This window comes from Duganella sp. Root336D2 (assembly GCF_001425005.1).
GTDB lineage: Bacteria > Pseudomonadota > Gammaproteobacteria > Burkholderiales > Burkholderiaceae_D > Rugamonas.
This window is the reverse complement of the sequence record NZ_LMDB01000010.1, coordinates 1-55,334: the sequence shown is the minus strand read 5'-3', so window position 1 is coordinate 55,334 and position 55,334 is coordinate 1. Positions and strand designations below refer to the sequence as shown.

At 61.0% G+C, this 55,334-nt stretch carries 59 protein-coding genes (1 of these 59 running past the window's edge); 22 read left to right on the top strand and 37 right to left on the bottom strand.

What is annotated here, in order from left to right:
• The 8 genes from ASD07_RS30730 to ASD07_RS09885 form a co-directional block, all read right to left on the bottom strand.
• A protein-coding gene (locus ASD07_RS30730) for a hypothetical protein (protein ID WP_156397950.1) crosses the window boundary here: on the bottom strand, positions 1 to 448 show its 5' portion. Its footprint begins 32 nt before the window's first position; 448 of the gene's 480 nt are visible here — the first part of the coding sequence; the start codon lies at positions 446 to 448; its stop codon lies beyond the left edge, outside the window.
• On the bottom strand, positions 441 to 659 hold the full coding sequence (locus ASD07_RS30725) for a hypothetical protein (protein ID WP_156397949.1): 219 nt from the start codon (positions 657 to 659) through the stop codon (positions 441 to 443). Before ASD07_RS30725 ends, ASD07_RS30730 begins: the two co-directional genes overlap by 8 nt.
• Positions 660 to 981: 322 nt before the next feature.
• On the bottom strand, positions 982 to 1,368 hold the full coding sequence (locus ASD07_RS31385) for a hypothetical protein (protein ID WP_200953784.1): 387 nt from the start codon (positions 1,366 to 1,368) through the stop codon (positions 982 to 984).
• 477 nt (positions 1,369 to 1,845) lie between these two features.
• Positions 1,846 to 2,256, bottom strand: coding sequence for a hypothetical protein (locus ASD07_RS09905; RefSeq protein ID WP_156397948.1), 411 nt, complete (start codon positions 2,254 to 2,256; stop codon positions 1,846 to 1,848).
• The gene (locus ASD07_RS09900) at positions 2,237 to 2,548 is read right to left on the bottom strand and encodes a hypothetical protein (protein WP_055928805.1); all 312 of its coding nucleotides are present in this window, start codon (positions 2,546 to 2,548) and stop codon (positions 2,237 to 2,239) included. Before ASD07_RS09900 ends, ASD07_RS09905 begins: the two co-directional genes overlap by 20 nt.
• A gap of 474 nt (positions 2,549 to 3,022) precedes the next feature.
• Entirely contained in the window at positions 3,023 to 4,558 is a 1,536-nt protein-coding gene (locus ASD07_RS09895) for an IS1182 family transposase (protein ID WP_055928802.1), read from the bottom strand.
• A 134-nt stretch (positions 4,559 to 4,692) separates the two neighbouring features.
• Positions 4,693 to 4,995, bottom strand: coding sequence for a hypothetical protein (locus ASD07_RS09890; protein ID WP_156397947.1), 303 nt, complete (start codon positions 4,993 to 4,995; stop codon positions 4,693 to 4,695).
• A gap of 193 nt (positions 4,996 to 5,188) precedes the next feature.
• Positions 5,189 to 5,479 carry a hypothetical protein gene (locus ASD07_RS09885; RefSeq protein WP_055928796.1) on the bottom strand — a complete coding sequence of 97 codons (291 nt, stop codon included), beginning with the start codon at positions 5,477 to 5,479 and terminating at the stop codon, positions 5,189 to 5,191.
• A 419-nt stretch (positions 5,480 to 5,898) separates the two neighbouring features.
• On the opposite strand from ASD07_RS09885, the gene ASD07_RS09880 reads away from it, so the two are divergent.
• Positions 5,899 to 6,864: an integron integrase gene (locus tag ASD07_RS09880; RefSeq protein ID WP_055928793.1), complete on the top strand. Its 966-nt coding sequence runs from the start codon at positions 5,899 to 5,901 to the stop codon at positions 6,862 to 6,864.
• Here ASD07_RS09880 and ASD07_RS09875 read toward each other — a convergent pair.
• From ASD07_RS09875 to tyrS, 10 genes are all read right to left on the bottom strand, one after another.
• Complete coding sequence (locus tag ASD07_RS09875) at positions 6,861 to 7,373, bottom strand: GNAT family N-acetyltransferase (protein WP_055928790.1); 513 nt, start codon at positions 7,371 to 7,373, stop codon at positions 6,861 to 6,863. The two genes, ASD07_RS09880 and ASD07_RS09875, sit on opposite strands and share 4 nt — an antisense overlap.
• 9 nt (positions 7,374 to 7,382) lie before the next feature.
• On the bottom strand, positions 7,383 to 7,961 hold the full coding sequence (ruvA, locus tag ASD07_RS09870; RefSeq protein WP_055928787.1) for a Holliday junction branch migration protein RuvA: 579 nt from the start codon (positions 7,959 to 7,961) through the stop codon (positions 7,383 to 7,385).
• A 22-nt stretch (positions 7,962 to 7,983) separates the two neighbouring features.
• A complete protein-coding gene (gene ruvC / locus ASD07_RS09865; protein ID WP_055928784.1) occupies positions 7,984 to 8,520 on the bottom strand; it encodes a crossover junction endodeoxyribonuclease RuvC in 537 nt (178 codons plus the stop codon).
• A 145-nt stretch (positions 8,521 to 8,665) separates the two neighbouring features.
• Positions 8,666 to 10,240, bottom strand: coding sequence for a bifunctional phosphoribosylaminoimidazolecarboxamide formyltransferase/IMP cyclohydrolase (gene purH / locus ASD07_RS09860; RefSeq protein WP_055928781.1), 1,575 nt, complete (start codon positions 10,238 to 10,240; stop codon positions 8,666 to 8,668).
• 90 nt (positions 10,241 to 10,330) lie between these two features.
• Complete coding sequence (locus tag ASD07_RS09855) at positions 10,331 to 10,564, bottom strand: helix-turn-helix domain-containing protein (RefSeq protein WP_028102293.1); 234 nt, start codon at positions 10,562 to 10,564, stop codon at positions 10,331 to 10,333.
• Positions 10,565 to 10,607: 43 nt separating this feature from the next.
• Positions 10,608 to 11,624, bottom strand: a complete 1,017-nt coding sequence (gene dusB / locus ASD07_RS09850) for a tRNA dihydrouridine synthase DusB (protein ID WP_082507236.1) — start codon at positions 11,622 to 11,624, stop codon at positions 10,608 to 10,610.
• A 74-nt stretch (positions 11,625 to 11,698) separates the two neighbouring features.
• Complete coding sequence (locus tag ASD07_RS09845) at positions 11,699 to 12,340, bottom strand: histidine phosphatase family protein (RefSeq protein ID WP_055928775.1); 642 nt, start codon at positions 12,338 to 12,340, stop codon at positions 11,699 to 11,701.
• A complete protein-coding gene (locus ASD07_RS09840) occupies positions 12,337 to 12,951 on the bottom strand; it encodes a YbhB/YbcL family Raf kinase inhibitor-like protein (RefSeq protein WP_055928772.1) in 615 nt (204 codons plus the stop codon). The genes ASD07_RS09845 and ASD07_RS09840 overlap by 4 nt, the downstream gene beginning before the upstream one ends.
• A 194-nt stretch (positions 12,952 to 13,145) precedes the next feature.
• A complete protein-coding gene (dtd, locus tag ASD07_RS09835) occupies positions 13,146 to 13,592 on the bottom strand; it encodes a D-aminoacyl-tRNA deacylase (RefSeq protein ID WP_055928769.1) in 447 nt (148 codons plus the stop codon).
• Positions 13,589 to 14,821, bottom strand: coding sequence for a tyrosine--tRNA ligase (gene tyrS / locus ASD07_RS09830; RefSeq protein ID WP_055928767.1), 1,233 nt, complete (start codon positions 14,819 to 14,821; stop codon positions 13,589 to 13,591). The genes dtd and tyrS overlap by 4 nt, the downstream gene beginning before the upstream one ends.
• A gap of 156 nt (positions 14,822 to 14,977) precedes the next feature.
• Between tyrS and ASD07_RS09825 the strand changes: the two genes are divergently transcribed.
• Together ASD07_RS09825 and ASD07_RS09820 are read left to right on the top strand one after the other, a co-directional pair.
• Entirely contained in the window at positions 14,978 to 16,360 is a 1,383-nt protein-coding gene (locus tag ASD07_RS09825) for a M23 family metallopeptidase (protein ID WP_055928764.1), read from the top strand.
• 94 nt (positions 16,361 to 16,454) lie between these two features.
• On the top strand, positions 16,455 to 17,546 hold the full coding sequence (locus ASD07_RS09820) for an anhydro-N-acetylmuramic acid kinase (protein WP_055928760.1): 1,092 nt from the start codon (positions 16,455 to 16,457) through the stop codon (positions 17,544 to 17,546).
• A gap of 133 nt (positions 17,547 to 17,679) precedes the next feature.
• Here the strand turns inward: ASD07_RS09820 and erpA are convergent, their stop codons facing one another.
• From erpA to rplM, 5 genes are all read right to left on the bottom strand, one after another.
• Positions 17,680 to 18,036: an iron-sulfur cluster insertion protein ErpA gene (erpA, locus tag ASD07_RS09815; protein ID WP_028102302.1), complete on the bottom strand. Its 357-nt coding sequence runs from the start codon at positions 18,034 to 18,036 to the stop codon at positions 17,680 to 17,682.
• A gap of 58 nt (positions 18,037 to 18,094) precedes the next feature.
• A complete protein-coding gene (locus ASD07_RS09810; RefSeq protein WP_055928756.1) occupies positions 18,095 to 18,760 on the bottom strand; it encodes a DUF6776 family protein in 666 nt (221 codons plus the stop codon).
• 12 nt (positions 18,761 to 18,772) lie between these two features.
• Entirely contained in the window at positions 18,773 to 19,810 is a 1,038-nt protein-coding gene (gene argC, locus ASD07_RS09805) for an N-acetyl-gamma-glutamyl-phosphate reductase (RefSeq protein ID WP_055928754.1), read from the bottom strand.
• Between the two features lie 102 nt (positions 19,811 to 19,912).
• The gene (rpsI, locus tag ASD07_RS09800; protein WP_028102305.1) at positions 19,913 to 20,305 is read right to left on the bottom strand and encodes a 30S ribosomal protein S9; all 393 of its coding nucleotides are present in this window, start codon (positions 20,303 to 20,305) and stop codon (positions 19,913 to 19,915) included.
• 9 nt (positions 20,306 to 20,314) lie between these two features.
• Positions 20,315 to 20,743, bottom strand: a complete 429-nt coding sequence (gene rplM, locus ASD07_RS09795; protein WP_028102306.1) for a 50S ribosomal protein L13 — start codon at positions 20,741 to 20,743, stop codon at positions 20,315 to 20,317.
• A gap of 223 nt (positions 20,744 to 20,966) precedes the next feature.
• Here rplM and ASD07_RS09790 point away from each other — a divergent pair, with 223 nt between their 5' ends.
• Genes ASD07_RS09790 through ASD07_RS09775 form a run of 4 tightly spaced genes read left to right on the top strand, consistent with a single transcriptional unit; the run spans position 20,967 to position 24,744 of the window.
• Positions 20,967 to 22,379 carry an alpha/beta fold hydrolase gene (locus tag ASD07_RS09790; RefSeq protein WP_055928751.1) on the top strand — a complete coding sequence of 471 codons (1,413 nt, stop codon included), beginning with the start codon at positions 20,967 to 20,969 and terminating at the stop codon, positions 22,377 to 22,379.
• The gene (locus ASD07_RS09785; RefSeq protein ID WP_055928748.1) at positions 22,376 to 23,110 is read left to right on the top strand and encodes an ATP-binding cassette domain-containing protein; all 735 of its coding nucleotides are present in this window, start codon (positions 22,376 to 22,378) and stop codon (positions 23,108 to 23,110) included. The genes ASD07_RS09790 and ASD07_RS09785 overlap by 4 nt, the downstream gene beginning before the upstream one ends.
• Positions 23,107 to 24,291: an ABC transporter permease gene (locus tag ASD07_RS09780; RefSeq protein WP_055928745.1), complete on the top strand. Its 1,185-nt coding sequence runs from the start codon at positions 23,107 to 23,109 to the stop codon at positions 24,289 to 24,291. The genes ASD07_RS09785 and ASD07_RS09780 overlap by 4 nt, the downstream gene beginning before the upstream one ends.
• Before the next feature lie 30 nt (positions 24,292 to 24,321).
• Positions 24,322 to 24,744 (top strand): OsmC family protein, encoded by a 423-nt coding sequence (locus tag ASD07_RS09775; RefSeq protein ID WP_055928742.1) that lies wholly within the window; start codon positions 24,322 to 24,324, stop codon positions 24,742 to 24,744.
• On the opposite strand, the gene ASD07_RS09770 is transcribed toward ASD07_RS09775, so the two are convergent.
• Together ASD07_RS09770 and ASD07_RS09765 are read right to left on the bottom strand one after the other, a co-directional pair.
• Positions 24,731 to 25,291 carry a flavodoxin family protein gene (locus ASD07_RS09770; protein WP_055928739.1) on the bottom strand — a complete coding sequence of 187 codons (561 nt, stop codon included), beginning with the start codon at positions 25,289 to 25,291 and terminating at the stop codon, positions 24,731 to 24,733. The genes ASD07_RS09775 and ASD07_RS09770 overlap by 14 nt on opposite strands.
• Positions 25,288 to 25,761: a DUF2938 domain-containing protein gene (locus ASD07_RS09765; RefSeq protein ID WP_055928736.1), complete on the bottom strand. Its 474-nt coding sequence runs from the start codon at positions 25,759 to 25,761 to the stop codon at positions 25,288 to 25,290. The genes ASD07_RS09770 and ASD07_RS09765 overlap by 4 nt, the downstream gene beginning before the upstream one ends.
• 66 nt (positions 25,762 to 25,827) lie before the next feature.
• Between ASD07_RS09765 and ASD07_RS09760 the strand changes: the two genes are divergently transcribed.
• The 4 genes from ASD07_RS09760 to ASD07_RS09745 all read left to right on the top strand — a co-directional run bounded on the left by ASD07_RS09760 (position 25,828) and on the right by ASD07_RS09745 (position 28,218).
• On the top strand, positions 25,828 to 26,235 hold the full coding sequence (locus tag ASD07_RS09760) for a helix-turn-helix domain-containing protein (RefSeq protein WP_055928734.1): 408 nt from the start codon (positions 25,828 to 25,830) through the stop codon (positions 26,233 to 26,235).
• Between the two features lie 77 nt (positions 26,236 to 26,312).
• On the top strand, positions 26,313 to 27,161 hold the full coding sequence (locus ASD07_RS09755; RefSeq protein WP_055928731.1) for a DUF2167 domain-containing protein: 849 nt from the start codon (positions 26,313 to 26,315) through the stop codon (positions 27,159 to 27,161).
• Positions 27,158 to 27,898 (top strand): hypothetical protein, encoded by a 741-nt coding sequence (locus ASD07_RS09750; protein WP_055928728.1) that lies wholly within the window; start codon positions 27,158 to 27,160, stop codon positions 27,896 to 27,898. Before ASD07_RS09755 ends, ASD07_RS09750 begins: the two co-directional genes overlap by 4 nt.
• Positions 27,899 to 27,990: 92 nt before the next feature.
• Positions 27,991 to 28,218: a hypothetical protein gene (locus tag ASD07_RS09745; protein ID WP_055928725.1), complete on the top strand. Its 228-nt coding sequence runs from the start codon at positions 27,991 to 27,993 to the stop codon at positions 28,216 to 28,218.
• Here the strand turns inward: ASD07_RS09745 and coq7 are convergent.
• The 3 genes from coq7 to ASD07_RS09730 are packed head-to-tail and all read right to left on the bottom strand — an operon-like array spanning position 28,215 to position 29,731.
• A complete protein-coding gene (gene coq7, locus ASD07_RS09740) occupies positions 28,215 to 28,853 on the bottom strand; it encodes a 2-polyprenyl-3-methyl-6-methoxy-1,4-benzoquinone monooxygenase (protein ID WP_055928722.1) in 639 nt (212 codons plus the stop codon). The genes ASD07_RS09745 and coq7 overlap by 4 nt on opposite strands.
• 45 nt (positions 28,854 to 28,898) lie before the next feature.
• Entirely contained in the window at positions 28,899 to 29,264 is a 366-nt protein-coding gene (locus ASD07_RS09735; RefSeq protein ID WP_055928822.1) for an SLOG family protein, read from the bottom strand.
• A gap of 20 nt (positions 29,265 to 29,284) precedes the next feature.
• The gene (locus ASD07_RS09730; protein ID WP_055928719.1) at positions 29,285 to 29,731 is read right to left on the bottom strand and encodes a hypothetical protein; all 447 of its coding nucleotides are present in this window, start codon (positions 29,729 to 29,731) and stop codon (positions 29,285 to 29,287) included.
• 225 nt (positions 29,732 to 29,956) lie between these two features.
• Here ASD07_RS09730 and ASD07_RS09725 point away from each other — a divergent pair, with 225 nt between their 5' ends.
• The 5 genes from ASD07_RS09725 (at position 29,957) to ASD07_RS09705 (ending at position 36,159) form a co-directional block, all read left to right on the top strand.
• A complete protein-coding gene (locus ASD07_RS09725) occupies positions 29,957 to 30,850 on the top strand; it encodes an ABC transporter ATP-binding protein (RefSeq protein ID WP_055928716.1) in 894 nt (297 codons plus the stop codon).
• Positions 30,851 to 30,861: 11 nt separating this feature from the next.
• Entirely contained in the window at positions 30,862 to 34,437 is a 3,576-nt protein-coding gene (locus ASD07_RS09720) for a M1 family aminopeptidase (RefSeq protein ID WP_055928713.1), read from the top strand.
• Positions 34,438 to 34,507: 70 nt separating this feature from the next.
• Complete coding sequence (locus ASD07_RS09715) at positions 34,508 to 34,927, top strand: DUF3597 domain-containing protein (RefSeq protein WP_055928711.1); 420 nt, start codon at positions 34,508 to 34,510, stop codon at positions 34,925 to 34,927.
• A gap of 9 nt (positions 34,928 to 34,936) precedes the next feature.
• Positions 34,937 to 35,629, top strand: coding sequence for a hypothetical protein (locus ASD07_RS09710; protein WP_229207112.1), 693 nt, complete (start codon positions 34,937 to 34,939; stop codon positions 35,627 to 35,629).
• Positions 35,626 to 36,159 carry a hypothetical protein gene (locus ASD07_RS09705; RefSeq protein ID WP_055928708.1) on the top strand — a complete coding sequence of 178 codons (534 nt, stop codon included), beginning with the start codon at positions 35,626 to 35,628 and terminating at the stop codon, positions 36,157 to 36,159. The genes ASD07_RS09710 and ASD07_RS09705 overlap by 4 nt, the downstream gene beginning before the upstream one ends.
• Here ASD07_RS09705 and ASD07_RS09700 read toward each other — a convergent pair.
• From ASD07_RS09700 to ASD07_RS09670, 7 genes are all read right to left on the bottom strand, one after another.
• Positions 36,156 to 37,271 (bottom strand): succinylglutamate desuccinylase/aspartoacylase family protein, encoded by a 1,116-nt coding sequence (locus ASD07_RS09700; protein ID WP_055928818.1) that lies wholly within the window; start codon positions 37,269 to 37,271, stop codon positions 36,156 to 36,158. The genes ASD07_RS09705 and ASD07_RS09700 overlap by 4 nt on opposite strands.
• A gap of 10 nt (positions 37,272 to 37,281) precedes the next feature.
• Positions 37,282 to 38,667 carry a YfcC family protein gene (locus ASD07_RS09695; protein WP_055928707.1) on the bottom strand — a complete coding sequence of 462 codons (1,386 nt, stop codon included), beginning with the start codon at positions 38,665 to 38,667 and terminating at the stop codon, positions 37,282 to 37,284.
• Positions 38,664 to 40,709: an alpha/beta hydrolase domain-containing protein gene (locus ASD07_RS09690; protein ID WP_156397946.1), complete on the bottom strand. Its 2,046-nt coding sequence runs from the start codon at positions 40,707 to 40,709 to the stop codon at positions 38,664 to 38,666. Before ASD07_RS09690 ends, ASD07_RS09695 begins: the two co-directional genes overlap by 4 nt.
• A 43-nt stretch (positions 40,710 to 40,752) precedes the next feature.
• Positions 40,753 to 43,431, bottom strand: a complete 2,679-nt coding sequence (locus tag ASD07_RS09685) for a DNA topoisomerase III (protein WP_055928701.1) — start codon at positions 43,429 to 43,431, stop codon at positions 40,753 to 40,755.
• Between the two features lie 147 nt (positions 43,432 to 43,578).
• Entirely contained in the window at positions 43,579 to 44,043 is a 465-nt protein-coding gene (locus ASD07_RS09680) for a DUF494 family protein (protein WP_055928698.1), read from the bottom strand.
• Between the two features lie 49 nt (positions 44,044 to 44,092).
• Entirely contained in the window at positions 44,093 to 45,328 is a 1,236-nt protein-coding gene (gene dprA / locus ASD07_RS09675) for a DNA-processing protein DprA (RefSeq protein ID WP_055928695.1), read from the bottom strand.
• A gap of 5 nt (positions 45,329 to 45,333) precedes the next feature.
• Entirely contained in the window at positions 45,334 to 46,431 is a 1,098-nt protein-coding gene (locus ASD07_RS09670) for a LysM peptidoglycan-binding domain-containing protein (RefSeq protein ID WP_055928692.1), read from the bottom strand.
• Positions 46,432 to 46,606: 175 nt separating this feature from the next.
• Between ASD07_RS09670 and def the strand changes: the two genes are divergently transcribed.
• The 3 genes from def to ASD07_RS09655 are packed head-to-tail and all read left to right on the top strand — an operon-like array spanning position 46,607 to position 49,016.
• Positions 46,607 to 47,146: a peptide deformylase gene (gene def, locus ASD07_RS09665; protein ID WP_055928689.1), complete on the top strand. Its 540-nt coding sequence runs from the start codon at positions 46,607 to 46,609 to the stop codon at positions 47,144 to 47,146.
• A 16-nt stretch (positions 47,147 to 47,162) separates the two neighbouring features.
• On the top strand, positions 47,163 to 48,119 hold the full coding sequence (fmt, locus tag ASD07_RS09660; RefSeq protein WP_055928815.1) for a methionyl-tRNA formyltransferase: 957 nt from the start codon (positions 47,163 to 47,165) through the stop codon (positions 48,117 to 48,119).
• A complete protein-coding gene (locus ASD07_RS09655; RefSeq protein WP_055928686.1) occupies positions 48,120 to 49,016 on the top strand; it encodes a LysR family transcriptional regulator in 897 nt (298 codons plus the stop codon).
• On the opposite strand, the gene ASD07_RS09650 is transcribed toward ASD07_RS09655, so the two are convergent.
• On the bottom strand, positions 48,998 to 49,399 hold the full coding sequence (locus ASD07_RS09650; RefSeq protein ID WP_055928684.1) for a hypothetical protein: 402 nt from the start codon (positions 49,397 to 49,399) through the stop codon (positions 48,998 to 49,000). The genes ASD07_RS09655 and ASD07_RS09650 overlap by 19 nt on opposite strands.
• Before the next feature lie 168 nt (positions 49,400 to 49,567).
• Here ASD07_RS09650 and ASD07_RS09645 point away from each other — a divergent pair, with 168 nt between their 5' ends.
• The 3 genes from ASD07_RS09645 (at position 49,568) to ASD07_RS09635 (ending at position 54,662) form a co-directional block, all read left to right on the top strand.
• Positions 49,568 to 49,882 carry a hypothetical protein gene (locus ASD07_RS09645; protein ID WP_156397945.1) on the top strand — a complete coding sequence of 105 codons (315 nt, stop codon included), beginning with the start codon at positions 49,568 to 49,570 and terminating at the stop codon, positions 49,880 to 49,882.
• Positions 49,883 to 50,070: 188 nt separating this feature from the next.
• Entirely contained in the window at positions 50,071 to 53,838 is a 3,768-nt protein-coding gene (gene metH, locus ASD07_RS09640; RefSeq protein WP_055928679.1) for a methionine synthase, read from the top strand.
• A gap of 344 nt (positions 53,839 to 54,182) precedes the next feature.
• A complete protein-coding gene (locus ASD07_RS09635) occupies positions 54,183 to 54,662 on the top strand; it encodes a hypothetical protein (protein WP_055928674.1) in 480 nt (159 codons plus the stop codon).
• Positions 54,663 to 54,905: 243 nt separating this feature from the next.
• Here ASD07_RS09635 and ASD07_RS09630 read toward each other — a convergent pair.
• On the bottom strand, positions 54,906 to 55,334 hold a 429-nt coding region (locus ASD07_RS09630; protein ID WP_229207111.1), incomplete at its 5' end, for a DUF3024 domain-containing protein.

The following is a 55,334-nucleotide window of genomic DNA, read 5'->3' as shown; positions in this document are numbered from 1 at the left end:
ATGCATTGTTCGACGTAATGAGCTTCGATATCCAAGGTAAATCTGCAAACCCAAGTTCCAAAACAAGAAGTAATTCGTCAAGGACATTCGGAAGAACAAGATCACGGTCCACTCGCGCAATTGTACCGGCGAGGCGCGGACGTTCTGCGTATTCGATGAGCTCGACAACGACGCCAGACGGTAACTGAATCCCAATAGCTGTCCAAGGCCCAAGTCCAGGTTCAACACCGGCTGTCGCTGTTGCGCCGACCGATGCGGCCACCTCACTTGGTGTTATAAGTAATAGCGCAAGATCCAAGCTGTCCCCACTTGGCCAGGAGCACGCATATGGAGCAAGTAAAACATTAAGCCTTCGAATATCCATTGCTAGGCCGCCGAACCGTTCAAAATAACCGGCGCGCTTTAGCGCGTCCGGGTTGATTGCAAGGTTGGGCCATAGCTTAGCCATGACGCAAACCAAGTAACACAGAAATGCCTAAGGCGGCGACGACTGCGCCTGTGCACCCGAAACCTATTACAAACGACCAAAATAAGATGGGCCGTTCGCTCGCAGAGGTGTGACCGCCGCCTTCCCATTCAATTTTGCGTTTTAGCGCGGAAACAATGCATACCGCGACGATGACACCCCCTGCAATCAATTGTTCCCAAGCTTCGTTCATGTCGATACCCAATCGGGATAGGGAGACACCTCACGATGCCCCTCCTCCCACACCACCGTGCATACGGATCACGTACACGGCGGTTCAATGAAAATAATTCCTACCTGCCCACACGAGACGGTAGCCCTAGATTGCGGAAGTACTGCACCGGCAAAGCCAGTGCCAGCGCCGGGGTATTCGACAGCCTCCATGGGCCATGCGCCGACTTGCGGGTATTCCATGCATCCCGCACGGACACCCCGCGTTTGCGCAATTCCCGATAGCCGCCCCTGTCCCATTGCTTCCAGATATAGCATCGTAACTCCCATTGCGCTTGAACGACTTACGCAATAGCTTGTTGGATGAACCGGTCCAGCGCCGTCGGAATGCCTAGCGCGCGCATTCGTCCGTCTGGCTTGGGTATTTCTACGCGGTGCACTGCGCTCGGGCGGTAAGTCCCGGCTAGCAGTTCGCTGCGTATCCTCGGCCAGTGCTGTTTCAGGTATTGGGGCAGGACATCGACCGTCATGCCGTCGATGCCGGGCGCGCCTTTGTTCTGGCGTACTTGCTTTAATGCGCGTTGCAGGTTGGTGCGTTCGAGTACGCACGCCAGCAACGTTTCGGGTGAAATCGGCTCGGGGGTCGGGCTTGATCCAGCAGCTGGTTCATCCTGCGGTGTTGCTGCAGCCTGCTGTCGCAGGTGGTCAGATGCAGTCCAGTCACTCTTCACGCCAGTCCTTCGCCTTTCATTGTTCCGGCCTTCAGCGCCTGCCTTGCGCCTACTATGCCTTCTGCTGTCTTCTCACGGGCGGTCAATGCTGGTTGCCCGGCACTCAGCGCCTGCCGCTTTGGCGGGCGCACCCGTGAGATCTCCCGAGGTAAGACACGTCACTGTCGCTGCGCGAGCGCCGGATTTACAAAGTGCATCCAGTTTTGCAGATGGAGGGCTTCGCGGTTACGTGCCCGCTCGCCCCGAATGCACCACGCCTACCATCCGGTTCTTGTTCATCGCCCCGCAGCTTTGGGTTCGACTTCCTTCAGACCCTACCTCGCGGTAACGCCCTTGCCGTCTCCCTAGCCTTCGGCTCTGCTTATACCCGGCTGCCGGACTTACACCGACATAGTTACGTGCCATGCTCGGCACACACGTAGAGGTGAGCGGCCGCCGAAGGCGGTCCGCTCGACCGCCATGTTAGGCCTTTTGGTTTTATGCACTAGGTTCATATTCATCCAGGGACAGTCCAGCTTGCCTTTGGAGATAGGCAGCACAATCTCGTGCGTCAGCAACCGAGGAGCACACGATCCCCGACAAGATGACCAAGTGTCTGCCATCCGTTTCAGTCACACTCATGATGTGACTCTGCTCCGGCGTGAAATAGGTGGGCCTTTCGGCCAACCAATCAGCAGGCCAAAGAAAGGCGGCCTGCACCTTAGGAAGATCGGTCACGTCGAATTCACCCGAGACGTTGCCGAAAGCCACGGTCGGTGACGAAAAGATTGAAATGTCTATCCAGATCCGCATCTGCAGGGCTAACGTTTTGAATTCAGCGGCGCCGCAGGCGTCCGCTGGAATGATTGGTTGGGCGCAAAAACGTTCATCATGCGACGTTGAATTCACCGTGAAATGTCTTTGGCCATACCACCGAGTACTCGTCCGAATTCAGCGACCGATATGCAGCAACAACGTGGTGAAGCAGGCCGACATGCGAAAGCAAATCAACACAACGTTCGAAGGCCAAATTCGGATTCGCGGTAATGATGAAGAAATTGATCTCGCCCGAACCGAAGTCATGGCCATCGACGTCACCGGCACCAGCCAGCTCAGAAATTAGTCGGTCCTCGAATTCGAGCAAGGCGTCAAACCCCTCAAGCGAATCCGCTGGAACCTGAAGCACTAGTTGATATTGCATATGGCCCAACGTGTGCGATAACCGGCGGCTGGAGCGCGCAGCGCGTAAGCCGTCCGGTTGATTAATTTGTTAGAGCTTATTCGACAGGATCTTTGAGCCATGCTTCGAATGCTCCGCGAAGAACTTGTTTCTGATCTGGACGATAGCCCGGAACTGATTCGAACACATCGGCGTCAAGAATAGAGGTGATTTCAGAGCGATCAAAACTCACGTCCGACTCTCGAAAGTCATTGTGCCACACCACGAGCCGCGAATCGTTTCGCTCGAAGATGTACCACTCACAGGTTCTTGAGTACCGCAGGTATGCCATAGCTCTAACGAGGCTGTAGGAAAACCCCGATTTGGCGCGCAGCAGCGCCCCAAGTCCCGATTCTTCGTTTCAGCTCAGTTGATTTTTTAAACATTTCAGCAGTTTGCCGCAAACGCTGCCTTTCAGGCAAGAAAAGGCGAGAAATAGCCTTCTAATCGCCCCTCTCAGGCCGCGTAACCGCTTCGCGCCAGCTTCTCTATGTTGTGCACCAAGCAGAAAAGGTGCCATTGCGTGTTAACCTTTGGCTGCCCCCGCAAGGTGAAGCGGTCAAGCCGCTTATTGAATCGCAAGTTGGCAAAGACCGGCTCCACGGTCACCATGCGCTGGCTGTAAAGTGCGCGTCCACGCGGTGTATCGATGGCCTGCCGCATGCGCTGCGTGTAGGTCAATGGCGATGCCTGGCCCTTCCTGAAGAACGCCACCTGCCGAACCTGAGTTCGCTCCGGATGGCGTAAGCATTTCTCTCGCAGTGAGCAAGGCACGCAGCTTTGCTTAGCGCCGGTGAACTTATGGTGCTGCCTGCCGTTGACGGTGCAGTTCGTGCCATTGCTATAAAGGCGTTCCCCGGCTGGGCAGATGCAGGTATTAGTACTCTCATCAAGCTGGAAGTCGTCAGGCCGGAAGTGGCTGGCTTGCTTGGGCAGCTGCGCCGCGCGTTTGTCGTAAAGCGGATCGGGCTTGTTCTTGTACTTCTCCTGTCCTTTGAAGCGTTCATCGCGGCGGCGCATCAGGCCATCGGCAATCATCGCCGGAATTCCGGCGTTGTGCAGCTCGCGCAGGTTGGCTTCGCTGTGATAACCGGCATCGGCCGTTATGACAGTTCGCGCGTCTCGAAGTGAATCGGTGGCGCGCACGGTTGGCATCAGCGCGTTCTGCTCGCTGCCTGTTCCATGTGCTGCGGCCGCGACGATCACTTGGTGCAGGCTGTCGACCGCAGCTACGGCGGTGTAGCCTTGGATAACGCCTTTGGATGTCGCCATTTTGGCGCTCTCGTTGTCCGTGACGTTGCTCTTGCGGATGCTGCCTTTGTCGCTTTTACGCTCTGGCTTTGTAGCGAGGAAGGAGCGGATGCGGTGCGCTTCGTTTTGCAGGCTTTCGATCCGGCGCTGCTGCCTGGTTTGATTGGCACCCTCGTCATCGGCGAAGGGACGATTGTCCTGGCCCTGGTGCGCCTTCAGTATGTCCTTGACGGCACGCTCCATTCGGAGTGCGCTGTGTGCCAATTCGGCGTGGATGCCGCTGCGCTGCTTGGAGGCATTGCTGGGTAGCTTGACGCCGTCGATGGCGAACATTTGGCGGCCTATCAGTCCTTGCGCATCACAGGTAAGCAGGACTTGCGTGAAAAGTTCGGCGATCTGTGAATTCAGTTCGCGGATGAATTTGGCGATGGTTGTGAACTGCAGCGCACTGTCGCCGGAGATCGCCATGAACAGCACATTCTCACGACAGGCCCTTTCAATGGCGCGGCTGGAGACCATGCCACGGCTGTAGGCCAGGAGAATGATCTTGAGCATGACGGCAGGGTCATAGGCTGGGGCGCCGTTGGCGTCATTGCGATAGCGGTCGGCTAGCGCTGACAGGTCAAGCTCGTGGTCAATCAGGTAGTCCAGGGCGAACTCGAAGCTGCCGGGCAGCAGCTGTGCATCAAGGACTACGGGAAGAAATCTCGGACTGCGGTCAACAACCTTGTAGCGCGCCATTGCAAGCTCCATCAATTGCCTGGAGGTTCAACGCGCTAGCTTGGTCTGTCGTTTACTTGAGGACTAAAAATACAGCCTCAACGTCTCAAATCAGCGGCGCCGTTGGCGTCCGCTGGATTGCATGGTTCGGCGAATTACTTTGCATAGTTCTCACCCCAATTAATTTCATCAAGTATAGCGATGAAGCGGTCCCGATCCACAGAATTCACAAAGTACCACTCGTTGAAGCCAAAATCATAATCGGTCTTCTCGAACCAATAAGACGTCCAGTTTCCTGAGTGGTCGTGTGGTCCAGATTCGAGGCAGACCTGATACTCAGATTGAGCCTGAGTACACTCGCCGTCACAAGGACCAAAGTTTTTCCAACACCAGCGATTCGCGAAATCGAGCTCAGGATAAGAAACCTTCAGCATTACAGCGAATGGAAAGCGCTTCATTCGTTCGACACGGGAGGCCTCATCGGATGAAGCGTACTCAGCAGGATTCGAGCACTCAATCAAGTAGGCATCGAAGCTGGATCTTTCGAGGGTTCGTTGGACCGTGGTCATTGTTATCGGATTAGTTAAGAGGCCGAACGTCAGAATTCAGCGGCGCCGCGAGGCGTCCGCTGGAATGGATTGTTAGAGCGCTTCATAGCGAAGCCCCCTTCTTAAGGTTTGTAATAGCAACGCTGACGCTTTTGGATTTGCGATTCACACGGGCAGTGCTAATCACCACGGCATCTGACGGCCGTTCAGCCGCGATATAGAGCTCGAAGATACGGTCATCGCCCTCGAAAGAGGTCCCAAGCGTTAGTTTTTTTTCCCATTCAGCCGGAATACGCTCGTAACTTTCTAGCGCCTCGCGCGTGGCGACGCGCGCAAGTTCCTGTAACTCATCAAGTTCGGTTGGTGCCGTTGATATTCCTTTGACGCGTTCCATGTGGTGCGCTCTAACGTGATGCTAACCGGCGGCTGGAGCGCGCAGCGCGTAAGCCGTCCGGTTGAGCGGGAAGTTGGACACGCGTGTGAACTCGCAGCGAATGACCAACCGATTGCACATCCGCGAATGTGCCCGTAAAAACGCCAGCATACCGCACCGGCTCGCGCTTGCCTAAAGTGGTGGTGCCGCCAACGGCACAATCGCCACCGATAGCCATGGAGGGCGAGTAGCGGGCCTTGGAGCCAAGCGAAGAAGACGAAGCGTGCATCATGTTCACAGCGATGGCCAACGTAAAGTCGACGTCATATTGACGTTTTAATAAATTTCATTATGACGCCTAATGGCCTATTGATCAATGTCCAAACCCGCAGCCTGAAAGTCGATGAACATAATTCGTCCTAATACCGGAGAATTATGTCATGCCACCAAATGAGCCTAAGCTGCTGGACCAGGTGCGAGCATTGATCCGCACCATGCATTACAGCATTCGAACTGAAGAAGCGTACGTGGATTGGATTCGCCGCTTCATCCTTTTTCATAAGAAGCGGCATCCCTCCGAGATGGGGAAAACCGAAATCGAGGAATTTTTAACCCATCTTGCTGTTGACCGGAGGGTTGCGGCCTCGACACAGTCCCAAGCGAAGTCCGCCGTCCTCTTTCTTTATCAAAAGGTCCTGAGACTTGAGGTCGATTGGTTGAAAGACGTCGTCGCAGCCAAGCAGCCCCAGTGCCTGCCAACCGTTTTGACTGTCGATGAAACCAGAACCCTGCTTTCGCACATGAAGAGCGAAACCTGGCTAATCGCCTCGCTGCTTTATGGCAGCGGAATGCGCCTCATGGAAGCATGCCGCCTGCGCGTTCTCGATATTGACTTCGATATGCGGCAGATCACTATCCGCAGTGGTAAAGGTGCCAAGGATCGCGTGACCATGTTGCCCGGCTCTCTCATTGTTCCGCTCAAATCCCATTCGGAGTTGGTCAAGCTTCAGCATCAGCGCGACTGCGATCAGGGAGGCGGCGAGGTGTATCTTCCGTTTGCATTGGATCGAAAATATCCAGCTGCTGCGCGGGAATGGAAATGGCAATACATCTTTCCAGCCGACGGTTTTTCGGAAGATCCGCGCTCGGGAGCCCTCAGGCGGCACCACATCGATGAACAACGCGTGCAGCGCGCTGTGAAGCAAGCGGCGCAAGACGCAAATATCCAGAAGAAGGTCACGCCGCATTCGCTGCGGCATAGTTTTGCAACGCACTTGCTGCAAAGTGGCTACGACATTCGGACCGTCCAGGAACTACTCGGCCACAAAGACGTTCGTACAACCCAGATCTACACACACGTGCCAAACCGTGGCGGCAATGCGGTGCTAAGCCCTTTAGACCGTTAGGTGGCGAACCAGTACAAATAGAGTGCTGTTTCGCCGCTCACCTCCGGCTGGGTGCGATATGTCAGCTTGTCGAAGCCGCCGATTTCGAAGCCGTTTCGGAAGTAGAGTTTGCAGGCCGCGACATTATTGGTCTGCGTTTCAAGACGAAGTCCCTTGAGTTGCTTCTCCAGGGTCCACGCTTTTGCGAAGGTGATCAATTCAGTGGCGATACCGTGTTGGCGAAACTCGCGGGCCACAACGATTTGCTCAATCGAACCGAGGCCGTTCCATGCCGCCGCAAGTTCGATCTTGCCGGCCAGGGTGCCGTCAACGAGTGCGCCGTACGACTCGACACCCTCCGCCGGTGAATCATCAGACTCATAGCTCTTGGTGAATTGCTCGACGCTTCGCGTAGACATGCGAATTTCGCCATCAATGAGGGAGATGTCGAACACTTCGTTGGAGGTGAAACCATTCTCTTCATGGTCCAGCCGGCACGGCCCCTCGTCATTAAGGCGGACGATTTCCATCAACAGCGTTTAGCCTTTGGACAATGCCTTGAGCGCCTGCTTGATGCCGTCGGAGACCGAGGAACCTGCGGGCACGGTCTTCAGCGCAAGCGAGGCTTCCTTGTCGGAATAGCCCAGCGCCAGAAGCGCGTTAAGGATGTCGGACTGCGAATCGTGGACCTGGTGCGCTCCAGCAGCGCCGATATCAGCACCGAGCTTGCCCTTCAATTCCAGCAGCAGGCGTTCCGCAGTCTTCTTGCCGATGCCGGGGATTTTCACCAGGCGGCCGGCTTCCTGCAGCGTCACGGCGTGCGCCAGGTCGGCAATCGATAGGCCTGACAGGATTGACAGCGCGGTGCGCGCGCCGACGCCGCTGATCTTGATCAGTTGGCGGAACACGGCGCGTTCTTCGGCGTTGCCAAAGCCGAACAGCAGGTGAGCGTCTTCGCGGATCGTCAAGTGCGTGAACAGGCTTACCTTCTCGCCTACGCCGGGCAGGTTGTAGAAGGTGGACATCGGCACGTCGACTTCGTAGCCGACGCCTTGCACGTCTACCAGCAGTTGCGGGGGATTCTTTTCGAGCAGGATGCCGGTGAGACGTCCGATCATTGTTCTTCCTTTTGGGGTGCGGTTAGCCCACCAGGCGGCCGCGCTTCATGCGTAGTCCGGACAGGGCGGGATGGGCGTTGGTGACGACGGCCAGTGTGGCCTGGCTGTTGGCATGGCAGATGGCGATACCGAGGGCGTCGGCGGCGTCGGTGCCGGGCAGGCCGGGCAGCGTAAGCAGGCGTGCAACCATGTCCTGCACCTGCGCCTTGGTGGCGCGGCCGGTGCCGACGACAGCTTGCTTCAGCTGCGTCGGGGAGTATTCGGCGACTTTGAGGTCGTGCGTCACCAGTGCGCAAATCGCGGCGCCGCGGGCTTGGCCGAGCAGCAGCGTGGATTGGGGATTGACGTTGACGAAGACTTTTTCGATTGCGGCGCAATCGGGCTTGTAGGTGGCGGCGACTTCGGCCACGCCATCGAGGATGACTTTAAGCCGCTGCGGCAGGTCGCCTTCGCCGCTCTTGATGGTGCCGGAGGCGATGTAGCGCAGCTTGTTGCCCACTTTTTGGATGACGCCAAAGCCAGTGGTGCGCAAGCCGGGGTCGATGCCGAGAATAATCATTCCCGGATTTTACGGCAGAAACCGGTAAGTCTGGGTCTGACCCAAGGGTCAGACCCGCTTTTTCACCGCCCGCGGCCGAAAAAATCACCGTCGGCCTTCGAACAGGCGGGTCTGACCCTTGGGTCAGACCCTGGTTTGCCGGTTTTTAGTGACGGAAATGGCGGGTGCCGGTGTACAGCATCACCACGCCGCGCTCGTCGGCGGCATCGATCACTTCCTGGTCGCGCATGGAGCCGCCCGGGTGGATCACGCAGGTTGCACCTGCATCAACTACCACATCCAGGCCGTCGCGGAATGGGAAGAATGCGTCGGACGCTACAGCGGAACCCTGCAGCGACAGGCCGGCATTCTGCGCCTTGATCGAAGCGATGCGTGCCGAGTCGATACGCGACATCTGGCCCGCGCCAACGCCAAGGGTCATATTACCGCCGCAGAAGACGATAGCATTCGACTTCACGTATTTGGCCACGCGCCATGCAAACATCAGGTCAGCCAGTTGCTGCTGGGTAGGTTGCAGCTTGCTCACTACGCGCACTTCCGATGGCAGCACGTTCTTCGAGTCAGCCGACTGCACCAGCAGGCCGCCGCCCACGCGCTTGAAGTCCATCGCGTTCACGCCCTCGCCCAGTGGAATCTCCAGCAGGCGTACGTTCTGCTTGGCCGACATGATCTGGCGCGCTTCGGCGGTGAACGATGGAGCGATCAGTACTTCCACGAACAGCTTGGCCAGTTCGGCAGCTGCTGCGCCGTCCACTTCCACGTTGAAGGCGATGATGCCGCCGAAAGCGGAGGTCGGGTCGGTCTTCAGTGCGCGCTGGTAGGCTTCCAGTGCGTTCGCGCCCAGGGCTACGCCGCATGGGTTGGCGTGCTTGATGATCACGCAAGCGGTGGAGCCCATGGACTTCACGCATTCCCACGCTGCGTCAGCGTCGGCAATGTTGTTGAAGGACAGTTCCTTGCCCTGCAGCTGGCGGTAGTTGGCCAGTGCGCCGGCTACCGGAGCCAGGTCGCGGTAGAAGGCAGCCGACTGGTGCGGGTTTTCGCCGTAGCGCATGTCCTGCACTTTTTCGAAGGCCACGTTCAGGGTTGCCGGGTAGGCGGAACGGGTTTCGTGCTTGCGGTCCGGGCCCAGGCTGGAGAAGTAGTTGGTAATGGCGCCGTCGTACTGCGCGGTGTGCGCGTAGACCTTCTTCGCCAGGCCAAAGCGGGTTTCGTAGGAAACGTAACCGGGGGCGTTGTCGGTGCCCTTCATCTCCGCCAGCACCACGCCGTAGTCGGTCGGGTCGCAGATCACCACCACGTCCTTGTGGTTCTTGGCTGCGGAGCGCAGCATGGCCGGGCCGCCGATGTCGATGTTCTCAATCGCGTCTTCCAGCGAGCACTCGGCCTTGGCCACGGTCGCCTGGAACGGGTACAGGTTCACCACTACCATGTCGATGGTCGGGATGCTGTGCTCTTCCAGCTTGGCGACGTGCTCAGGGAAGTCGCGGCGGGCCAGGATGCCGCCGTGGACTTTCGGGTGCAGCGTCTTCACGCGGCCATCCAGCATTTCCGGGAAACCGGTGTAGTCAGCCACTTCGGTGACCGGCACGCCGTTATCGGCCAGCAGTTTCGCGGTACCGCCGGTGGACAGGATGTTGACGCCCATGGCCGCCAAGGCCTTGGCGAAATCCAGCACGCCGGTCTTGTCGGATACGGAGATGAGAGCTTGTTTGATCATAGCTGTGGGGGGAAGGTTACGGAAATCTGTACACACCAACCGGCCCCACGGGCCGTCGCGGCCAATAGGGACCGGGACGCGGAATCAGCCTTACAGCAGGCCGTGTTCCTGTAATTTCTTGCGCAAAGTATTGCGATTAATACCCAGCATCTGGGCTGCATGCGACTGGTTGCCGTCGGCGCGGCCCATCACCACTTCGAGGATCGGACGCTCAACGGTCATCACTACCATGTCGTACACGTTCGATGCTTGCTGCTCGCCCAGGTCATTGAAGTAGTCTTCCAGGCTTTTCTGGACTACTTCCTGAATGCTTTCTTTGCTCATTTTCTTATCGATCTTGCTAAATATTTGCCAATGCAGGCGCGGTTCACGCAGCCAGCGGTTCTTCGGCGAGGCGGTATTGTAACCGGTCGCCGTACTTCCATTGGGATTCGAAGAAACTGTCGACTGCGCGCAGTTGTTCTGCGGTCGACTCGAGGCGGTTCATCTCCTGCCGGAATTCCTCCCCGCCCGGGAGGTCGCGCACGTACCAGCCAATATGCTTGCGCGCGGTGCGCACGCCCAGGAATTCGCCGTAGAAGGCGTAGTGGGCCTGCAGGTGTTCGTCCATCAGCTTGCGTACTTCGGCCACCAGCGGCGCCGGCAGGTGTTCGCCGGTACGGAGGAAATGGTCGATCTCGCGGAAGATCCATGGGCGTCCCTGGGCAGCGCGTCCGATCATCACGGCGTCGGCGCCGGTCTTGTCGAGCACATAACGCGCTTTTTCAGGGGTAGTGATGTCGCCGTTGGCGACCACGGGAATGCTCACTGCGGCCTTGACGGCGGCTATGGTGTCGTATTCGGCGTCGCCGGTATAGCCGTCGGCACGGGTACGGCCGTGCAGCGTCAGCATCTGGATGCCGGCTTGCTCGGCGATGCGGGCGATGCGCAGGGCGTTCTTGTTTTCCCGGTTCCAGCCGGTGCGGAATTTCAGGGTGACCGGCACGTTCACGGCCGGCACCACCGCTTCCAGGATGCGCTGGACCAGGTCTTCGTGCTGCAACAGGGCGGAGCCGCACCAGTTGTTGCAGACCTTTTTCACCGGGCAGCCCATGTTGATATCGATGATCTGGGCGCCGCGGTCGACGTTGAACTTGGCGCAATCGGCCAGTTCTTCCGGCACCGCGCCCGCGATCTGCACAGCCTTCGGCTCCATCTCGCCGGTGTGGTCGGTGCGGCGCGACGACTTCTCGCTGGCCCACAGGCGGGGGTTGGATGCAGCCATCTCGGACACGGCATACCCCGCACCCAGCTCCTTGCACAATTGGCGGAACGGGCGGTCCGTCACACCAGCCATAGGCGCGACAAAGACGTTATTGCGGAGCTCGTGAGGTCCGATATTCACTTAACAAATCCGTAAGACAGTGCGGGAAAGGGGGCTATTTTAACCGATGCCCTGCCCAAAAACTAAGCACTTTTTTAAACAATGTCGTCCAGGCTGGTGGACAGGTGCGCAACCTCGCCCCATTGATCAAGCAATAACATCCCTTTATCAAAGGTAAATCGATTGATGCTCGCATTCTTGACCTGGAAATCGCGCGGGCCGTCGATCGACAGGCCCCGGGCGGCGCGGTAGGCGCATTCGAGCACGCCGCCATGGGCGACAATCAGGATCGATTGCTCTGGGTAGCGTTCGGCCCAGCGCGCAATGCCGTCCTGGCAGCGCTGGTAAAACTGGCGGAAGCTCTCCGCCAACCGCTCGCCGGCAGGCATCACGGCATCCACGTCCCTCGCCTGCCATTCCGCGAATTCGACCGGGTGGCGTTCGGCGATCTCTGTATATAGAAGGCCTTCAAAGGCGCCGTAGCCGCGCTCGCGCAGGCCGGGGTCGCTGTGCAGCGGCAGGTGGGGATGGTGCGCGGCTACCGCCTGCGCGGTTTGGCGGGCGCGTCCCAGGTCGCTGGAGATGATGGCGTCCAGCGGCTCGGCCGCCAGCGCGCGCGCCAGGGATTCGGCCTGGCGTTCGCCGATGGGGCTCAGGGGGATATCGGTGTGGCCTTGCAGGCGTCGCACGGCGTTCCAGGCGGTTTCGCCGTGGCGGATCAACAGGATTCTTGTCATTCAAATAGAGAGTAGCTACCGATCACCTGCGCCTCGTCGAGGATATGGCCATGGATGGCTTGCAGCACGTCCTGGCAGGTAAAGCGGCCTTCCAGCTCCAGGCGCGGGATGTCCAGCGCGTACAGGCGGAAAATGTAATGGTGGGGGCGTTCGTCGTTCCATGGCGGGCATGGGCCGTCGTAGCCGTAATAGTCGCCGGCCATATCCTTGTCGCTCGCGAACCAGCCGGTGTAGTCATTGATGCCGTGGCGCAGGGGCGCTGGCAGGGTGGCCGGTTTGCCTTTGGGCGTGACTTCTTTCGAGAATTCGCCGGCGGCGATGCTGTTGCGGCTCGGGGGGATGTCGACCAGGGACCAATGGTAAAAATCGGCGCGCGGCATCGATGCCGGGAGCGTGTGGCCTTCCTGGTTGACGTGGGTGCCGTCGGTCGGGGCGTCGCCGTCGATGCAGAGCAGGACCAGGGATTCGGTGCCTGAAGGGACTTCGGACCAGGCCAGGTGGGGGTTCTTGTTGGCGGACAGGCGCACTTTCGTGGCCTTGTCGCGCACGGCGAAAGCAAAGTCGCCGGGGATGGCGGTGCCATTCTTGAAGGAATCGCTCCAGATTTTCATCTTTGTCTCCCAGCTTGCTTTTTTAAACCGGTAAACCTGGGTCTGACCCGCAGGGTCAGACCCTGTCTGCTCACCTGCCTGGGGGCGGGTTCGAGGCTTTTGACTTTCGGCGAAGATCAAAGGCCTCGAACCAGCACTGCGGCAGTGGCACAGACGGGGTCTGACCCTGCGGGTCAGACCCCGGTTTACCGGTTTTATTTAGGATTCACCTGCAACCAAAACGTCACCGGCCCGTCATTGGTCAGCGACACCTTCATATCCGCCCCAAACACGCCCGTGCCTACAACCGCGTGCCTGGCACGGGCCTGCGCAACAAAATACTCAAACAAGCGCTTGCCATCCGCCGGCGCAGCCGCCGGGCTGAACGAAGGCCGCGTGCCCGAATTGGTATCCGCCGCCAACGTAAACTGCGGAACCAGCAGCAATCCACCCGCGACATCCGTCACCGACTTATTCATTTTGCCCGCATCGTCAGAGAACACGCGATACGACAAAAGCTTGGCCAGCAACTGGTCCGCCTCCTTCTCCGTATCGCCCTTCTCAGCGCACACCAGCACCATCAAGCCGCCGTCGATGGCGCCGGTCGTCTCGCCATCAACAACAACTTTGGCAGACGAAACCCGCTGCAGCAGCCCGATCATGCCGACAGGATCACTTTAGCAAACTTGCGCTTGCCAACCTGCAGCACGAAGGTGCCTGCCTCAATTTTCAGCGCTTTATCGCTGATCACAGTGCCGTCGATACGCACGCCACCCTGGTCGATCATGCGCAGCGCCTCAGAGGTCGAAGCGCACAGGTTCGCCTGCTTCAACAGCTGGCCGATACCGACCGGCGCGCCGGCCAGGGCCACTTCCGGCACATCGTCCGGAATCCCGCCCTTCGAGCGATTTACGAAGTCGGCCAGCGCATCTTCTGCCGCCTGGCGCGAGTGGAAGCGTTCCACGATTTCCTGCGCCAGCGCCACCTTGGCATCGCGCGGATTCGCGCCGCCCTCGATCGCTTTCTTCAGGCCTGCGACGTGCTCGATCGACTGCCACGACAGCAGGTCGTAGTAACGCCACATCATCACGTCCGAAATCGACATCACCTTGGCGAACATGGTGTTGGCCGCCTCGGTGATACCAATATAGTTGTTCTTGGACTTGGACATCTTCTCGACGCCGTCCAGGCCTTCCAGCAGCGGCATGGTCAGGATGCACTGCTGCTCCTGGCCGTAATCCTTTTGCAACTCCCGGCCAACCAGCAGGTTGAACTTCTGGTCGGTACCACCCAGCTCCAGGTCAGCCTTCAGCGCCACCGAGTCGTAACCCTGCATCAACGGGTACAGGAACTCGTGTACGGAAATCGGGGTGCCGCTCTTGAAACGCTTGGAAAAGTCGTCGCGCTCCATCATGCGCGCCACGGTGTAGCGCGAGGACAACTGAATCATGCCGCGCGCACCCAGCGGATCGCACCACTCCGAGTTGTAGCGGATTTCGGTCTTGGCCGCGTCCAGCACCAGCGATGCCTGCTTGAAATAAGTCTGGGCGTTCAGCTCGATCTGCTCGCGGGTCAGCGGCGGACGGGTCACATTGCGGCCCGACGGGTCGCCGATCATCGAGGTGAAGTCGCCGATCAGGAAGATCACCTGGTGGCCCAGGTTCTGCAACTGGCGCATCTTGTTCAGCACCACGGTGTGTCCCAGGTGCAAGTCCGGAGCGGTCGGGTCCAGGCCAAGCTTGATGCGCAGCGGCACGCCAGTCTTTTCCGAGCGCGCCAGTTTTTGAGCGAATTCGCTTTCGATGATGAGCTCGTCCACACCACGCTTGGTGATGGCGAGGGCTTCCTGCACGCTGTCGCTCAAAGGCAGGATTTTGTTGTCTGTATCCATTTTTCCCGAAAATCTCTCAAATTGTTGGCACGGCTCAGGACTTTGTTATAATGCCCGATCCCATCAATCTTGCCCGATGAAAACGAATTAAATCAACAACTTAGAACAAAATACCAAGAGTCCTAAAAGTTCAAGCGGCAAATTTTAACTGATTGCATGAACCCTATAAACAAGTTCACAAGCTCACGCTTGCACAATCTGCTCGGTTCGACGCGTAAGTCGCGAATCATTAGCGCATCGGCGATCTTCCTCGCCGTCTGCGCTTTTGGCGCGGCCGGCGTGGCCCCGCTCGCCCCTGACGCGAGCGACCTGCCCGTGAAGACCATTGCCCAGGATATCCAGTTACCTGACTTGTCCTCGCAGATCACCGCCCTGCAGCAGCAAGAAGCTTCCCAGAAATACGTCCACGAAGAAAAGGTCCGCGCCGGCGACACGCTCGCGACCCTGCTCAATCGCCTGGGCGTGGAAGACGACGCTGCAGAAAACTTCATCAAGAAAGACAAGACCGCGCGCGCCATTATGCAGCTGCGCAGCGGCAAACGCGTGCAGGCGCAGACCGACGATAACGGCAACCTGCTGTGGCTGAAGGCCACCGTTGTGGACGGCAAAGATAACCCCGTCAAGAATATTATGGTCTCCCGTTCGGGGGACGCAGAGTTCACGGCCGAAGAGACCGCCGCGAAACTGGAACGCCGCGTTGAGATGCGCGCGCGCGAAATCACCTCTTCGCTGTATGCCGCGACCGACTCCAGCTCCGACGGCAGCAGCCTGCCTGACACCGTTGTCGCGCAGATCATTGAAATGTTCTCCACCAACATCGACTTCCGTTCCGACCTGAAGCGCGGTGACCGTTTCAACGTGGTGTACGAAACCTTCTGGCAAGACGGCGAGTTCGTGCGTGCCGGCCGCATCCTGGCTGGTGAATTCACCAACAAGGGCACCACCTACCAGAGCGTATGGTTTGAAGACCCGCTGACCAAATCGGGCGGTGGCTACTTCAGCTTCGACGGCAAATCGCTGAAGAAAGCCTTCCTGAAATCGCCGCTGGAGTTCTCGCGTATTTCGTCCGGCTTCGGCATGCGTTCGCACCCGATCTCCGGCAACTGGAAGCAGCACAAAGGCACCGACTTCGCGGCCGCGACCGGTACCCCGATCCGCGCAGCCGGTGATGGCGTGATCGAATTCTCCGGCGTGCAAGGCGGCTACGGCAACGTGATCGTGATCAAGCACTGGGCCAACTACTCCACCGCCTACGCGCACATGAGCCGATTTGGCGCCGGCATGAAAAAGGGTGCCAAGGTCAGCCAGGGCGACATCATTGGCTACGTCGGCACCACCGGCTGGTCGACCGGCGCCCACCTGCACTACGAATTCCGCGTAGCAGGTGAAGCCAAGGACCCGAACAAGCTGAACATCACCGCCCAAGCGCCGCTGACCACGGGCGAACTGGCCCGCTTCAAGTCGGTAGCCGGCGACATGATCCACCGCTTCGCCCTGCTGCGCCCGAACGCCAACACCAGCAACCTCGCTGCCAAATAAAAAGTCGGGGTCAGCTCCGGCAATCGGACAAAAAGGCGCACTTTTGTGCGCCTTTTGTCCGATTGCCGGAGCTGACCCCGACTTACAATAAGGTATGAGCCTATATATCGGATTAATGTCGGGTACCAGCCTGGACGGCGTGGATGGCGTCCTCGTGGATTTCTGGGCAGGTGCCGCTCGCACCATGTCGGCGGCGTACGTGGAGTTCCCGCAATCGCTGCGCGACGAACTGATGGCGCTGCAGGCCCCCTCGCCGAACGAAATCGAGCGCGAGGCACTGGCTGCCAACAAGCTGGCTGAACTCTATGCGGATTGCGTGGCCGAACTGCTGGCCAAGGCTGAAATGAAATCGGCCGACGTGCGCGCCGTGGGTGCGCATGGGCAGACCATCCGCCACCGCCCAGAGCTGGGCTTCACGCGCCAGATCATTAACGCCTCGCTCCTGGCTGAGCTGAGCGGCATCGACGTCATTGCCGACTTCCGCTCGCGTGATGTGGCCGCAGGCGGCCAAGGCGCGCCACTGGTGCCAGCCGGCCACAAAGCCCTGTTCGGTAAGGAAGGCAAGATGCGCGCGCTGGCCAACATCGGCGGCATCGCCAACATCTCCCTGCTGCACAATGATGGCGCGGTAGGCGGCTACGACACCGGCCCCGGCAACGTGCTGATGAATGCCTGGATCTCGCGCCACAAAGGCGTGGAATTCGACGACAACGGCGCCTGGGCCGCCACTGGCAAGGAAGTGCCGGGCCTGCTGGCCGCGCTGCTGTCCGAGCCCTATTTCGCGCTGTCGGCGCCGAAAAGCACGGGCCGCGACCTGTTCCATGCCGACTGGCTGGACGCCCGGCTGGCACCCTTCGCCGGCGCCAAGCCGGAGGACGTGATGTTCACCCTGCTTCGCCTGACAGCGCTCAGCCTGGCGCGCGAGATCGGCCCGCATGGCGCAGACGCACTTTATGTTTGCGGAGGAGGTGCCTACAACGCCACGCTGATGCGCGAGCTGCAAGCAGAGTTGGGGGAGTCGACCGAAGTTCAGTCCACCGATGCGCTGGGTGTACCGCCCAACCGGGTAGAAGCGATGGTATTCGCCTGGCTTGCCCACCGTTTCGACGAACGCCAACCCGGTAACCTGCCATCCGTCACCGGCGCCCGCGGCGAGCGCATCCTCGGCGCCCTATACCCCCGTTAACGCACGAGCCCGTGTCACACCTTGGGGTCACACCCTAAGAGTGACACGGGCTCGGCCGCGTCATAGCAGAGGCCGTGTCACACTTGGGGTGTGACCCCACGGTGTGACACGGACTGAGCCGTGAATTGAATACTTAGACGGAGAAGGAGGAACCGCAGCCGCAGGTCGAAGTCGCGGATGGGTTCTTGATCACGAATTGCGCGCCTTCCAGGTCGTCCTTGTAGTCGATCTCGGCGCCTACCAGGTATTGGTAGCTCATCGAGTCGATCAACAGCTGGACGCCGTTTTTCACCATGGTGGTGTCGTCTTCGTTGACGATTTCGTCAAAGGTGAAACCGTATTGGAAGCCGGAGCAACCGCCACCCTGCACGAATACGCGCAGCTTCAGGTCTGGATTGCCTTCTTCTTCGATCAGTTGCGCTACTTTCTCGGCCGCGGCGTCGGTGAAAACGATCGGTGCCGGAATCACGTCTTCGGCTACTGCAGTCATGTGTTACTCCTACTTAAAATCAGTTGTCCCATTATAGTCCATGCCGGACCTGGCCGCTTTAGAGGCTGCGCACTGTCGTTGTCTCATCAGCAATAACTTTGCCCTTTTCCGACAGGCTGACCTTGACCGCAACAACTTTGATGCCTTCCGGCAGATCCAGCGTGCCGTCGATGCGCTGGTAACGATCCACTTTCAGGTCATAACGCTCGGCGCCCTCCTTCGGGTATTCGAGCACCGCTTTCTTGCCATCCTGGATTACTGCAACCGCCAGTTTGAGCCGGCCGGCGAAGGCGGATGGGCCCTTTTTCTTTGCACCATATTGGAGCAGAACCGTGTAATGCAAGAGCTTTGGCGCAGCCATGCGGGCTTGCATGCCGCGGATGACCAGGCCGGAGCCGGCCTTGGCTGGCGGCAGCGCCTCTTCCAGCAGGGCCAGGTCGGCATTCAACTTTGCCAATTCGGCATTGGGAGCGGCGGGCGCCGGAACCGAAGCTGCAGTAGCCTTCAGCTTCTCGGCCAGCGCATCGCGCTCAGCCGATACGCGCGCCAGTTCCAGCTCAGCCGCTGCGAGTTGCCTGGCAACCGTCGGCCCGGCTTCGCCTTTCGATACGCCAACCACGCGCTTGCCCAGGTCGACGCCCCACACCGCCAGCGCACCGCCGGCGACCAGGACCGCAGCCAGGCCCAGCACGCGCGCCAGCATTGGCACGCGAGCCTGCTCCATCCCGGCTTCCACTTATGGCATCAGGGCGATAGTTTGCAGGCCCAGGCCTTCATCCAGGCCGAACATCAGGTTCATGCACTGCACGGCCTGGCCGGATGCGCCTTTGACCAGGTTGTCCTGCACCACCAGCACGATCAGGGTGTCGCCATCGTTGGGGCGATGCAGCGCCAGACGCAGCATATTGGCGCCGCGCGTGCTGCGGGTCTCCGGGTGCGAGCCCCATGGCATCACGTCGACGAACGGCTGCCCGGCGTAGGCGTCTTCGAACAGCTTTTGCAGTTCTTCGTTCGACACTTCCCTGGTCAGGCGCGCGTACAGGGTCGAGTGCATGCCGCGGATCATCGGCACCAGGTGCGGGGTGAAGATCAGGTTGACCTTGTCGCTGGTGTAGCGCTGCAGCTGGGCTGCGGTTTCCGGGGTGTGGCGGTGGCCGCTCACGCCGTAGGCCTTGAAGTTGTCCGACGATTCGGAGAACAGGGTGCCGATCTCGGCCTTGCGGCCGGCGCCGGATACGCCGGATTTGCAGTCGGCGACCAGGTGGCCGGCGTCGATCAGGCCTGCCTTCAGCAGCGGCACGAAGCCCAGCTGCATGGTGGTCGGGTAGCAGCCCGGGTTGGCGATCAGCCTGGCTTTCTTGATGTCTTCGCGGTTCAGCTCCGGCAGGCCGTACACCGCTTGCTCCAGCAGCTCGGGCGCGGTGTGGTCGATCTTGTAGGTCTTTTCAAACACGGCGCGGTCCTTGATGCGGAAGTCCGCCGCCAGGTCGATCACTTTCACGCCTTTGGCCAGCAGCTCTGGCGCCTGCGCCATGGCGACGCCGTGCGGGGTGGCGAAGAACACCACGTCGCACTGGGTCAGGTCGACCTTGTCCGGCGAGGAGAAAGCGATGTTCACGCGGCCGCGCAGGGAGGGATACATCTCAGCCACCGGCAAGCCGTCCTCTTTGCGCGAAGTGATCGCGCTCAGTTCGACTTCAGGGTGTGCGGCTAACAGTCGCAGCAGTTCCACACCCGTGTAACCAGTGCCGCCGACGATGCCTACTTTGATCATGATCTCTTCCTTGCGAGGTAAAAATTAAACGAGGAGCCATTTTAAGGCAAAAATAAAAAAAGCCGCTGGAGACCAGCGGCTTTTTGTACGAGAGCGTAAAGATTAACGCTTCGAGAATTGCTTTGCGCGACGTGCTTTGCGCAGACCAACTTTTTTACGTTCAACTTCACGAGCATCGCGAGTGACGAAGCCGGCACGTGCCAGGTCGCCCTTCAGGCCTGCATCGTAGTCGATCAGTGCACGGGTAATGCCGTGACGCACTGCACCTGCCTGGCCGGACTCGCCGCCGCCGTGCACGTTGACTTTGATGTCGAAACGTTCAACGTTGCCGGTCAGTTCCAGCGGCTGACGGATCACCATCAGGCCGGTTTCACGGGAGAAGTACTCAGCTGCTGGCTTGCCGTTCACGATGATCTGGCCGGTGCCAGCTTTGATGAACACGCGAGCAACTGCACTCTTGCGACGGCCGGTGCCGTAGTTGTAGTTACCGATCATGTCAGTTCCTTAGAATTCGAGTGCTTTAGGTTGCTGGGCAGCGTGCGGGTGGGAACCCTCAGCGTACACTTTCAGCTTCTTGATCATGGCGTAGCCCAGAGGACCCTTAGGCAGCATGCCTTTAACTGCCTTTTCCAGGGCGCGGCCTGGGAAGCGCTGTTGCATCTTCAGGAAGTTGGTCTCGTAGATGCCGCCTGGGTAACCGGAGTGACGGTAGTAGGTCTTCTCGGTTGCTTTGGTACCGGTCACGCGCAGTTTGCCTGCGTTCACGACAACGATGAAGTCGCCGGTGTCAACGTGAGGGGTGAATTCTGGCTTATGCTTGCCGCGCAGTCGGCGTGCCACTTCGCTGGCAACACGGCCGAGGACTTTGTCCGTCGCGTCAATCACGAACCAATCGCGCTGGACTTCATGGCCCTTAGCGGAAAAAGTTTTCATGTTTGAACTTTCTGTGAAAGATAAAAAACGCTCTATCGGTGGTTCCGCCCCTGTGCTTCAGCGGACGCATCCTTCTTGTTTAATTTTCCCGAGCGAAAAGGAAAGCTGGCGATTATAGCCCGCCCCGCCCCGCTGGGTCAACCCCGCACTGTTCCTGCTTGCCGTTGCTAAGCAGATATTGCCGAGCTACTATGGAACCCCAGAATCACAAGAGGAGACAGTCATGCGATCGCTCATGCTGGCCTCGCTGTTGGCACTGGCGCCCGCCCTTGCCATGGCCCAGCCCGGCAAGGATTGCCATCTGCCCGGCACCGAAGAATCCCTGCGCTGCCTGCGGCTGGCGGTCCCGCTCGACCACCACGCCCCCGGCGCCACCCTCAGCCTGCACATCACCCTCGCCCCCGCCCTGCGCGAGTCGGCCCGGCGCGATCCGCTGTTCCTGCTGGCCGGCGGCCCGGGCGAGGCGGGTTCCGACCTGGTGCCGCTGCTGAATACCACTTTTCGCAAGGTGCGCGCCACGCGCGACATTGTGCTGATCGACCAGCGCGGCACCGGATTATCCGGCAAGCTCGATTGCAAACCAGGCAAAAATGCCGAAACAGCCACGGAAGACGAGCTGCTGGCTGAAACCCGCGCCTGCATCAAAGGCCTGAATAAGCGCTTCAACCTGTACACAACGGAGCAGGCGGCGCGCGATATAGAAGTCGTACGCGGCGCACTCGGTTATGGCCGCATCAACCTCTGGGGCGGTTCCTACGGCAGCCGCCTGGCCCAGGCCTACGCCCGCCTGTACCCCGGCAGCGTGCGCGCCCTGGTGCTGGATGGCGTGGCGGCGCCCGACCAGGTTGTGCCGGCCGGCGCGCACGATGCGCAGGCCGCGCTCGATGCCTTATTCAAACAATGTTCCGAGGATACCGTCTGCGCGGCTGCTTTCCCCAGCCTGCGCTCGGAGTTCGAAACGCTGGCGGCGCGGCTGGCCAGGTCGCCGCAATCCTTGACCCTGCCCGACCCGCGCACGGCGGAAACCACCAAGGTCGAAATGACCAGCATGCGCTTCATCGGTACCGTGCACAACATCCTGTATTCGCAGGCTGACAGCCGGCGCCTGCCCTTCCTGATCCACAGCGCCTACCGCGACCGCTGGCAGCCCTTCATCGCGCGCAGCAATGTATCGCGCGACTTTTCCTCCGAGGGCGGTCCGGCAATGCCGTTGCACCTGGCCGTGGTCTGCGCCGAAGACTTCCCGCGCCTGACGCCGCAATTGCTGGAAGAAGACACCAGGGGTTCCTTCCTCGGCGCGCCGCAGATCATGCGCATCGGGAAGATGTGCGAAACCATATCGGTACCTGCCGTGCCTTACCAGGATCCGGCCATGATCGAGGCGCCGGTGCTGCTGATGTCCGGCGCCCTCGACCCGGTCACACCGCCGCGGCGCGCCGAAGCGGCGCGCAAATACATGAAGAATGCCCAGCACCTGATCGTGAAGAACGGCGGCCATATCGTGTCGCCGCTTGGATGCATGCCGCGCCTGCTGCGCGGCTTCCTCGACCAGCCGGCCGCCCCGTTGAAGGCGGAATGCCTCAACGAGATCCCGGCTCCGACGTTCCAGCTCAATAGCGCAGGGCCACAGCCATGATCGAAGTCAATAATCTCTGCAAGCGTTTCGGCAAGGTGCAGGCCCTGGCCGGTGCCAGTTTCACCGCGCGCGACGGCATCATCACCGCCCTGCTCGGCCCGAACGGCGCAGGTAAGACGACCTTGCTGCGCACCCTGGTCGGGCTGCTGCAGCGAGACCACGGCACCATTTCCATCGACGGTGTCGATCCCGCCATCGACCCAATGGCGGTGCGCCGCAACGTCGGCGTGCTGACCGACCAGTTCGGCCTGTACGAGCGCCTGACGACGCGCGAGTACCTGCACTACTTCGGCGAGTTGAACGACATGGAAGACGCGGCAATCGATCAGCGCACCAGGGAAGTCACCGAGCTGCTGTCGCTGGAAGACATCATCGACCGCCGCGCCAAAGGCTTCTCGCAAGGCCAGCGCATCAAGGTCGCACTGGCGCGCACCCTGCTGCATCGGCCGCGCCACCTGCTGCTCGACGAACCGAGCCGCGGCCTCGACGTGATGAGTACGCGCGCCCTGCGCCGCGCCCTGGCTGCATTGAAGGAAGACGGCTGCTGCGTCATCATGGCAACCCACGTGATGCAGGAGGTGATCCATTCCTGCGACGACGTGATCGTGATCGCCAACGGCACCACGGTCACGCAAGGCACACCGCAGCAGCTTTGCGAGCAGGCTGGGCTGCCAAGCCTGGAAGACGCTTTCGTGCGCCTGGTGGGCACTGAGGAAGGGATCGAACTGTGAAACTCAAATTTCCCATCGTGCTGCGCAAGGAACTGGTGGAAACCTTGCGCGACCGCCGCGCCCTCAGCCTGCTGCTGCTGTTCGTGCTGATGTACCCGATCCTGGTCGGCTTCATGCTGCAGCGGCAGATTGACCGCGCCACCAAGCCGGAACGCGAAGGCGTGGAGATCGCGGTGATCGGCAGCGAGCAGGCGCCGACGCTGATGAACCAGCTGCGCCAGCGCAATGTGAACATCACCGAACTGGAGCCGATGGACGAGGAGGCAATCAATGCCCTGCTGCGGAAACAGACTGTGACGGCCGTGCTGCGCCTGGCGCCGGAGTTCGCGGAGGATTATCACGCCATGCGTCCGGCACGTGTCGAGCTGTGGTTCGACTCCGCCTCCGACAGCTCGCGCAAGATAGACGAAGTGGAATACGTGCTGCGCGACTACAGCCGCAATATCGCCAGTGCGCGCCTGCTGGCGCATGGCGTGTCGCCGGTCAACCTGAATCCGGTGCTGATGCAGCGCTACGATGCCGGCACCAGCGCCTCCCGTTCGGCCAACACCATCAGCACCATGCTGGGCATCTTCTTCATCCCGGCCTTCATGTTCTGCATGAGTACCGCGGTCGACAGCACCGCCGGTGAGCGCGAACGGCGCTCGCTGGAAGTGCTGATGGCGCAGCCGGTGCGCCCGTCCGACCTGATCATCGGCAAATGGCTGGCGGCTTCGCTGCTGTCGATTGTCGGCATCACGCTGGAACTGGCGATTGCGCACGGCATCCTGAAATGGCTGCCGCTGGAGGAGATCGGCCTGTCCTGGCGCCTGGGCTGGCGCGACCTGGCCATGGTGTGCCTGGCCTCCGCCACCTTGTCGCTATTCGCGGCGGCGCTTGAAATTGCACTGGCCATCAACGCCCGCTCCTTCAAGGAAGCGCAGACCCTGGTCAGCTTCACCATGATCGTGCCGCTGGTGCCGGTGATCCTGGTGCCGATGATGAACCTGACCAATAGCTGGTGGATGTATATGGTGCCAGTCCTGTCCAACCAGACCTTGCTGCGCGAACTGGCCAAGGGCGGCAGCATCGGCATGCTGCCCTTCCTGCAAACCTTCTTCAGCAGCCTGCTGCTGGCCATGCTGTGCGTCTGGTATACCGAGCGGCGCATGAAGAGCGAAAAATACATGATGACCGTATAATGCCCCGGACGCATTTAACGGAGAGTTCAGATGGAAGTTAAAGTTAGCTGGAACGGCCCGTCGGGTATGAGTTTCCGCGCCCAGACCGGTTCTGGCCACATGGTTGCCATGGACGGCGCGCCGGAAGGCGGCGGCCATAACCTGGCACCGCGCCCGATGGAGATGGTCTTGCTGGGTACCGGCGGCTGCACCGCTTATGACGTGGTGCTGATCCTGAAAAAAGGCCGCGCCGACGTGCGCGCTTGCGAAGTGGTGCTGCAGGCCGAGCGCGCGGAGACCGAGCCGAAGGTCTTCACCAAAATTAACTTCCACTTCGTCGTCACCGGCAAGGACCTGAAACCGGAAGTGGTTGACCGCGCCATCACCCTGTCGCACGACAAGTACTGCTCCGCCAGCATCATGCTGGCCAAGACGGCGCAGATCACCCACACCTTCGAGATTATCGAAGCCTGATCAAGGTTTCGGCAAAGCCCTGCCCGAACATGCGGGCGGTCTTGATGTCGCCGGCGGCGAATTCGTGCGCCGCCGTTCCATGCCCGGCCTGCGCCATCATGCCGGACCAGGAGCCGAGGCGATTGGCCGCTTCATCGTAAGGCACGCCTGCGTGCTGTTCCGGCAGGATCGGATTGCCGGACCAGATCATCCCATGCTGCATGCAGAAGGTGAACATCGACACCAGCGTCGATTGCTTGTCGCCGGCCGGCAGCGACGACACCGTGAAACCTCCCGCCAGCTTGCCCTTCAGCTGCTGCGTGCGCCACAGCTTGCCGGTAGCGTCCATGAAGGTCTTGAACACGCCCGACACGCCACCCAGGTAGGTGGGTGAGCCCAGCAGCATGCCTTCGTACTGCAGGAGCGCATCCGGCGCCCCTGCCAGCTCCGAAGCTTTCAGCACATGCACTTCCACTCCCGCCACACTGGCCGCGCCTTGTGCGACCTGCGAGGCGATGTGTTCCGTGTGGCCGCTGGCGCTGTGGTAAATGACTGCGAGTTTCTTCATTGCGGAATTCCTTTAATGAGTAGGGCGGAAAGGTAAAGGCCAAGGCCGAATACCGTGTGGTTGGCCAGGCTGCGCAGGCAGTTCTTCATCGGCGCCGGCGTTTTGCTGGAGGCCACGCCAAGGCCCATTGACGGCTGCATCACGAACAACGGTGCGCCGACGGTTGCGATGCCGACCGCCAGCGCCGGCCCGATGCTCGGCGCATGCAGCCAGTCCTGGCCGGCCACCGCCACCAGCGCCCCGGCAAACGCCACGCCAGTTGCGTAGTGCACCAGCCAGCCCAGGGCCTGCTCGCCGCTGACTGCCGGCGAGGCTGCAATCGCGTCATGCGCAAAACGGCCTTGTGCCAGGTGCCCGGCCCAGCGGCCGATAAAGGCCATATTCATGGTCTTGACGCCCATGCGCTTGAGCAGCAGCAGCCATAAGTCGAACACGATGGTGGCGCCAACGCCGATGATGATGATTTCCATTGCAATCTCCCTGGTTGATGTGCACACTGTAGAAGTTGAAGTCGACTTCAAGTCAAGGGATTTTTGATGGATATTGCCGAAGTCGCGCAGCGCTCGGGCATGGCCGCCTCCACGCTGCGCTATTACGAGAAAAAGGGCCTGATCAAGCCCTCCGGCCGCAATGGCCTGCGGCGCGCCTATGCACCCGGCGTGCTCGATACGCTGGCCATCATTTCGCTCGGCCAGTCCGCCGGGCTGTCGCTGGACGAAATCGGTTCCATGTTCACGCCCGACGGCGGCACCTCCATCGACCGCGCCTTCCTGCTGGCCAAGGCGGAACAAATCGAGGCGCTGGCCAAGCGCCTCAAGGCCATGAGCGAAGGCCTGCGCCACGCAGCCGCCTGCCCTGCGCCCAGCCACGCCGAATGCCCGAAATTCCAGCGACTGTTGAAGGCCGCCGCTTCCGGCGCCATTGAACGCAGCTTGCGGGTGTGAGAAAGTGCGCATTTTGAAAGGGGCCCGCCCTGCTATCCTCTTGGGTTTATCCAAAAAAACTCAACGGGGAAATAACAATGAAGATTCGTAACTGGGTGATTGCGCTTGCACTGGTGCCGGTATTTGCCATGGCCGACATGACTGCCGAACAGCGCAAGGCAGAATTCGACAAGCTGGATTGGCATACCGGCCCGCGCGCCGAGTCCATCGCCGCCAAGGCCACGCTGAAGACGCCGAGCGACAAGGTCCAGTTCCTGGACGACAAGAATTCGCGTCGCTTCCTGGAATTGACCGGCAACCTGCCGGAAGACGGCAACTACACCATCCTCGACACCGAAGGCGGCTGGTGGGCCACTTTCACCTTCGACCAAAGCGGCTACGTGAAGGAAGGCGACAAGATCGATGCCGACGCGCTGCTGAAAACCCTGAAGGAAAGCGACGAACCGGCCAACGAAGAGCGCAAGCGCCTCGGCCTGGGTGCCCTGCACACCGAAGGCTGGTACGTTGCGCCGCACTACGACGAAAAGACCAAGCAGCTGGAATGGGGCCTGAAGCTGCGCTCCGATAACGGCATCTCGCTGAACTACACCATTCGCCTGCTGGGTCGCAGCGGCGTGATGAGCGCGACCCTGGTGTCGTCGCCGGAAACGCTGGACGCCGACGTGGCAAACTTCCGCAAAGTGCTGACCGGCTTCAATTACAACGACGGCGAGAAGTACTCTGAATTCAAGCCGGGCGACCACGTAGCCGAATTCGGCCTGGCCGCCCTGGTGACCGGCGGTGCCGCTGTCATCGCGACCAAGAAAGGCTTCTGGGCTGCCGCAGCCCTCTTCCTGGCCAAGATGTGGAAGCTGGTTGCAGTCGGCGGCGTTGCAGCCATCGCCGGCCTGAAGTCGATGTTCAAGAAGAAAGAAAGCAGCAATTGATCTCCTTCCACGCCGAAATCCTGCTGGTAGCGGCCATGGTTGGCCTCTACCTGTACGACTCGGCGCGGCTGCTGCATTCGAATGAAGGCGTGCTGGCGGCTACCCTGGGTGGCCGCTGGTCGCTGCATTTCGGCGCCGAGCATTACACCTTGCGCGGCAAGGAACCGTTCGTGCCCAATCCCCTGCTGCCGCACCGCCCTGTGTTTCCCTTGCGCTGGAAGCAGCAGGTGCTTGCCGCCGCTGCGGCCACGCAGCGCTGGACGCCGCCGCCGTTTTGCCCCTACAAGGTACTGGCACCGTTTATCTGGCTGATGGCGCTGGCCCTGTTCGGCCTGATTCCTGCCGGCCTGTTTTCGCGTTACGGCAATCTCGCTGTTGCCGCCGGCATCCTGCTGTTCTACGCGGCCGCGCTGTTCGCGCTGGCCTACATATGGTTCAAACGCGCCGCGCTGAAGCTGACCGGCCGCCAGGTCGGCGCGCTCGCGTTCGAATCCCTGACCTGCCCACCGTTCGCCCTCAACCTGGTGCGCCACATCAGCTGGCGCGCCGCCCCATCGGAAGAACTGATCACCGCCAGCCGCCGCCTGCTGCGCAAGGACGACTGGGCCGCCACCCTGCCCACGGTAATCAAGCGCGTCGACAACGCCATCGCATGGGAAAACGAAGGCACGCCGCGCGCGCTGGCATTGGCCGACTACCAGGCCTCACTCAACAGCGAATTGGCATCCAATACCTGAGGCGGAACTTTCCGCACTGCGTCCTGTCCAAGCTCAAGGCCTCCCGCCGCAAACTGCGGCAGAGTCTAATCACTGTCGAGCGGGAGGGAGTGATGAACTACGAACCGAGGGTCGTCAAGCTAGAGGTGACTGTGGATACTTTAAAGGAAGAGCTCACTCTTCTGCGAGGCAAAGTCGACGAGCGATTCAATGAAATGCACGCAGAACAACTACAGCTACGTAGAGACTTCGAAAAACTGATCTATTGGGTTGCGGGCCTGACGCTCACGAACCTGGCGGCAATCATCGGGTGGATTCTGAAGGCTGCCGGGGTCTTTTAGACGTAGTAGGTGGTCGAAGTCATGACCTTCGACATGGCCTTCATCGCCAGCCGAATCGGCAGCGGAGTCTTTTCCGCACCCATGTCTTCAGCGGCCTTGCCGTGTGCGATTTCATCGACGCGCATTTGCTCGACAATGGCGCGGGACTTGGCGTCCTGCGGCGGCAAGCGGTCCAGGTGGCTCGCCAGGTGCGCTTCAACCTGGCGTTCGGTCTCCACCACGAAACCCAGGCTTTGCTTGTCGCCCGCCAGCGCGGCGGCCGTGCCCAGCGCGTAAGCACCGGCATAGAACAAAGGATTCAGGAAGCTCGGTTGCGAGCCCAGTTCCGACAAGCGCTGCGCACACCACGCCAGGTGGTCTTCTTCCTCGCGGCTGGCCTTGTCGAACGCCGCACGCGCCTCGTCGCTCCTGGCGAAACGCGACTGAGAGTTGTACAGCGCCTGCGCCATCACCTCGCCCACATGATTCACCCGCATCAGGCCCGCGCTGTGGCGGTGCTCCTGCTCCGTCATCTCCGCATCTGCCGCATGCACTGCCGGATTCGGGCGCGACGCCGAGTGCACGCCAGCCAGCACCCGCAAAGCCTTGTCGGCGCCAGTGATAAAACGGTCGAGTGGGTTATGGTAGCGGTTCATGGCGATCTATCCAGCTTATTCGGAAAGCCACATTATAGGACGTCCTCAACTGCGGCACACGCGCACTTCGATTCCGGCGCTCTGCGCCAGCTCGACCGCGTGGCGGGTGCCGCGCGCGCAGCCTGGCGTATCGAAGTCCGCGTGAAAAGCCAGGACAAGGTCGACTCCCGTCTCCAGCATCCGGACATTCAGGCCTTTCCAGCCCTCGCCTGGAAAGGCCCTGTAATCGGCCCTGTTCTTTTTCATCGGAACGACCTCAAAGCCCAACTCGCGGGCTACCGAAATGGCCAGTGCGTCGATACCTGGCGTATCGCCGGTGACCACCGTGCCGGCCCGGCCCAGCTTACTCAGTTCGCGCCTGATCGCTTCGTCGTCATGCCACGTCGTCGCCCCCGTGATCAAAATGCGCATGGGGTTTACCGGCCCGCCCATTACGAGCCCTCGCGAAGAATACGTTGTTTTTCCAGCCAGTCTGCCACCGGGCCGCGTGCGTCGATCTTCGAGATGTCTTTTGCCACGCCCAGGTTCAGGCCAAGCAGGAACGGGATCGAATCGACCGGCACCTCCGGCAGGTAATCGGCCATTGCGCGCATGAAGCGCGGCGACTCCAGCACTTCCACCACCTTCGCGCCGCTCATGAACTGCAGGATGCTGGTCATGCTATGCCCTCCGCCAAGCGAGCGGTAGACGAAGCGGTTGAAGGCCTTGTCCAGCGCCTTGAAATCCAGCTGCTCCTTGGTCATCAGGCTGGCCAGGTAATACAAGCCGATCGCGGTGCGGAAAAATCCCGTGGACTCGCTGGCCGTCAGCCCGCAACGGGTCACGGCCAGGATCTTTTCCTGTATGGCTGCGTCAAGTTTTGAATGGTGTACTTGCATGTCAAGGAACTATATAGCACTTTTGTCCAGATTTGTTCCTTGCGCGGGGGTATCAACCTTGTTACCCTTGAAACTTTAGTGCTAAACCAACGCCGGAAGCGCACTTTCCGTTCCCCGGAAAGTGCATCCTGGGGCGCTGAATGTGCGGGCTATCGCATACGGGCAACCGATATGTCGCGCATTCAATACAATGCCATCATGTGAAAAGGGGTTAGCGGAGCCACCATGCAATTGCGCATCAAGAATTTATCAAAGACCTATGCCAATGGGGTCGTCGCGCTCGACAATGTGACGCTGACCATCCCCTCCGGCATGTTCGGCTTGCTGGGCCCGAACGGCGCCGGCAAATCGACCCTGATGCGTACCCTGGCCACCCTGCAGGAATGCGATTCCGGCTCGGTGTTTTTTGGCGACCTCGATGTGCTGGATGAAAAGGACGAAATCCGCCGCCTGCTCGGCTACCTGCCGCAGGACTTTGGCGTCTACCCCAAGGTCACCGCCTATGAAATGCTGGATCACTTCGCGATCCTGAAAGGCCTGTCGAACCGTACCCGCCGCCGCGAAGTGGTCGATGGCCTGCTGCAGCAAACCAACCTGTTCGAAGTGCGCAACCAGCGCCTGGGCGGCTTCTCGGGCGGCATGCGCCAGCGCTTCGGCATCGCGCAAGCCCTGTTGGGCGACCCGAAACTGATCATCGTCGACGAGCCGACCGCCGGCCTGGACCCGCAGGAACGCGTGCGCTTCCACAACCTGCTGTCCGATATCGGCGAAGAGCGCACCGTGATCCTGTCGACCCACATCGTGTCCGACGTGGCCGACCTGTGCGCAAACATGGCAATTATCAACAAGGGCAAGCTGATGGTGGCCGGCGCCACCCAGCAGCTGATCGATGATGTCAGCTGCAAGATCTGGGCGCGCTTTATCGACAAGAAGGAGCTGGCCTATTTCCAGCAGCGCCATTCCGTGATCTCAACCCGCCTGATGTCCGGCCGCACCCTGATCCACGTCTACAACGACGACGATCCGGGCGACGGCTTCGAGGAAGCTCTGGGCGACCTGGAAGACCTGTACTTCGCGACCATCCTCGGCCGCCACGACGTCAGCAAAGCCTGCGACTGACCGGGGCCGCCATGTTCGCCATCGCCCTCTTTGAAGCGAAGCAGCGCCTGAAGCTGTTCTCGACCTGGGTCTACTTCGGCATGTTCCTGCTGCTGGCCGTCCTGTGGATGGCCGCTGCCGGCGGCGTGTTCAAGGAAGCCATCGTCAGCTTTGGCGGCCGCGTGTTCATCAACGCGCCGCGCTCGATCATGCTGACCTCCTCCTTCCTGGGCTGCATGGGCGTGATCATCGTCGCCGCCATGATGGGGCGCTCGGTGCAGCAGGACTTCGAGTACGAGACGCACCACTTCTTCTTCTCCGCCCCGATCCGCAAATTCCAGTACATGCTGGGCCGCTTCCTTGGTGCCTGGTTGGTGCTGTGCGTGGTGTTTGCCTCGATTCCGCTGGGCGTCTGGCTCGGTACGCAGGTGCCGGGCATCGATCCCGAGCGCCTCGGCCCGTTCAACCTGCTGCATTACCTGCTGCCCTACGCGCTGTCGCTGCTGCCCAACCTGTTCATCTTCGGCGCCATCTTCTTCGTGCTGGCGGCACTGACACGCCGCATGCTGCCGGTCTACGTGTCCAGCGTGGTCATGCTGGTCGGCTACATCGTGGCGCCGGGCCTGGCGCGCGACCTGGACTACAAGACGCTGGCCGCGCTGATCGACCCGTTCGGCACCACCGCCGTGATCCGCCTTACCGAGTACTGGCCGATCGCCGAACGCAATGTGCGCCTGGTCCTGCCGGAAGGCGTGTTCCTGCTGAACCGCGCAATCTGGTCTTCATTCGCCCTGGTGGCACTGCTGCTTGGCTACTGGCGCTTCCACTTCGTCAGCACCGTGGACAGCGGCGCCGCAGCGCGAACCGACAGCGACCTGCCGGCCAACCTGACCCAGGCCGCCGCCTCGACCAGCGAGAAGCCGGATTTCAAGGCGCGCAGCCTTGGCTTGCTGCTGCTGCGCTTCAGCTACCTGAACCTGCGCGAAACAACCAAGAACATTTACTTCTTCGTCATCGTGCTGGCCGGCGTGCTGACCATGTACGCCGGTTCGCTGGACATGGGTTCGATGTACGGCACCGGCACCTACCCGGTCACCTACCTGGTGCTGGAGATGGTGACCAACACCTTCTCGCTGTTCATGCTGGTGGTGACCACCTTCTACGCCGGCGAGATGGTGTGGCGCGAACGCGAACACCGCATGTCGCAGATGCTTGACGCGATGCCGGTGCCAAGCTGGCTGCCTATCCTGTCCAAGCTGTTTGGCCTGATCGGTGTGCAGGCGCTGCTGCTGTTCATCGTCATGCTGGTCGGCATGTCGATCCAGCTGTTCCGGGGCTATTTCAACCTGCAGCCCGGCCTGTACTTCGAATGGCTGTTCACCGTGCAGCTCCCTGCCTGCGCCCTGATCGCCGTGCTGGCGATTACCACCCAGGTACTGGTGAACCACAAATACGTGGCTTACTTCGTCATGATCGTCTACTACGTGGCGACCATTGCCTTCGCCACCCTGGGCCTGGACCATCCACTGCTGATGTACGGCGTAACCCCGGCCCTGCCCTACTCCGACATGAACGGCTTCGGCCACTTCATGGCACGCGAACGCTGGTTCGAGCTGTACTGGGCCGGCGCCGCCGTCATGCTGATGGTGCTGACCGTGGTGTTCTGGCCGCGCGGTACCAACGAAGAATGGCGCCAGCGCGCCAGCCTGGCGCGCCACGGCTTGACGCTGCCGGTGCTGGGTGCCTTCGGCTTTGGTCTGGCGCTGTTCCTTGGTGCTGGCGGTGTGCTGACCTACAACCTGTGCGTCAGCAACTTCAAGACCCAGTTTGGGCGCGACTCGCTGCGCGCCGACTATGAACGCAAATACAAGCAGGTGCTGGAAGCGGCGCAGCCGCGCATTACCGACGTGCGCCTCGGCCTGGACATGTATCCCGAACAGCGCACGCTGAAAGTCAAAGGCTGGTACCAGCTCGAGAACAAGACCCAGCTGCCTATCAACACTATCTACGTGCAGCAGGACACCGACGCCGACCTGCAACCCTTGCAGTTCGGCCGCAAGGCTTTCCGCGTGCTGAACGACACGGAGCTGGGCTTCTACAGCTATCGCCTGGAAAAGCCGCTGCAGCCAGGCGAGAAGATCACGCTGGATTTCGACTTGAGCTACGAACCGAAGGGCATCTTCAACCTCGGCAAGACCACGCCGGTGATGAACAACGGCACCTTCTTCAACAACACGGTGCTGCCGCATATCGGCTACCAGCGCCATGCCGAACTGACCGACCCGCGCGATCGCAAGAAGCACGGCTTGCCGGCGCAGGAACGCAAGCTGCCGCGCGACGACCCGAAAGGCCTGGCCACCAATTACATCGGCGCGGACGCCGATTGGGTCGGCTTCGAGGCGACACTGGGTACTTCCGGCGACCAGACCGCCGTGGCGCCGGGCTCCCTGGTGAAGGAATGGCGCAAGAACGGCCGCCGCTACTTCCACTACAAGATGGAGCAGCCGATCCTGAACTTCTATGCCTTCCAGTCGGCGCGTTACGCGGTCAAGCACGACTGGTGGCAGGACGTTGGCATCGAGATCTACTACCAGCCGGGCCACGAATACAACCTGGACCGGATGGTCAAAGGCGTCAAGGATTCGCTCGACTACTACACGCGCAATTTCAGCCCTTACCAGCACAAGATCGTGCGCATCGTGGAATTCCCGCGCTACGAGCGCTACGCGCAATCGTTCCCCAACACTATCCCGTATTCGGAGGCGGTCGGCTTTATCGCCCGGGTGGACGACAAGAACCCCAAAGACATCGACTACCCGACCTACGTCACAGCACACGAAGTAGCGCACCAGTGGTGGGCGCACCAGCTCATAGGCGGCAACACGCGCGGCGCCACGGTGTTGAGCGAAACCCTGGCCGAATACTCCGCACTGATGGTGATGAAGAAGAGCTTCGGTCCGCAGCGCATGCGCCGCTTCCTGCGCTATGACCTGAACAAATACCTGTTCGGCCGCGCCACGGAAAACAAGAAGGAGCTGCCGCTGGCTGATAACGAAGACCAGGACTACATCCATTACCACAAGGGCAGCCTGGCGATGTACCTGCTGGCCGACATCGTGGGCGAGGCCAAGGTCAACGAATTGCTGGCGGAACTGCTGCGCAAATACTCCTACCATGGCGATCCGTATCCGAGCGTGTCGGTGCTGGTGGACGGTTTGCGCCGCATCGTTCCGCCGGAGCAGGCCTACCTGGTGGATGACCTGTTCAATTCCATCGTGCTGTTCGATAACCGCCTGGTTGCCGCCACCGCCGAGAAACGCGCCGACGGCAAGTACGACGTGACGCTGACCGTGCACGCCGCCAAGCTACGCTCCGATGAACTGGGTTCGGAAAAGGAAATCCCGCTGCATGACCTGATCGAGATCGGCATCGACGACAAGGATGGCAATGCCCTGCTGCGTGAACGCAAGCTGGTCGACCGCAATGAGTCGAGCTTCAAAGTGATCGTCAACGGCCGCCCGGCCAAGGCAGGCATAGATCCGGACAATAAATTGATCGACCGCAAGCCGGACGACAACCTGGGGAATGTCGAGATCACCTCGCGCTAAAGGTTAGGCAACGCACTTTGTATCCCGCCCATGCTTGTTAAGCTTTCACCCAACCGAAAGCGAGGCGAACATGGGCATCCTAAGCAAGATTTTCCACAAGATTTTCCCGTCGTCGCATCAAGAGGCCGCCCCAACATCGGCCTCTGGTGCGCCCTCTACCGCGCCAAGCGGACCTGCCGCAACGCCGGCTCCCATCCCGACCCAGCCTGCTCCAGCGCCAGCCGCTGCGGAACCGGTCGACGTCGAAGCAATCCTCAATGCGAAAGCCGCCCAGGCAGGCCAGCCGCTGAACTGGCGCACCTCGATCGTCGACCTGCTTAAGCTGCTGGACATCGACTCCAGCCTGCAGGCGCGCAAGGAACTGGCGCAGGAACTGCACTACACCGGCGATACCGGCGATTCGGCGGCCATGAACATCTGGCTGCACAAACAAGTGATGCACAAGCTGGAGGAAAACGGCGGCAAAGTGCCGGCTGAGCTGAAGGGTTAAAATGGCTGGATGAACCCGATCCGACGCGCGCTTGCCGGCGCCATCCTGGCAACTTGCACCCTGCCGCTGCTGCCCTTGCACGCTGCGGACAAGACCTACGGTACCCACGGCATGGCGCTGTTCGGCGGGCGGCAAGGCTTGTACGCCTCCCACCTGCCGATGTTCCACGCGCCGCACGACTACCAGCTTATCCTCCAGGTCCACATCGCCGACCCGGCTACCGATGCCGCCTTGCGCCAGCGCCTCGACGGCAAGGACGCACTGTGGACCATCGATCCGGAAAAATTCGAGCTAAGCACCCTGGCCCCGGACGCCAAAACCCCCCGCAAGGAATTCAAGGCCGACTTGGTGCAGGGCCACTTCGAACGCGGCGGCAGCACCCAGTACAAGGCTGCCAAGGTAGTAATCGACAAGGTGCTGGTGTTCCGCCAGCTGGACGACAAGCCGGGTAACGCCAGCATGTCGCGTTACATGCAAATCGGAAGCGGGGCCCAGCGCTTCCTGGTCAAGGAAATCGACAGCCGCCCGGACTTCGACCACATCGTGTCATACACTGCCGCGCCCGGTGCGCCGACCGCATCGGTCCAGGTGCGCAAATGGGGCATGAAGGCGGCCGGCAATGACGCCCTGGCACAGGCGCTGAAAGCCAATATGGCAGCGCTGGGCGGCACCATCTACTTCGAAACCGAAGACCTGAAATGAGCGTGCCGCAGGCATACGAAGGGCTGTGGCGGCGCAAGGGCATCTGGCGCGCCAATGGCAGCAGCGACCTGGTGACGCCGGTCTGGTGGTTCCAGGCCGCCGACTTCCATATCGACCTGCGCATACCGGTCGACCGCAAGGCCATGACCGGCTTTGCCGGCACTACCGTGGTGGAGGGCGAGCGCTGCGAGTGGCGCCCCGAAATCGCCTACCCTTTCGTCAGTCCCGAACTGGATGCGGGCTTCATGCGCTTTGACAGTGAAGATGCGTTGCACGAAGCAGGCGCGGATGGCAGCTACCAGGAAGACTGGTGGCGCGAAGCAAGCGGTCCGGTAACCGCCAGCCGCCTGCTGCTGGAAGATGGCCGCATTCAGTACGAAATCGCCTGCGGCGAATTCCTCGCCCGCGCCACGGGCAAGCCGCTCAAGGCTGCCGAGATCACGATCTGGCGCCAGACGCCGGGCGGACCGTGGAAGATCATTGCATCCACGACGGCGGCACGCGAAAACGTGATTGTCGAAGCCCCTTAAAGGCTCAGCAGGCTGCCGCTGCGGAACGGCTTGTTGCCGGCAATCTTGGCCACGTTCATGCCGCGGATAATGTAGCGGTGCGCCAAGCGCGTGAACAGCACGCCGTCGACTTCCGACTTCAATTGCGTGGTCTTGCCGCTGACAGGATCGATCAGGTCGGCGATCACGTCGCCGGGGCTCACCGTATCGCCCACTTCCTTCAGGTAGACCAGCATGCCGGCGTGCGGCGCGTCCAGGCGCTGCGTCCCTTCAAGCGGCGTCGGCGCGCATCCCTGCTCCGGCACTTTGACATCGCCAGCATCGACGATCCCGCGCACGTGGAGATAGCCGACAATGGCTTCCGCATCGCGTGCCGCCAGCTCGTAGCTGACCGATACTTCGCCGCGCAGTTCAACCGTCGCCGCCATGCAAGCGGATGGAATCGGGTAATCCGGCCCAAAGTGGGCAGCCAGGTCCCACCACAGGCGGCTGCAGGCTTCATCGAATGGCTCGCCGCCGGCGCCCGTCGTGTGCAGCACAGCGCAGGCGCCCATCAGGTTGGCCAGCGGCTGTGCGATCTCGCACAGCGAGGTGCCGACATACAGGTGCAGCTCGCCCTCGTTCTCGCAATGCATGTCGAGCACGATGTCGGCGTCGATCGCCATTGCCAGCAGCGACTTCTTGAGCGTAGTGGCGTCCGAAGTGGGCTGCCACTGCCCGACCAGTTCGCGCAGGTGGCGGCGAATGGTACGCACGTTGGCGTCGGCGTCGGCGCCCAGCTGGCCTTCGAGCCGCGCTTTCAGCTGTTCGCAATAATGCGGGTAACCGCGGTTGAAATTGATGCCGTTGCTCAGGTCAAAGCGCCCGAATGGACGTTCGTTGATGACTTGCGCCAGCCCGATCGGATTGGCTGCCGGTACCAGGATCACCTCCCCCGTCACCTTGCCGGCCGCGTCCAGCGCCTGCAGGCGCTTGCGCAGCTCCTGCGCCACCAGCATCGCCGGAACTTCATCGGCATGCAGCGCCGCCTGGATATACGCCTTGGGGCCGCCCGGCTTACCGAAGTGGTAACTGGTCAGTTCGTATTGCGCCGTGCCATAGGGCGCGCCGAGTGGGTGATTGATGGTTTCCATGACAGCCATCCTACCAGTTCATGAGGCAAGGCGGCACCAGCAACACCAGCGCCAGGACCAGGTAAATCAGCTGCAGCGGCACCATCCAGCGCGCCCAGGTCAGCCACGGAACGCGTGCCAGCGCCAGCACGCCCACCGTGATGCCCGACGTCGGAATCATCGGCGTGGTGAATTCGCCGAACTGAAAGGCGAGGATCGCCGTCTGGCGCGATACCCCGACCAGGTCGGCCAGTGGCGCCATGATCGGCATGGTCAGCGCAGCCTGGCCGCTGCCGGAGTGGATGAAGAAGTTGATCACCGACTGGATCAGGAACATCTTCTGCGCCGAGAAAATCGGCGAAGACGATGCCACCAGCGGCATCAGGCCGTGCAGCATGGTGTCGATGATATGCGCGTCGCGCGCCAGCACCATCGTGCCGCGGGCCAGTGCGATGACCAGGCCGGTGCCGACCAGGTCCTTCGCGCCCTGTACGAAGGCGGCTACCGCCTCGTCGGAATCAAGGCGGCCGATCATCGCCACCACGATGGTCATGGCCAGGAACAGCGCACCGATCTCCTCAATGAACCAGCCGAATTGCACCACGCCGAATACCATGCCGCCCAGCGACGCGGCAAACACCCACAGCACCAGGCGATGGCGCGCAGTCATGCCTTCAAAGCCGCCGAAATCGACCACGCCTTCGGCGCGCTTTTCGATGTCGAGCAGGTAGGTCGGGCTCTTTTCAGGGTGGCGCTTGATGCGCGCGGCGTACCACATCAGGAAAACAATCGTGACGGCGGTGGCAATGAACCAGACGATCACGCGATAGCCGATGCCGGAAAACAGCGGCACGCCGGCAATGCCTTGCGCAATGCCGACATTGAAAGGATTCAGGAAAGCGGCACAGAAGCCGACCTGCGAGCCCAGGAAGGGAATCGATACGCCGGTGATGGTGTCATACCCTAACGCCAGCGCCAGCGGCACGAAGATCAGGATAAAGGGAATCGCTTCTTCATTCATGCCGAAGGTGGCGCCACCGATCGAGAACAGCGTGACGAACACCGGGATCAGCGCCACGCGCACCAGGCTCGAACGCGAGTGCGCCTTGGCGATGGACTTGATCATGGCATCGATGGCCTGCGTCTTGTGCAGCACGTTGAACGCGCCGCCGGTCAGCATAACGAAACCGATGATCAGCCCAGCCTCCGCAAAGCCCTTGATCGGCGCCATCAGCAGCGCGGCCAGGCCCTGCGGCTTGCTTTCAATGTAATGGAAGGTGTCCGGGTCGACCAGTTGCTTGCCGTTGACCAGGTGGGTCTCGTACTTGCCGCCCGGGACCAGCCAGGTCGCCAGCGCGATCAGCGCCAGGATCATGAACAGCAGGACGAAGGTATTGGGGAGCTTCAGCTTCTTCATTGGTTCGGATACAGGTAGTTGCAGCTTTGGTCGGCCGGGTCGCGGGCCATGATGCGGTCGTACAGGCCGGCTCGTTCGGTGACGCTGCGCTCGACATCTTCCTGCAGCAGCAGGCGCGCGGCAACCTGGCGCGCGGCGGCGGCGCGGGTCGCGGCGATGAAGGCGTCGCGGTTGGCGTAGCGCGCCTGCAGGCTTGGGCGCGGATCGTTGGCTGCCTTGCGCTCTGCTTCGGTACGGGCGAACGGGACAAAGCTGCCGTCGTAGCGCGAGGTTGCCCAGGCGAAGCCGGTCTCCGGTGCGCGCAGGTTCCAACCGGTGTGGGTGCCGAGCGGCGCCTGCAGCTCCACCAATCGTACGCCGCCGCGGTCGTTGCCGTCGGCATCAGGCGCCGGGACGCGGGTCTCAAACGCCATCTTCTGCGCGGCCGGCACAAGGTCGGCAATGCCTTGCGACAGGAAGCGCGCTCCATGGTCAAGGCGCGGCTCGTGCAGGTTCTGCTCCGGCGGGGTCAGGCCCGGCACTGCGGGGAAGGCTTTGCGGTACGACTCCACCGAAACCAGGGTGCCGTCTTCCAGGCGCGGATAGGCGCTGGCGGGCGGCGGCGTGCCTTTGCTGGTCCAGCCGTCCAGCGCCAGCATCAGGGCGCGCAACGACAGGTAGTAGTTGGTGGTGGAAACGCAGGCGGTGAACGGCGCGCGGGTGTGCGAACGGCCCACGTAGTGCTGGGCGCCCATCAGGCCATACACACGCACGTTGGCAGCCGGGGCGGCGTCTCCCACGCCATCGGGTGCGGTGGTCAGCAGCGATGCGCCACGATTCCAGTATTCTGCCGAGGTATTGGCGATCAGGAGCTTCGGTACCCGTCCATGCTTGTCCTTCGCGTGGTCCAGCGTGGAAGCCACGCGGCCGGTGACCGGATCGCGCGTCGGCGTGCTGGTGAACGGGAAGGCGTCGCTCGGGTAGTCATGTTCTTCCAGCATCGACGGATGGCGCGTGACCTGCACGAAGCGGCTGTTGAAGCCGCCCGACCCGCCGGCACCCGGCACCTCGAGCAAGGCGCCGTCGAATACCATGCGGCCTTGCTCATCCAGATTCAGGCCGTCATGCAGCATGCGGCCGATCAGGCGTGCCGACTGGCTATAGCCGAACATCAGCACCGTCTTGGGCAGCGAAGCGCCTTCGACCTGGTTCTCGCGGAAGTACGCCAGCAAGTCACGGATACCGGCCAGGCCGGCGCCGGTCACGCGCGGGTCTTTCGCCTCATAGCGCACCTCGTAAATCGTGCCGGGCTGGAAACCGCCTTGCAGCTTGATGCGGCCCGGACCGCCCGGCTGTTCCGGCGCCACGAATTCCCAGCGGCTACGCTCGATGGGACGGCGGATCTCGCCCTGGCGCGTGCGCTCCGTCAGCACGGCTTCCGGGTCGTTCGGTGTGGCAGGCTCGTAGCCGATGCCGCGCAGGCCGGCGTAGCTTGCCACTTCTGCAGTCGCGTCGACGATGAACTCATTGGCCGACATGCCGCGCGGGCCTTTCACCACGGGCGCCTTGAAGACCAGCGGCCGCACGCCGGCGGGCGATGGCGCCACGTCCCAGGTCCAGGCCGAGAACAGCATGCTGAAGCCGTGCCGCATCATGAAGCCGTCGCCGGCATCTTCCGCAGTCGTCGGGTCGTTGTTCTTTGGGGCCCTGCCATTGAGCTGGCCCAGCACCACGATGCTGCCGCGGTTGTTCACGTCATACACCAGCGTACCGGTCTTGCCGCTCACAGGCCGCAGCAGCACGAACTCGCTGGAAAAGCGCACCATGCCGCGCTTGTCGCGCGGGGCGCGCTTCAGGTCGACGATGGGCAGGTTCGCGGTGGCCTTGGGATTGAGCGAGAAGTAAGCGATGCCGCGCAGCTTTTCATACTCGCCGGCCTCGCCGAACTTGACGCCCGGCGCGAACGGCACGCGCTCCGTGATCTCGATACGCTCGACGGCGGCCTGCGATGCACCGGCTACAACCATAGTGGCAGCAATCGCCGCCCAGCGGGATTTCTTCATGTATTCGAACAAAGTAAAACGGGACCGCGCGGGTCCCGTTGGTTTATTCCGCTGCCGCGGTTTTCTTGGCGGCTGCCTTTTTCGCTGCCGGCTTTTTGGCTGCAGCTTTTTTGGCTGGTGCCTTTTTCGCGGCTGCTTTCTTGGCGGCTGGCTTGGCTGCCGGTTTGGCTGCCGGTGCTGCCTCGGACGCGCCTTCCGCGCCGTCGCCTTTCGCCGCCGATTTCTTGGCGGCGCCCGGCTTGGCCTTGCGCTCTTCGAACTCAAAGCTGATCTTGCCGTCTTTGCCGCGTACCAGGAAGGCCTTGAACGGCCGACGGGTACGCTGCGAGATAAAGCCCGGCAGCAGGTCGGTCTTGCCTTCGTTGAGCAGCTTGGCCATCTGCTCCGGCAGGATCTCCTGTTGCAGGATGATGCGGCTGGAACGGAAGTCGCAAGTCTTTGGCTTGGCTACCTGGTTTTCGCAGGTATACGCCAGGCCCATCTCGTACACGCCGCCGGCGCATTTCGGGCAAGGGCCGAGCGACGTCTGGCCGGTGAAGTCGACGCCTTCGCCGTCTTCGCCTTCCTCATCGTTCTGGCCGAAGTCGAACTCCAGCTTGAAGTTCTTGATCTCTTCATCCTTCACGATGCGCAGGATGGCTGCGAACGGACGGCCCATCTTGGAGCGGAACCCTTGCAGCGGGCCGATGGTACGGTCGCGCAGCAGTTGTTCCACTTCCTCGATTTCGAACTGGCGGCCGCCAGGCACCTTGGTCATCGAGAATTCGCACTTGGTGCAGGCGAAGCGGCGGTAATTTTCCTTGACCACGCCAGCGCAGTTCGGGCACGGCGTCTGCAGCGTCGCGTAATCGCCCGGAATGGTGTCGTTGTCGTATTCCTTGGCGCGCTTGACGATGATCTGGGTCATCTGGGCGATTTCGCGCATGAATTCTTCACGCGAGATCTTGCCCTTCTCCATCTGCGACAGCTTGTATTCCCACTCGCCGGTCAGTTCCGGCGCGGTCAGTTCGCTCACGCCCAGGCCGCGCAGCAGCGTCATGAGCTGGAACGCTTTCGCGGTCGGCATCATCTCGCGGCCTTCTCGCAGCAGGTATTTCTCGCCCAGCAGGCCCTCAATGATGGCCGCGCGGGTAGCCGGAGTCCCCAGGCCCTTGCCGGCCATGGCATCGCGCAGCTCGTCGGAGTCGACCAGCTTGCCGGCGCCTTCCATTGCCGACAGCAGCGTCGCTTCGGTATAGCGTGCTGGCGGTTTGGTGACCAGGCCGTTCGCCATGACTTTCTCGGTCAGGACTTTCTCGCCCTTCGCCACCGGCACCAGGTTGCCGCCTCCGCCTTCCTTCTCATCGTCGCCGGCAGCATCCTTGCCGTAGATCGCCAGCCAGCCCGGGTTGGTCATCACCTTGCCTTCGGTCTTGAACTGGTGGCCGGCTACTTCGGTGAAGCGGGTGGTGACCAGGAATTCCGCGGCCGGGAAGAACACCGCCATGAAGCGGCGGGTGACCAGGTCGTACAGTTTCTGTTCCGGCTCGCTCAGGTTCTTCGGCACGATGCCGGTCGGGATGATCGCGAAGTGGTCGCTGATCTTCGTGTTGTCGAAGATGCGCTTGTTCGGCTTGACCCAGCCCTTGTCCAGGATCTGCTTGGCGAACTGGTTGTAGTTGTTGCTTTCCTTCAGGACTTCCAGCGTGTCCTTGACGGTTGGCAGGTAATCTTCCGGCAGGTGGCGCGAATCGGTACGAGGGTAAGTCAGCACCTTGTGCTTCTCGTACAACGCCTGCGCCAGGCCCAGGGTGTTCTTGGCCGAGAAGCCGAAGCGCGAGTTGGCTTCACGCTGCAGCGAGGTCAGGTCGAACAGGCCAGGCGACATCGAGGTGGTCGGCTTCGACTCCTCGCTCACATTGCCTTGCTTGCCCTTGCACGCCAGCGCGATCGTATCGGCGGCGGTCTTGCTCCACAGGCGTTCGGCACGCTTCTCCGGATCGTTTTCGTCCTTCTTGAAGCTGGTGTCCAGCCAGCGCCCTTCATAGATGCCGGCGGCGCACACGAACTCGGCGCGCACTTCCCAGTAGTCGCGCGAGACGAAACTCTTGATCTTCTCTTCGCGCTCGACCACGATCGACAGGGTCGGCGTCTGCACGCGGCCTACGGTGGTCAGGTAGAAGCCGCCCTCTTTCGAGTTGAAGGCAGTCATGGCGCGGGTGCCGTTGATGCCGATCAGCCAGTCCGCTTCCGAGCGGCAGCGCGCGGCATCGGCCAGCGGCAGCATTTCATCGTCGCTGCGCAGGTGGGTGAAGCCGTCGCGGATCGCGTTCGGCGTCATCGACTGCAGCCACAGGCGCTTGACCGGTTGCTTGGCTTTCGCATTCTGCGCAATCAGGCGGAAGATCAGCTCACCTTCGCGGCCCGCGTCGCATGCGTTAATCAGGGTGGTGACGTCCTTGCGCTTGATCAGCTTGTTCAGCACCTTGAGGCGCGATTCCGTCTTGGCGATCGGGTTCAGCGCAAAGTACGGCGGGATCATCGGCAAATGGGTGAAGGTCCATTTGCCGCGCTTGACGTCGTGTTCTTCCGGCACGGCGATTTCCAGCAGGTGACCCACTGCGGAAGACAGCACGTAGTCGTCGGATTCGAAATACTCATCGTGCTTGCTGAAGCCGCCAAGGGCTTTCGCGATGTCGTTCGCGACAGAAGGTTTCTCAGCGATGATGAGGGCTTTACTCATATTTATAGTTCTCGTCGGTGGATGCGGCAGCGCGCATCATACAACATTAGAAAGTAAGCGATGCCAAGTGATGCATCCAAAGCATCACTACGCTGCGAATATTATTACGGAATTGGCCGGCGTAGGGCAACGCTGGCAAGAGTGTGCTCAGTGCAACAGACGTGGCGCCTGGTCTTCTTCGGCGCCAAACAGGTCGTCGAACATCAGGGCGTCCGGTTCCTTGCCCTGGCTCCACAGCAGCATCAGCACAATGATCTTCAGCTTGCCCAGCGACACCGGCGCCTCGTCCAGCGCCAGGGCGCGTTCGATGACGATTTCACGTTGCAACGGGGACAGCAGGCCGGCGCTTTCCAGAAACTGGATAAAACCGACGGCTGCGGCGCCCAGTACGTCCAGCTCCTGGCGCACGTAAAAGCGCGTGCCAGAAGATGCGGCCGTCAGCGACTGCTCGACGCCAGCCATGGCGGCGAGGTCATTCAGCCAGACCAGCGCCTCGGAAATCTCTACATCGTCAAAACCGACTGCGGAGAGTTTCTTTGCCAATGCCGCGGGTTCAGGGCAGGCATCAGGGCGGTAATAGGTCTCGTACAGGTAAACCAGGATGTCAAACATGGCGCTACTTTAGCAGGATCTGTGAGGCGGGCACAAGCATAACGGCGGCTCAAGGGCCTTTCAGGCGCTGGAAAGCGCCGCCCGGCAGCCTTTCCACCACACCCGCAAGCTCCAGGGCAAGCAAGCTTGCCTGCATGTCACTTGGCGCAAGTTGCAACCTTGTTGCAAGCTCATCGGCGCCGACCGGATCATGGCCGAGGGCGGCCAGCAGCCAGCCGGCGGCCTGCTCCATTTGCACCGGCGCGGCGTCACGCGGCGCCAGGCCAAGGTCTTCCAGCAAGTGGTCCGGCGTTGCGACCAGGCGCGCGCCCTCTCTTATTAGTGCATGGCAGCCGACCGATTGCGGCGACAGCACGGAACCGGGCAGCACGAAGACTTCGCGGCCGGCTGTAATTGCCGCGTGCGCGGTAATCAGCGAGCCGGAACGCGCGGCCGCTTCGATCACCAGCGTGGCGCGGGTCATGCCGGCAATGATGCGGTTGCGGATCGGGAAATGTTCCGGATGCGCCGCTGTGCCCAGCACAAATTCGCTGACCAGGCAGCCCTCCTCCGCGATGCGGCGCGCCAGGGCGGCGTTGCGGCGCGGATAAATGCGGTCGATGCCGGTGCCGATGACGGCCACGGTGCCGCCCGTGCCTTCCAGGCCGCCTTCATGCGCGGCGGCGTCGATGCCGAGCGCCAGGCCGGACACGACCGGCATGCCGGCCTCGCTCAGCACCTGCGCGAACTGGCGCGCATTGGACTTGCCCTGGGTGGTAGCGTTGCGAGCGCCCACTACCGCCACAGCCTCGCGCTGGAGCAGGGCCAGCTCGCCTTTCGCATATAAAAGCAGCGGCGGATCGGCGATGTGCTGCAAGGTTGGCGGATATTCCCGGTCGCCAAACAAGACCAGGTGATTGCCGTCCTGCGCAGCCCATTCCAGGGTGGCATGCGCCATCGCGTGTATCCGCGGCGGCATGGGGCCGGCGAGGCAGTGTGCGGCTTGCAGCGAGATTTCATCTTCGCCATCGCCGGTCCTGGCTCGCCGCTGCTCCGGACGCGCGATGCCGGCATCGGCGTGCGACAGCATGCGCAAAGGCAGCGGCGCGGCATCATCCTGCGCGGGTGGCGCAGCGAGGCGGGCATTGGCGGCGGTGAAGACTGCTTCGGGAGAGTGGTAATGCTGGAGCAGCTTGAAGGCTCCGTGGCGGCCGACGCCCGGCGAATTCGCCAGGCGCAGCCACATCGCCAGGCGCTCGAAGTCCTGGCGGGCGGGGTTTGGGGAGTCCGTGACTTGCACGGCCATGGGATTTACTCCGCTGTCTTGGCGACATCCCCCACAACGATTGGTTCAGTCACCTGCATGATCAAGCCGTACGAGACATGCTTGAACACACGGAAGATAAACAAGCTGCCCACTCGTTCATCCGGCAGCTTGACCGTCGGGTTGCGCAGATTGAGCGCGCCTTTCGATGCGCCCGGATCGCTCACCACTTCACCCTTATGGTATAGCTGCAGCACGGAGCCGACATCGAGTCCGTCAAGCTTTCCGCGATTAATGCTGACAACCTGGTTCTGGCCGGCGTGCGTGACACCGCCGTACACAGCCAGCACGTTGGCATTGACTTCAACATCCGGCGGATGCGGCACATAGTTCTGCATCGGCATCGGCGGCATTGCCATCAGCAAGTCGCCCTTGCCCATTTCTTCCTTGGCGCTGGCGACGATGAAGGTATGCACGTCGCTGCCTGCTTCCGCGACGGCTTCCAGCTTCAGGGTGCCGAGGTAGAACGCTTCCAGCGCCACGACCTTCTTGGTCACCGGATCTTTCAGCGGTTTGCCTGGACGGAACACCTGGAACGAGGTGCTGCCTTTCAGGTCGCCGCGGACATAGGCTTTGTCGTCCTTGCCGATGAACACGCGGGCGCCGCGCGTCGCAATGATGCGCGGTGCATTTTTGAGTTCATCTTCTTCGATGATCAGGGGTTGCGTCAGGAACGGCTCGATTACGCCGGACGGGATCGACTGGACGGCGTCCTTGCCCAGGCCTTCGGTCCGCAATTGCGGACCAAGGCGCATGTCGCCGGTGGTGCCGTCGCCGCCAACCTTGGTACCAAGGCGCAGGCGGCCGGCCTCACGGTCGAACCAGACAATCTGCCCTGGATAGATCCAGTGCGGATTGGCGATTTCTTCTTTATTCATTCCCCAAACCTGCGGCCAGCACCAAGGCTTGTCGAGGAAGGTTCCGGAGATACCCCACAGGGTATCGCCCTTTACAACGGTATGGCTATCCGGTGCGTTCGGCTTGAATTCACAGACGATGGTCTTGGCGTGGGCCGGAACGGCCGTCACACCGCAAAACAGGGCTGCGGCCAACAGGCGGCTGCTGCTTGTGCTAAAATTTTTCATTGGTATATCCGTTAGGTGCGGCAATGACGGAAGGCCACAAAGGCTTGCCTCACTGAAATCAAATTCTGCCCATATTACCCGGATCAAGCAAGGAATTCGTGTCACAGAAGCAATCGTGCACGCATTATATGCGCCGTTTACCGCACAATCATTATCGTTTAAATAAGATTCTCCTGTGAAACTGAATATTCTCCGCTACCCAGACCCTCGCCTGCACAAAGTTGCGCAACCCGTCGCCGTGTTCGACGAGCGCCTGGCCAAATTGGTGGAAGACATGGCAGAAACCATGTACGACGCACCCGGCATCGGGCTGGCCGCCACCCAGGTGGATGTGCATGAGCAAGTTGTCATCATTGACGTAACCGAAGACAAAACCGGCCTGACCGCCTTCATCAACCCGGAAATCCTGTGGTCGAGCGAAGAAAAGCAGGTCTATGACGAGGGCTGCCTCTCCGTGCCGGGCATCTACGACGGCGTCGAGCGCCCGTCCGCAGTCAAGGTGCGCGCATACAACGTCAAGGGCGAACCGTTCGAGGTCGATGCCGACGGCCTCCTGGCGGTTTGCATCCAGCACGAAATGGACCACCTGAAAGGCAAAGTATTCGTTGAATACCTGTCCCCCTTGAAACGCAATCGTATCAAGACCAAACTGCAAAAAGAAGAACGTGGCGTCCAGCGCGAAGAAGCGCTGCGCGCCGCAGGTCGCCGTTACTGATACCAACGGGGGAAGCATGAAAGTGATCTTCGCGGGCACGCCTGAATTTGCGGCCGTTGCCCTCCAGGCCCTGCACGAAGCAGGTTTCGAGATTCCCCTGGTACTGACCCAGCCCGACCGCCCGGCCGGCCGCGGCATGCAGTTGCAGCCGTCGGCGGTCAAGCAGTACGCCGTCAAGCACGGCATCGAAGTGCTGCAGCCGCTTTCTTTACGCCTGGACGCCAAGGACCCGCAGCGCGCGGCGGAAGCAAAAGCCGCCCACGAACGCCTGCTGGCCACCGATTACGACGTGATGGTGGTGGCCGCCTACGGCCTGATCCTGCCGCGCGCCACCCTCGACATCAAGCCTTGCCTGAATATCCACGGCTCCCTGCTGCCGCGCTGGCGTGGCGCCGCCCCGATCCACCGCGCGATCGAATCGGGCGATGCGGAGACCGGCGTCACCATCATGGAAATGGAAGAAGGCCTGGACACCGGCCCGATGCTGCTGATCGAACGCACGCCGATCACGCCGCAGGACACCACTGCCACCCTGCACGACAAGCTGGCCGCCATGGGCGCCCAGATGATGGTCAAAGTGCTGCGCAAGATGGAAAACGGCGTGGTCGAAGCCGTGCCGCAGCCGGAGCAAGGCGTCACCTACGCCAACAAGATCCTGAAAGAAGAAGCGGCGCTGGACTTCACCCAGCCTGCGCGCGAGATCAGCCGCAAGATCCGCGCCTTCAATCCGTTCCCCGGCGCCCATGGCGAGGTGGATGGCACGGTCATCAAACTGTGGGGCGCTGAAGTGCTGGAAGAAGGCAGCAGCGCAGCCCCTGGCCAGGTGATTGCCGCCGACGCGCAGCACGGCATCATCGTCGCTTGCGGCGAAGGTGCGCTGCGCCTGACGCAGTTGCAGAAACCTGGCGGCAAACGCCTGCCTGCCGCTGAATTCATCAAAGGCTTCCCGCTTGACGGGCAGCGTTTCCAGTAAATGGACCAACTCGCGGCGCTGCGCGCGCTCCGCCGCGTAGTTGAACTGGGCAGCTTCACCGCTGCCGCCGATGCCCTCGGCATTTCCCACACCATTGTTTCGCGCCAGGTGCGCCAGCTCGAGGAACACCTCGGCGCCCAGCTCCTGAACCGCACCACGCGCCGCTTCGCACTGACCGATGCCGGCCGCGATTACATCGAATCCATCCGCGAAGTACTGGACCTGCTGGACGACGCCGACCGCAACGTCGGCCGCCACCAGGCAGAGCCGACCGGCACCCTGCGCATCAACGCGCCGATGGCGTTCGGCACTATCGAGGTGGCGCAATGGCTGCCGGGATTCATGTCGCGCCATCCAGGACTGCAAGTCGACCTGGTCTGCAACGACCGCATGGTGGATTTGATCGAGGACGGCGTTGATGTCGCCCTGCGCCTGGCGCGCGAGCTGCCCGATTCAACGCTGGTCGCACGCCGGCTCGCCACCAGCAAGGTGCTGCTGGTGGCCAGTCCCGACTACCTGCACACGCACGGCGCACCGGCCGTGCCGGATGACCTGGCGCAGCACAACTGCCTGGTCTATACGGCCGCGGCACGCGCCAATGAATGGACGCTGGCCGGCACTGACGGCTCGGAACATTCAGTCGCCGTGCGCGGTTCGCTGCAAGCCAACACCAACGTCGCCCTGAAAGCTGCGGCAGTGGCGGGAGTCGGCATTGCCAACGCCGCCGCCTTCATCGTGCGCGGAGAACTGGAGAGCGGCGCCCTGGTGGAAGTCCTGCCCGGCTACACGCCCAAACCGCGCGAGCTGTACGCCCTCTATCCTCAGAACCGCCACCTGTCGCCCAAGGTGCGCGCCTTTGTCGACTACGCGGCCAGCGTTTACATCAACATCTTCTGAACCGCGCGGAATTGCTGCGTAAGACCGCCCCAGCCCCAAGCTGCCGGACGCGCATCGTCGATGTGGATGTAACTCACTTCGTGCAGCTCGCCGAGCAGCTCCTGCAAGTCCTTATAAACCGCCGCGATATAAGCTGACTTTTCGTTGGCGGTGTTGGTCTCGTCGGTCACCTTGATGTCGAAGAAGAAGCTCGCCTTGCCCAGATCCGCCAGCGACTCGCCGCCGACAAACCACTGCTCGCGCGGCGTGTAATGCACGGCGATGGCGGTAAGGGCCGGCGCCTTGTGCAGGATTTCGCCGGTGTGCTTCATCAGGATGCTGGTGACTTTTTTGGCTGGCACTTGTTCCGGGGTGCCGCTGACGGTGATGTTCAGGATAGGCATTTTGAGGCTCCTTCAAAGTGGTTGGTTGATGGAGCCATCTTAGGCCGGGCGTCCGAGCATTGGTAGCAGTCTGGCAACACATGATTTGTGCGAATCCAGCACAAGTCGCGCTAGAATTACCAGAAATGCAATCCACTAAGGTCCTATGCGCCGCATTCTTTTGCTGACTTGCTTGCTTGCCTGCCCTGCTTAGCAAAACCTGCGGTGTCGCTGGCGCGCTTTGACGATCCGGCAGTACAGCAGGCGGTACGCGAAGCGGCGGCGGATGTCCCGGGGCCAGGCGCACAACCTGGCGCCGCCGACTTTTCGGGCGGCGAGCAGGCCCGGCGCCTCGACCTCGCGTTCAAGGAGGCCGAAGTACCGGACTGCCTGCATTCCGAAGGCCTGAAACGCCAGCCGCCGGTCCTACTCTTCATCCCTCTCAGCGGCGTGCTCGGCCTGCCCTTCGTCGGTATCGCCAAATTGCGCGGCAAGTGCAAGTAAGCCGTTGGCTGAGCGCTGCAAGTCGACGTTTCCGCCGGCTAAATGTCCACTGTTGTTCCTGACCCCAAAGTGGACATTTCGAATAAGCAAATGCCGAATTTGTATCGGCTGGCGGGGGCGGTGGCCGGGGGAAAATGCTGCTTTGCCGTATAATTTCAGGTCCACGTTGCCCAATCCGCGATATCAAAATGACTAACACGACCCGTCCAACCTCCAAGACCGAAGCCCAGCTGCGCGACATCCTTGCGAAGCGCATCATGTTCCTGGATGGCGCGATGGGCACCATCATCCAGCAATACAAGCTGGACGAAAAGGCATATCGCGGCGAGCGCTTCGCCGATTTCGCCGCACCGGAAGGTAGTGGCCACCGCGAGCTGTTCGTCAAAGGCAATAACGAGCTGCTGACGCTGACCCAGCCCCACGTCATCCAGGAGATCCACGAGCGCTACCTGGCAGCCGGCGCGGACCTGATCGAAACCAATACCTTCGGTGCAACGTCGATCGCGCAGGACGACTATTTCATGGCCCACCTGGCCTATGAAATGAACGTGCAAGCAGCCAGGCTGGCCAAGGCGGCCACCGCCAAGTATTCCACCGCCGACAAGCCGCGCTTCGTCTGCGGCGCCCTCGGCCCGACCCCGAAGACCGCTTCGATTTCGCCGGACGTGAACGACCCTGCCGCCCGCAATGTCACCTTCGATCAGCTGGTTGCCGCCTACTACGAGCAGGTGCGCGGCCTGGTGGACGGCGGCTCCGACGTGCTGCTGGTCGAGACCATCTTTGATACCCTGAACTGCAAAGCCGCGCTGTTCGCAATCGACCAGTATTTCGACGAGCGCCCTGAAATCGAACGCCTGCCGCTGATGATCTCGGGCACCGTGACCGACGCCTCCGGCCGCATCCTGTCCGGGCAGACCGTACCGGCCTTCTGGAACTCGGTGCGCCACGCCAGGCCGCTGACCATTGGCCTGAACTGCGCGCTCGGTGCGACACTGATGCGTCCTTATGCCGAAGAGCTGTCGCAGATCGCCGACACCTTCGTCTGCATCTACCCCAACGCCGGCCTGCCTAACCCGATGAGCGACACCGGCTTCGACGAGCTGCCGGACGATACTTCACGCCTGCTGCGCGAGTTCGCCGACGCGGGCTTCATCAACGTGGCCGGCGGCTGCTGCGGCACCACGCCTGACCACATTGCCGCTGTCGCCGAGCTGCTGTCGTCCGCTACGCCGCGCAAGCTGCCGCATGTGCCGGTGGCGCAGCGCCTGTCCGGCCTGGAGCCGTTCACCATCGACGACGACTCGCTGTTCGTCAACGTCGGCGAGCGTACCAACGTGACCGGCTCGAAAGCCTTCGCGCGCATGATCCTGAACGAGCAGTACGACGAGGCGCTGTCCGTCGCCCGCCAGCAGGTGGAAAACGGTGCGCAGGTGATCGACATCAACATGGACGAGGCGATGCTGGACTCCCAGGCCGCCATGACCCGCTTCCTGAACCTGATCGCTTCCGAGCCGGACATCTCGCGCGTGCCGATCATGATCGATTCCTCCAAGTGGTCGGTCATCGAGGCGGGCCTGAAGTGCGTGCAGGGCAAGGCCGTGGTGAACTCGATCTCCATGAAGGAAGGCGAAGAGGAATTCATCCGCCAGGCAAAGCTGTGCCGCCGCTACGGCGCTGCAGTGATCGTGATGGCCTTCGATGAAACCGGCCAGGCCGACACTTTCGCGCGCAAGATTGAAATCTGCGAGCGCGCCTACAAGGTGCTGACCGAGAAAGTCGGCTTCCCGCCGGAAGACATCATCTTCGACCCGAACATCTTCGCCATCGCCACCGGTATCGAAGAGCACAACAATTACGCCGTCGACTTCATCGAAGCCACGCGCTGGATCAAGAACAACCTGCCGCATGCAAAGATTTCCGGCGGTGTGTCGAACGTGTCGTTCTCCTTCCGCGGCAACGACCCGGCGCGCGAAGCAATCCACACCGTGTTCCTGTACCACGCCATCAAGGCCGGCATGACCATGGGTATCGTCAACGCCGGCATGGTTGGCGTGTACGACGACCTGCCGGCCGAGCTGCGTGAACGCGTAGAGGACGTGGTGCTGAACCGCCGCGACGACGCCACCGAGCGCATGATCGAGTTCGCGGCAACGCTGAAAGGCGGCGCCAAGCAGGAAGCGGCGAACCTGGAATGGCGCAATGCACCGGTCGAGAAGCGCCTGGCGCACGCGCTGGTGCACGGCATCACCCAGTTCATCACCGACGACACCGAAGAAATGCGCCAGCAGGTGTTCAACAGCGGCGGCCGTCCGATCAATGTGATCGAAGGCCCGCTGATGGACGGCATGAATATCGTCGGCGACCTGTTCGGCCAGGGCAAGATGTTCCTGCCGCAGGTGGTGAAGTCGGCGCGCGTGATGAAACAAGCTGTGGCCCACCTGATTCCTTACATCGAGGAAGAAAAAAAGGCGGAAGAAGCGCGCACCGGCATCGTGGCCAAACCGAAGGGCAAGATCGTAATCGCCACCGTGAAGGGCGACGTGCACGACATCGGCAAGAACATCGTGTCCGTGGTACTGCAGTGTAATAACTTTGAAGTTGTGAACATGGGCGTGATGGTGCCGGCCTCCGAGATCCTGGCCCGCGCGAAGCTGGAAAACGCCGACATCATCGGCCTGTCCGGCCTGATCACGCCCTCGCTGGAAGAAATGGCGCACGTCGCAAAAGAGATGCAGCGCGACGAGCACTTCCGCATGATGAAGATCCCGCTGCTGATCGGCGGCGCCACCACCAGCCGCGCCCACACCGCGGTGAAGATCGCGCACAACTACGAAGGTCCGGTGGTGTACGTGCCGGATGCATCGCGTTCGGTATCGGTGGCGCAATCGCTGCTGACCGACGAACAGCGCGGCAAGTTCGTGCAAGAACTGGATCACGACTACGCCCGTATCCGCGAGCAACACGCTAACAAGAAGGCGCTGCCTACCGTCTCGCTGGAAGCGGCGCGCGCCAACAAGGCAAAGCTGGAGTTTGCACCGGTGCGTCCGAAATTCGTTGGCCGCCGCGTGTTCAAGAATGTGGACCTGGCAGCCATCGCCGAGTACATCGACTGGGGACCGTTCTTCCAGACCTGGGACCTGGCCGGCCCCTTTCCAGCCATCCTGACCGATGAAGTGGTGGGCGAGGCAGCTTCCAAGGTCTTCGAGGAAGGCAAGGCGCTGCTGAAGAAGATTATCGAAGGCCGCTGGCTCACCGCCAATGGCGTGATTGCGCTGCTGCCTGCAAATACGGTCAACCACGACGATATCGAGGTCTACACCGACGAGTCGCGCTCGGAAGTGGCGTTCACTTATTACGGCCTGCGCCAGCAGGGCCTGAAGCCGGTGATCGATGGCGTGCAGCGTCCGAACCAGTGCCTCTCCGACTTTATCGCTCCCAAGGACTCAGGCAAACAGGATTACATCGGCATGTTTGCGGTAACCGCGGGGCTGGGCATCGAGAAGTATGAAAAGCGCTTTGAAGATGCGCATGACGACTATTCCTCGATCATGCTGAAGGCGCTGGCTGACCGTTTGGCGGAGGCTTTCGCCGAATACCTGCACGAGCGGGTACGTAAGGACCTGTGGGGCTATGCCGCCCAGGAAGCGCTGTCGAATGAGCAGTTGATCAAGGAAGAGTACAAGGGCATTCGCCCCGCACCCGGCTATCCGGCTTGCCCTGAACATACCGTGAAAGCGGATGTGTTCCGCGTGCTGAACGCGAATGAGATCGGGATGGAGCTGACGGAGTCGTTTGCGATGTTCCCGGGGGCTGCGGTGAGTGGCTTCTACTTCGCGCACCCGGAATCGAAGTACTTCACCGTCGGGAAGATCAACGAGGACCAGCTGCTGGACATGGCTGCGCGGCGTGACGTGGCGAAAGACCAGCTTGAGCGCTGGCTGGCACCGAACCTTTAAAAACAGAAGCTCAGGCTTGACGTGACGGAGGCTGCCAGTCTGGAGGCAGCTTCCGCCCCTTAGCGGGCCTTCGCTTTCGTTGCCGCGCCTCCGCTTCTCGTGCACGTTCGCAATGCGAGGCAGGACATACCTTAGGTATCCTTTAACTGCCCTGAGTCCAATTCGGCCTAATCGGAACCGTTCGGGTCTAATTCAGGATAAGCGTCGGAGCCAGATGTCTAAAACGGCCCAAGGATTTCCGGGCTAAGTCCATTTCAATCCAATTTTTCGAAGCCAAAGTCTAAAAGGAACCATTTTTCCGTTCCGCGATCCAACGTTTAGACCATTTTCGAGAGGACTGAATCATGACTTACGAAGCGAAGCAAGCTGTCTACCTACCCGTGACCGATTTTCTTCAACTGGAGTTCTTCCTGATGGACACGCGTCCAGGCGTCAAACCGGACGCCTTTGTCACTGACCTCGTGAATCGTTGGCTCGCAGTAGAAATGGAACGCCTCTCGTTGCGGGAGCGAGGCCAAGCAATGCGCGGCTTCCAATGGAAAAATGTTTTCCTCCCTGAAGGAACTGTTCTGCGAACCAGCTATTACAACACAATTGAGTTTGCCAAAGTCGCGGGTGATCAGATCGTAACCGACGACGGCGCAAAGATGACGCCGTCGCAATTTGCGAACCGGCATGCAAAGGGTCGCAACGCCTGGCGCTTCGTCTGGTTGCGGTTTCCCGGAAACGATTACTGGATACGAGCGAGCACATGCAGAATGCGGCATCACGAGCGGCAGTCCAGACAGTCTAAAGGCGAAATCGAGCTGTCTAACGCAGTCTAGCCCTGGGGGGGCGAAAGGCTAAACCAGTCCATAGGTTTCTTTGCGGGGTCGAATTCGGTCTACAGAACCGGGGAGCCCCTGCATTTCTAGCACTCCTTAGACTAAACTATCGCGATTTAGCGCAGAATAGACCGAGCCTCAAGAAAAGATAGCGCGAATGCCGTACTCCGGCGATTCTAGTTCTTGCCGAACGACGGCTTCTGGCCGAACACAGCCTGGCAGGCACAATGACGTGATACTGAATTACCCCCAGAAGCAGGCATATGGATCAGCGTCAATCTCGGCGATGACGTCTTCAATTGATCGCACAGACGGCAACGGCTCATAACTGTGCCACTTCAAGTCTCTGCGCTGCCAATACAACTGCCAAACGCCCCGTGTTCTGACGAACGTCGCTTTCGCGATTGGAATTTCGTGCGTTTCTCCGTGCCCTTGCCAAACAGGGCGAATCTCAAAAATTTCTATGCTCTGCCCGGCAATTCTAAAATCAAGATCAACTTCTTTTCGAATGTGGACGGGCGGCCGGCGCCTGGCGACGAAAGCTCCGACAGCGTTTTCGATCTTCTTTTTCTCCGTAAGCGTAAAGCCAGCACCGTCTGGACGTAGGAATCGCCCCCATCCATGATCGAATTTTGGCACAGCAGTTGTGCCCACAAATTCAATTATGGACAC

Bases quoted from the DNA above. Each gene is read 5' to 3' on its own strand.
- ASD07_RS30725 (WP_156397949.1), bottom strand. From the start codon at position 659: ATGAACGAAGCTTGGGAACAATTGATTGCAGGGGGTGTCATCGTCGCG.
- ASD07_RS09900 (WP_055928805.1), bottom strand. From the start codon at position 2,548: ATGCAATATCAACTAGTGCTTCAGGTTCCAGCGGATTCGCTTGAGGGG.
- ASD07_RS09895 (WP_055928802.1), bottom strand. From the start codon at position 4,558: ATGGCGCGCTACAAGGTTGTTGACCGCAGTCCGAGATTTCTTCCCGTA.
- ASD07_RS09890 (WP_156397947.1), bottom strand. From the start codon at position 4,995: ATGAAGCGCTTTCCATTCGCTGTAATGCTGAAGGTTTCTTATCCTGAG.
- ASD07_RS09885 (WP_055928796.1), bottom strand. From the start codon at position 5,479: ATGGAACGCGTCAAAGGAATATCAACGGCACCAACCGAACTTGATGAG.
- ASD07_RS09880 (WP_055928793.1), top strand. From the start codon at position 5,899: ATGCCACCAAATGAGCCTAAGCTGCTGGACCAGGTGCGAGCATTGATC.
- ASD07_RS09875 (WP_055928790.1), bottom strand. From the start codon at position 7,373: ATGGAAATCGTCCGCCTTAATGACGAGGGGCCGTGCCGGCTGGACCAT.
- ruvA (WP_055928787.1), bottom strand. From the start codon at position 7,961: ATGATCGGACGTCTCACCGGCATCCTGCTCGAAAAGAATCCCCCGCAA.
- ruvC (WP_055928784.1), bottom strand. From the start codon at position 8,520: ATGATTATTCTCGGCATCGACCCCGGCTTGCGCACCACTGGCTTTGGC.
- purH (WP_055928781.1), bottom strand. From the start codon at position 10,240: ATGATCAAACAAGCTCTCATCTCCGTATCCGACAAGACCGGCGTGCTG.
- ASD07_RS09855 (WP_028102293.1), bottom strand. From the start codon at position 10,564: ATGAGCAAAGAAAGCATTCAGGAAGTAGTCCAGAAAAGCCTGGAAGAC.
- ASD07_RS09845 (WP_055928775.1), bottom strand. From the start codon at position 12,340: ATGACAAGAATCCTGTTGATCCGCCACGGCGAAACCGCCTGGAACGCC.
- ASD07_RS09840 (WP_055928772.1), bottom strand. From the start codon at position 12,951: ATGAAAATCTGGAGCGATTCCTTCAAGAATGGCACCGCCATCCCCGGC.
- dtd (WP_055928769.1), bottom strand. From the start codon at position 13,592: ATGATCGGGCTGCTGCAGCGGGTTTCGTCTGCCAAAGTTGTTGTTGAT.
- tyrS (WP_055928767.1), bottom strand. From the start codon at position 14,821: ATGGATACAGACAACAAAATCCTGCCTTTGAGCGACAGCGTGCAGGAA.
- ASD07_RS09825 (WP_055928764.1), top strand. From the start codon at position 14,978: ATGAACCCTATAAACAAGTTCACAAGCTCACGCTTGCACAATCTGCTC.
- ASD07_RS09820 (WP_055928760.1), top strand. From the start codon at position 16,455: ATGAGCCTATATATCGGATTAATGTCGGGTACCAGCCTGGACGGCGTG.
- erpA (WP_028102302.1), bottom strand. From the start codon at position 18,036: ATGACTGCAGTAGCCGAAGACGTGATTCCGGCACCGATCGTTTTCACC.
- ASD07_RS09810 (WP_055928756.1), bottom strand. From the start codon at position 18,760: ATGGAGCAGGCTCGCGTGCCAATGCTGGCGCGCGTGCTGGGCCTGGCT.
- argC (WP_055928754.1), bottom strand. From the start codon at position 19,810: ATGATCAAAGTAGGCATCGTCGGCGGCACTGGTTACACGGGTGTGGAA.
- rpsI (WP_028102305.1), bottom strand. From the start codon at position 20,305: ATGATCGGTAACTACAACTACGGCACCGGCCGTCGCAAGAGTGCAGTT.
- rplM (WP_028102306.1), bottom strand. From the start codon at position 20,743: ATGAAAACTTTTTCCGCTAAGGGCCATGAAGTCCAGCGCGATTGGTTC.
- ASD07_RS09790 (WP_055928751.1), top strand. From the start codon at position 20,967: ATGCGATCGCTCATGCTGGCCTCGCTGTTGGCACTGGCGCCCGCCCTT.
- ASD07_RS09785 (WP_055928748.1), top strand. From the start codon at position 22,376: ATGATCGAAGTCAATAATCTCTGCAAGCGTTTCGGCAAGGTGCAGGCC.
- ASD07_RS09775 (WP_055928742.1), top strand. From the start codon at position 24,322: ATGGAAGTTAAAGTTAGCTGGAACGGCCCGTCGGGTATGAGTTTCCGC.
- ASD07_RS09770 (WP_055928739.1), bottom strand. From the start codon at position 25,291: ATGAAGAAACTCGCAGTCATTTACCACAGCGCCAGCGGCCACACGGAA.
- ASD07_RS09765 (WP_055928736.1), bottom strand. From the start codon at position 25,761: ATGGAAATCATCATCATCGGCGTTGGCGCCACCATCGTGTTCGACTTA.
- ASD07_RS09760 (WP_055928734.1), top strand. From the start codon at position 25,828: ATGGATATTGCCGAAGTCGCGCAGCGCTCGGGCATGGCCGCCTCCACG.
- ASD07_RS09755 (WP_055928731.1), top strand. From the start codon at position 26,313: ATGAAGATTCGTAACTGGGTGATTGCGCTTGCACTGGTGCCGGTATTT.
- ASD07_RS09745 (WP_055928725.1), top strand. From the start codon at position 27,991: ATGAACTACGAACCGAGGGTCGTCAAGCTAGAGGTGACTGTGGATACT.
- coq7 (WP_055928722.1), bottom strand. From the start codon at position 28,853: ATGAACCGCTACCATAACCCACTCGACCGTTTTATCACTGGCGCCGAC.
- ASD07_RS09735 (WP_055928822.1), bottom strand. From the start codon at position 29,264: ATGCGCATTTTGATCACGGGGGCGACGACGTGGCATGACGACGAAGCG.
- ASD07_RS09730 (WP_055928719.1), bottom strand. From the start codon at position 29,731: ATGCAAGTACACCATTCAAAACTTGACGCAGCCATACAGGAAAAGATC.
- ASD07_RS09725 (WP_055928716.1), top strand. From the start codon at position 29,957: ATGCAATTGCGCATCAAGAATTTATCAAAGACCTATGCCAATGGGGTC.
- ASD07_RS09720 (WP_055928713.1), top strand. From the start codon at position 30,862: ATGTTCGCCATCGCCCTCTTTGAAGCGAAGCAGCGCCTGAAGCTGTTC.
- ASD07_RS09715 (WP_055928711.1), top strand. From the start codon at position 34,508: ATGGGCATCCTAAGCAAGATTTTCCACAAGATTTTCCCGTCGTCGCAT.
- ASD07_RS09710 (WP_229207112.1), top strand. From the start codon at position 34,937: ATGAACCCGATCCGACGCGCGCTTGCCGGCGCCATCCTGGCAACTTGC.
- ASD07_RS09705 (WP_055928708.1), top strand. From the start codon at position 35,626: ATGAGCGTGCCGCAGGCATACGAAGGGCTGTGGCGGCGCAAGGGCATC.
- ASD07_RS09700 (WP_055928818.1), bottom strand. From the start codon at position 37,271: ATGGAAACCATCAATCACCCACTCGGCGCGCCCTATGGCACGGCGCAA.
- ASD07_RS09695 (WP_055928707.1), bottom strand. From the start codon at position 38,667: ATGAAGAAGCTGAAGCTCCCCAATACCTTCGTCCTGCTGTTCATGATC.
- ASD07_RS09690 (WP_156397946.1), bottom strand. From the start codon at position 40,709: ATGAAGAAATCCCGCTGGGCGGCGATTGCTGCCACTATGGTTGTAGCC.
- ASD07_RS09685 (WP_055928701.1), bottom strand. From the start codon at position 43,431: ATGAGTAAAGCCCTCATCATCGCTGAGAAACCTTCTGTCGCGAACGAC.
- ASD07_RS09680 (WP_055928698.1), bottom strand. From the start codon at position 44,043: ATGTTTGACATCCTGGTTTACCTGTACGAGACCTATTACCGCCCTGAT.
- dprA (WP_055928695.1), bottom strand. From the start codon at position 45,328: ATGGCCGTGCAAGTCACGGACTCCCCAAACCCCGCCCGCCAGGACTTC.
- ASD07_RS09670 (WP_055928692.1), bottom strand. From the start codon at position 46,431: ATGAAAAATTTTAGCACAAGCAGCAGCCGCCTGTTGGCCGCAGCCCTG.
- fmt (WP_055928815.1), top strand. From the start codon at position 47,163: ATGAAAGTGATCTTCGCGGGCACGCCTGAATTTGCGGCCGTTGCCCTC.
- ASD07_RS09655 (WP_055928686.1), top strand. From the start codon at position 48,120: ATGGACCAACTCGCGGCGCTGCGCGCGCTCCGCCGCGTAGTTGAACTG.
- ASD07_RS09650 (WP_055928684.1), bottom strand. From the start codon at position 49,399: ATGCCTATCCTGAACATCACCGTCAGCGGCACCCCGGAACAAGTGCCA.
- metH (WP_055928679.1), top strand. From the start codon at position 50,071: ATGACTAACACGACCCGTCCAACCTCCAAGACCGAAGCCCAGCTGCGC.
- ASD07_RS09635 (WP_055928674.1), top strand. From the start codon at position 54,183: ATGACTTACGAAGCGAAGCAAGCTGTCTACCTACCCGTGACCGATTTT.